Origin of the sequence: Roseivivax lentus (genome assembly GCF_900156805.1) — a bacterium.
GTDB classification, from domain to species: Bacteria; Pseudomonadota; Alphaproteobacteria; order Rhodobacterales; family Rhodobacteraceae; genus Roseivivax; species Roseivivax lentus.
The window spans coordinates 1-55,239 of sequence record NZ_FTOQ01000001.1 but is presented as its reverse complement, the minus strand read 5'-3'; the positions used below and the strand labels follow the sequence as shown (position 1 = coordinate 55,239).

Here is a 55,239-nt window from a genome sequence, read left to right as displayed (position 1 = left end):
GATCTCGGTGAGCATGGATCAGACAGGCATCCGGAGGATTTCCTGATACGCCTCGACGACGCGGTCGCGCACGGTGACCACCGTCTCCACCGCCAGTTCCGATTGGGCAAGGGCCGTGACCAATGCGTGGGGGTCTGCATCGCCGGCCATCGTGTTCTGCGCGGCGGTCTCCGCCTCGGCGAGCGTGGCGGCGAAATCCTCGACGCCCGCACGGATCATGCCGTCCATGCCGGCCTTGGGTTGGGCTTCGGTCGCGGGACGGCTTGCCGCGTAACTCTGCGCGGCGAAAAGGGATCGGATATCCATTCTGGGTTCCTGTCCTGTTGGGAGGGAGACGTTAACGGCGGAGAAGATCGAAGAGGCCGCGGCGCATCTCCCGGGTCTGTTCGAACATCTTGAGATTGGCCTCGTAACTGCGCTGGGCTTCGCGGGCGTCGGCGATTTCGATCAGCAGATCGACATTGGAGCTTTCATAGAACCCGTCCGGTCCGGCCAGGGGGTGGCCCGGATCGTGCACGCGGGCAAGGTCGGAGCGATCAAGCTTCGTGCGGCCCAGCGTGACGCTGGGCAGGTCCTGCCCGCCGGCCGCGGCACTTTCGAACGGCGCGGTCTTGCGGCGGTAGCCCGGAGTGTCCGCATTGGCGATGTTTTCCGACAAGAGCCGCAGGCGTCCGGCCTGGGCCTGCAACGCGCTGGCGGTCACCTTTGTGGCATCTGAAAAATCGGACATGGCGGCCTCCGTCACCGGCGCCCGAGCGAGGCGCGCAGGATGGACAGGCCGGATCGGTAGATCGCGAGTGCGCGGTCATGCGCCCCTTTCGCGCTGGCGGCGGCGACCATCTCCGTTTCGATGGAAACAGAATTGCCATTGGGATCGACCGCCGTGTCCCGAACGAGGTAATCCGCCGGCCTTCCGGGGCTTTGCCCGAAAAGATGTGCCGGCCGGGTCGCGCGCAACTCGAATCCGCGTGCACCCGCAAGCGCGGCCTCGAAATCGGGCATCGCGATGGCGCGGTAACCCGGCGTGTCGGCATTGGCGAGGTTCTGCGCGGTGGCGGCCTGCGCGCGCCCGGCATGTTCCGCCATGGCCCGCGCATTCTGGAATATGGTCAGCGATTGGTACACGACGCCAAAGCTCCTTCTCGGTTTCAACCAAGACTTAACTGCGATTCGTTTAGAAAGAGTTTGCAGGTCAAAAACGGAGCGAACGCCATGCAGACACTGGCCCTGGACAACCTCGCCGCCCGAATCGGGCGCGTCGACCGGCAGGCCCCCATGGGCCGCGTTTTGCGGGTCGACGGCACGCTCGTGCATGTCAGCGGCCTGGGTCACGCGGTCTCGGTCGGGGACCGCTTGCGGCTCGCGGCCAGCGACGGTCCTCGAGAGGGATCGGTGCTCCGGATCGACGCGGAGAGCGTGGCGATGATGCCGGAAAGCGGGTGCGACGGGATCCGGCGCGGCGATCGCGTGCTGCGTCTCGGCCGCGTATGCCTGTCGCCCAGCGCCTCCTGGATCGGGCGCATTCTCGATCCGTTCGGACGGCCGCTTGACGGGGGGCCCGTGCCCGCGGCCGGTCCCCCGCGCCCTTTCCACGCCGATCCGCCGCCGGCCGCCGCGCGTCGCGGCTTTGGGCCCCGGCTCGCCACCGGGCTGGCGGTTTTCGACACCATCCTTCCTCTGGTCAGCGGCCAGCGGATCGGCGTCTTCGCGGGATCGGGCGTGGGGAAATCGCGACTTCTCGCGCGGCTCGCGCAACGGCTTGAAAGCGACGTCGTGGTGTTGGCGCTGATCGGTGAGAGGGGCCGCGAATTGCGCGATTTCGTCGAGGACGTTCTGGGCCCCGAGGGCATGGCGCGGTCGGTGGTGATCACCGCGACCTCAGACCGATCCGCGCTGGAGCGGCGGCGCTGCGCCTATGCGGCCATGACGGTTGCCGAGCATTTTCGCGATGCGGGCGTCCGCGTGTTGCTTCTGGCCGATTCGATCACGCGTTTCGCCGATGCCCACCGCGAAGTGGCCTTTGCAGCCGGGGAATTGCCGACCTTGCGCGGCCATCCCGCCTCCACCGCGCAGAAGGTCATGTCGCTGTGCGAACGGGCTGGTCCCGGGGGGCCGGGGCAGGGTGACATCACGGCCGTGTTCACCGTGCTGGTCGCGGGCTCCGATATGGAAGAGCCGATCGCGGACATACTGCGCGGCACCCTCGATGGTCACGTGGTACTGTCGCGGGAGATCGCGGAACGGGGCCGTTTCCCGGCGGTGGACGTTCTGCGGTCGGTATCGCGCGCCTTGCCCGGTGCGGCAAGTGCTGCGGAATCCGCGGCCATACTGGATGCCCGCCGTCTCATCGGAGCTCATGCGGGGGCCGAAACCATGATCCGGGCCGGGCTTTACAAAGAGGGCGGCGATCCTCTGCTCGACCGCGCGGTTCGGGCCTGGGACGACCTCGATCAGTTCGTCGGCTCCGATGGTGGCGCGCGCGTTTCGGATTCCTTCGATCGGCTGAATCTCATCTTGCGACGTAGCCAGTCGCAAAGGAGCAGCGTCCAACAGGGGTGAGGGGTGTCGATCCGCGCCAGTCAGGAAATGGCGAAATCGGGCGCGTGATCCAACTCTGCTTTGTGCGGGTCCGGGTCCGATGCGGGCCGGGATCTCGTCACGCGGTCACCGTCGAGACGTGCGGGGGCGTTTTCGGCTTTGCGACCGGCGGGCGAACCTCTCGCTAGAGGCCCTGCAAAAGAACCAGCGCGGTTTGTGCGCCGCTGGTGGTCGCACCCGTATTGACCTGTTCGCGGAGCAGGAAAGTCTGGATGATCTGTTCCTGGATCTCGGGATTGGCCAGGTCCGCCACGCTGTGGGTGCCGAAACGTTGGTGCGCCTTGTCCTTGAATGCCTCCAGCTGGAAATCGATATCGAGCTGACCGAAGCTCTTGGGCAGGCCAAGTGCGGTTTCGAGGACCTGTCGCATGGGCGGTGTGCCCATGATCTCGAACCATGCCGTGTCGTTCGCGCTGCCCTTCGCAACCAGATCCGGCAGGCTGCGCTCGAAGAAAAGCCCCAATCTCAGCGCTTCGTTCTGGCTGCCGATCGCCAGCTCGAAGGATTGGGCGCGGAAGCGATCCACGATATTGCGGGCCAGCGACGGATTGGCTGTTCGGGGCGGCAATGGCTCGCCGAAACCGAAGGCGGCCGAAAACGCGCGATATCGATCGTCGGCGAGGCGGTTCGCGAGGGCGTCGGGCTCGGAGGTCCCCCCGTCGAGGATCCGTTGCACGAAGAATACATTGTCCACGTCGTCTTGAAGCCCGAACGCCTGCAGCGCGACGAGTCGCAATTCGCGATCGGCGACGAGGTCCGCGGCGGTCGTGATGCCCGCGATCTTCTCCGCGAAATTCGCGGTCGCACGCGCGATCTGAGGTGAGGCCTCGAAAGCCGCTTCCTGCGTGGCACGCGTGGCCTTGAGGAATGACCATGCCGCAAGGCCCGTACCGATGACGACCGGCTGGAAACTCATGACTGGGCCGCGGCGAGCAGGCGGTCCTCGCGCGGAATGAGCGCGCGCAAGCCCTTGAGGCACTGATAAAACCGCTCCTGCAGCAGCGCATCGGATGCCTGGTCGAGAAGGCGTCGGCTGTCATTGTCGACGAGGATGCGGCTGAGTTCCTCGATCCGGGTCAATGTATCCTTGCGCACGGCTTCGGGATCGATGTCGCCCGTCAGCACGAGCTGGACCTGATAGGCGGCGCGCCGCACCGGCGTCGAGGCCTCGTCGGGATGGATGGCGTCCCTGAGGCGCAGGATATGCGCATTGGGCGTCATGATGGAAAATCGCGTGCGCTTGTCGCCGTTCTCGATGACGGCGCCGTTGACGAGGATACGCTCCTTCGGGGCGAGTTTCAGGACGAGACCGCTCATGGTTTCCTTCCGTTCTGACCGAGACCGCGCAGGATCGCGGTGTTGATTTCCAGAAGCGGAGCGACGCTGGCTCCGTGGCGGAGAACCTTGCGGCTTTGCGCCTCCGTGAATTCCGCGAGAAAGAAGATGCGTGCGCGCAGATCCTCGGGCAGCGCGTTTCCTCCGGCGCTGACATCGGCGGCGAGCGCGGTCCAGAGGCGCCGGTTGTCGGACAGGGCCTGGACGAAACCGGGATAGTCAGAGCGCGCCGTCCGGGCGGTATCCCTGAGGCGCCTCGTGACATCGGCGATCACCGAATATTCGTTGCTGCGGGACGTTCGCGTGGGCATCGAGGAAGCAGAGTAGGCGCGTTGCGCCAGGGATTGCGCATTCACGACGCAGCCCTCCTTTACGGGATTACTTGTCAGGATCCGGTGATGGGAAGGGCCCGAGGGCCCTTCCCGTTGGTTTTACCGGAACAGCGACAGAAGCGACTGCGGCGCCTGGTTGGCGATCGACAGAGCCTGAACGCCCAGCTGCTGTTGCACCTGGAGCGCCTGCAGACGCGCCGAAGCTTCTTCCATATCGGCGTCGACGAGAGTGCCGATGCCGGACTTGAGCGAATCGCTCAAGCTCTGGATGAAGGTCGCTTGGGTCTCGATCCGGCCCTGGACGGAACCGAAGGCTGCGGCCGAGTCGATCGACGTCTGGATCAGACTTTCGATCGAGCTCAGCGCGCTGGTCACGCCAGCGTCGGTCGTCACGTCGATGCCGGACACGTCTTCGAGCCCGCCACCGATCGTATTGCCCGCTGCCCCATAGCCGCTCACCTGGATACCGAAGTTGTCCCCGGTCTCGGTCGATCCCGTGAAGGTGATCGTCGTGCCGGACACGGTGGCCCGCACGCCGTCGAGACCGGCAACGCCCGGATTGGCCGCTTCGAAGGCTTCCGCGTACTTGTTGAACGAATCGGCGAGACCCTGCGCCACATCGGCGGTGGTGTCCCCGTCGCGCGCAACGTAGCGGATGCCGTCGGCAGCGGTACCGGTCACGTTCCATCCCGTGGCGAAGGCGCCGGCACCGCCGGTCAGGGCCGCAGAATACCCGAAGCCCGCTTCGACCGATGAGATCGTAATGGAGGTCGTCGGCGCAGTTGCGGCACCCGTGAGAGTGGTCGCAGCCAATGCCGTTCCGGTCATGCGGCTGTTGGTGGCCGTTGCCGTTTCCGCGGTCGTGATCGCGGTCCCGGACACTGCGGACGCCCCGGTGCCCAGATCCTGCTTGTTCACCGCGATGTTGCTGGCCGTGACGCCGGTCGACGAACGGTCGAGGGACGACAGCACGTTGACCAGGCCGGAGCCCGCTTCCTTCTCGGTGTTGGACAGCAGGTTCAGACCGTTGAACTGCGCGGCGTTGGTCACGGACGTGATCTGGTCGCGCAGCGCAGCGATGTCGGTCTGAATTTTCGCGCGGTCGACGTTTTCTTCCTGTGCCGCGACGATCTTGCCCTTCATCTGTGTCAGAAGATCGGCCACCGTTTCCGACGCTTGGCGCGCTACGGCGACGGTGGATTCACCCAGATTGAGGCTGTCCGAGATTCCCTTGAATCCCTGAACGTCCGATTCCATCACCTTCGAGATGGCCCAGACGGCGGCATTGTCCTTGGCGTTTGCCACGGATTTGCCGGTCGAAATCTGCGACTGCGTTTCAGCGAGGTTCCGGTTGATCGATTTGAGGGTTTGCAGCGCGACCATCGCGCCATTGTTGGTCAGAATGCTGGACATTATCAGCGTTTCCCTTTTCGAAGATGCTTTTGCACCGGTTGTGCCCAAGTCGGGCTTCGATCGTCATTCTGACACTTGCGTGGCCGGGCCATGCGCCGTTCTCGATGGAACGCGTTCGCACCTTCGATCCAAATCTCCTAACGCCTTCCTAATCCTCCCTCAGTCTTTTCCCTTCGATTTTCGTCAAATGCGCTAGGCCCGCTTCTCGAGGCCCTTCGGCGTCTGCACCGTCAGCGAGGTCGTATCCCCGTCCTGCCGGTAGAATCGCAATTCCGATCGCGGCTGTGCTGTTGCGCCAATGCGTTCCGCAACCGCGCGCAGACCTGCGAGAGCCTCGTCGTAAAGTGTCAGATTCCGGCGCAGTTTTGCCATGACCGGCGCATCGACGTCGCGCGCGGAGCCCTCTGCCGAGATTGCCTCCAGCAGCGCCTCCTTCTCTTTCAGGAGTGTGCTGATCTTTTCGAAATCTCCGTGGAGGAGCGCGGTGCGCTCTTTGTCGAGAAGTCTGTTCAACTGGTCAAAAATCGGCTGTTTCATGATGTGTCTCCATCAAAGATTGGAGAATCCGTTCGCTCAGCCCGAATCCGCCACGCCGAGCGATTGCTCCGGCATATTCATCGTTCAGCATCGACGCGAATTGCGCCTCTCCGGCACCGCCGCCAAAGGCTTCGCGGGCCTCGGAAAACCCTGCCGCCTTCAGCATTTCTGCAATGAATTGCGCCTCGAGGGCGACTGCAGCCGCCCGCAATTTCGATCCGTCATGGGCGGCGCCGGCACTGACCAATAGCGTTTGCATGGTCGATCTCCAAATACCTCAAACTTTTTCGACTATCTGCGCCACCAGTAAATTTTTGGTAAGGGGATGCCTGTTTAAGTGGGACGATATATTCGGAGAAGCCGATGCCGTCCGTAAATTCGTCCTCGTTCAGATTTCTGGGCTCTCAAACTGCCGATCAGCATGCGCCGCAACGCGTGGCGGAGGTACTTTCCGACGCGGAAAAGATTGGATTTTCGGATCTCTATGCGGCGGCAAGATCGCTGCGAACAAACGATAACGCGACCGATCAAGGTGCGGCGGACCAGGATACCGGGTCCAATCCCGATGGTGAGCTTCAAGCGTCCAGTGAAGAGGTGACGGCGACCTCTCCGCCCTCTCTGGATAATGCGATGCCTTCGAATGCCGTCGAGGCGATACGACCGCGCTCGCATCTTTCCGCCGATCCGCGGCCGGAGACGGTGCCCTCGTCCGGAGCCGTTGGAGACGCGGATGTCTCGCTCAAGGAATCGGGCTTTGTCGACGTGACGGCTGGTGCCATTGAAGAGGCTCAGGCGTCCGATTCAGGGGCAGTGCAAGACCGTGAAGCTTTTCTGGAGACGGGTCCAAATATCGATAAGCAGATTTCCGCGATAGAGAACATGCAATCGAGCGACCTGGAAAAGGCATCAAGATCGGAAAGAGAGTGGTTTGAACCGCTTACGGCCGCGACCACTTCCGCGTCATTTGCCGATGCTGGACGGGCATTGGTTACGAGGCAGCGTCAATCTTCATCAGCAAAGACCTATGCTGGGTCGATCTCGCAAACTGAGCGCATTTCGGTCGGTCATGATTCCCGAACCGATCCCGCAACCCTCACCTCATTCAAGCATGATGCCGGAGTATTGGGTTTCTCAGGGCGCTTGGAGCCGCCTGTTCCGAACGGATCTGGCCAATCCGTTTCGACCTCTTCGACGCTCACTCCGTCCTTGTCTCCGACAGCGCCCTCGCCACAGGTCGGGGCAAATCCCCCAAATATTCAAATCGTGACGGATCTGGCGGCAAACGCCGCGGCGAAGACCGAGACAAGGATGGCGGCAGAGGGTTTGGCCGAACGCCTCGTCACTCAGGAGACCCAGTCGCTCCGGGCCGCGACTCCAACGCTGGGTATCGACAGCAAAGACAGGGCGGGTACGCTCACGGCAACCGTAGAGAGTTCCGAAAAGGGGCGGATGGCCTTGGCTGATGGCACCTTCGTGGGCAGGAGCAACGAGAGAACCGAGACAGGCGATCATCAATTGCCGTCGTCTTTGTACGCTGGATCAAACGAAAAGATCGCGGTGCCACTGAATTCGGGCAAAGCCTCGACCCATGCGGCCAACGCTTCCCCTATGGCGAAGGGGGCATCGCCAATTCGCCAAGCTGCGGGCACCGACATGGCGGCCAAGTTGCCAGAACCTGCGGATGTCGAAGTCACGAACGTTGGATCCACAGATACCGCACTTGATCCCTCGCTGCGGAGAAACCCGGTCTCTGCGACGGCGATTGCCGCGATACCGGTCTCGATCCAGCCGGCGCGCGCCGTTTCGCATTGGGGTCTCGGCGAAGGCGATTCGGACGAGGCGAAATGGGCGGATATGTCCGAGCGGGTTCGGAGTATCGAACTCGTAGGGCAGCCATACGCGCTTTCCGAAACCGTGCAGGGGCGTGCCGTCGCCGGAGCGGCCTTCCCGGCCGGGTCCAGCCCGGTCGCACCAATATTCCAGCAAATAATGGACAGGCTCCGCGTCGATGCGTCGGGCATGATCGATCTGCGGCTCGATCCGGAAGAGCTCGGTCGGCTTCGGATCGCAATTTCCTCCGGCGAAACCGGCATCCATGTTCAGATCTTCGGTGATCGCGTCGAGACGGTCGACCTTCTGCGACGCAACGCGGCGGCACTCGAACGCGCCTTTGCCGATGCGGGCCTTGACCTGGAAAGCTTTGCCTTCGGTTCGGGCGAAAGATCGGACCACGAGGCCCAGCTACCTGCCGCCGAGCCGGAGCCGAATGTACCCGACACCGCCGCGGCCCGCGCCGCCACGCCCAGCGCCATGCCCGGAAACGGTTCCGGTCATGAAGGATTAGACCTCAGATTGTGAGCCAGCCATGCAGATCGATACCAGTATTTCACCGGCCTTCAGCGCGGGAGCAGGGGCGACGCCCGAACAGCGGGAGACGACACTCTCTTCTGATTTCGAAACCTTCCTGCAAATGCTCGTGACCCAAGCGGAAAACCAGGACCCGCTGAACCCGATCGAATCCTCGGATTATGCGGCGCAACTGGCCACTTTCGCCGCGGTGGAGCAGCAGGTTCTGACCAATGACCTTCTCCAGCAGATGCAGGTACAGCTTTCGGGGTCGGCGATGTCCGAACTGTCAGGCTGGGTGGGCGCGGACGTGCTCGTTCAAGCGCCGGTCATGTTCGACGGCACGCCGATCCAATTGGTCCCGCAAACGGCCGTCGGGGCGACGTCTGCACAGCTGATCGTGAAGAACAGCGCGGGCACCGTCGTGAGCCGGCAAGCACTGAGCGTTCCCGCGGGAGAAGTCGTCTGGACAGGGACCGACCCGAGCGGCGCGCCCCTGCCGAACGGCGTCTATACCTTCGAGGTCGAGAGCGCGCAGGACGGGCGCGTCATCGCGACCACGACCGCCCATGCCTACGGCGAGGTGGCGCAGGCAACCGCCGATGAAACGGGTGTCTCGCTGACATTGCAGAGCGGTTCGACGGTTTCGATGTCCGAGGTGAACGCGGTCAGATTGGCGGAAGGAGCCTGATTCTTTGGCCGGAGCGGCGCGGATGGCGGATCTTGGCTGCGGAAAAATGACATGCCGTCATCGGAGCCCAAAATCGCCTCAGCCCGTGCGGGCTTGGCGTAAACCGGACGAGAGGTATGCGCGATGCGCTCTTGGGCTGATCCGAACGCGTCGTGGTCTTCGCAGCCGCGGGGGCGGCGATGGCCGCCGTCTTTGCGTCGTCCTCCGGGGCAAAGCTTCAGAGGAGAAGGACCACTAGCGCGACACTGCCCGCACCACCGGCCACACCGAGGGCGCCCCAGATCAGCCGTACCGGCCAAAGCGACGGCTTCGCGACCTGACCGGATTGGGTCTGCTGTACGAGCAAGCCCTCCACGAGGCCGGGCAGGCGGGGGCCAAAGCGCGCGATGACCTTCGCGGTTTCCTGCAGATCGTGAACCACGGCACGGGGCCCGATGGAGTTCTTGATGTAGTCTTCCACCACGGGCTTCGCCGCATGCCAGATATTCATCCGAGGATTGAGCGACCGCGCCACGCCCTCGACCACGACCATGGTCCGTTGCAGGAGGATCAGCTCGGTCCGGGTTTCCATCCCGAAGCGTTCCGTCACCTCGAACAGATAGGCCAGCAGGCGCGCCATGGAGATGCGCGTCGCATCCATGCCGAAAATCGGCTCACCCACGGCACGCAAGGCGCGGGCGAATTCGTCCACGTCCCGATCCGCCGGCACGTAGCCCGCTTCGAAATGCACTTCCGCGACCCGCTTGTAGTCGCGCCGGATGAAACCGTAGAGGATCTCGGCGTAGACCCGGCGGGTATAGGCATCGATATGGCCCATGATGCCGAAATCGTAGGCCAGGATCGCGCCGTCCGCGGCGACCTTCAGATTGCCCTGGTGCATGTCGCCATGGAAGAAACCGTCGCGCAGGGCATGGTTGAGAAAGAGTTGCAGCACCCGTTCGGACAACTCGACCCGGTCGATCCCCGCGGCGTCGATTGCGGCATTGTCGCCCATCGCGGCCCCTTCGACCCAGTCGAGAGTCATGACCCGTCGACCGGACAGGAACCATTTGACCTGCGGCACGCGGAAACCGTCATCCGCCTCGGTATTGGCCGCGAATTCGGAGGCCGAGGCCGCTTCGAGCCGCAGGTCCAGCTCTCCCGACACCACGCCTTCGAAATGCGCGATCACGTCGACGGGCCGCAACCGGCGCGAGGCGGGCGAGACGAACTCGATGAAGCGCGCGGCGAAGTAGAAGGCGTCGATATCGCGGCGGAAGGCGCGTTCGATCCCGGGGCGCAGCACCTTCACCGCCACGACCTCGCCCGTATCGGCGAGTGCGGCCTTGTGCACCTGCGCGATGGAAGCCGCGGCGACCGGTTCGCTGAAAGTGGCGAACAGGCCGTCGGGATCGACGCCGAGCTCGTCCTCTATGGCCTTGCGGGCGGCCTCGCGGGGGAAGGGCGGCAGCTTGTCCTGCAGGACCCGAAGCTGGGCGGCGAGTTCCTCGCCCACCACGTCGGGACGGGTCGACAGGATCTGGCCGAACTTGATGTAGGCCGGCCCAAGCGCGGTCAGCGCCCGGGTCACCGGCGGCATCTTGGCGTCGCCTTCATATCCCAGGAAGGAAAACGGCCGCCCGATGATGCGCGCGGCGATGCGCACGGGACGCGGCGCGTCGACCGCATCGAGCACCACGCTCATCGCACCCGAGCGTTCAAACGTGGCACCAGTGCGGATCAGCCGCCAGAGATTGATCGGTCCGCGCATCCGGTCAGAACTTCCAGCCCGAATGCAGGCAGGCCACGCCCATGGTCAGATTGCGGTATTTGGCCTGTTCGAACCCGGCGTCACGGACCATCGCCAGAAACGTCTCCTGGTCCGGAAAGCGCCGGATCGATTCCACCAGATATTGGTAGCTGTCCCGGTCGCCCGCGATCATCTGGCCCATCGCCGGAATCGCATTGAAGGAATAGACATCGTAGAGCTTCTGCAGACCGGGCTGCGGGATCTGCGAGAACTCCAGCACCATCAGCCGCCCGCCGGGTTTCAGCACGCGGTAGGCCTCGGCGAGGGCCACCTCGGGCCGGGTCACGTTCCGGATGCCGAAGCTGATCGTGTAGACATCGAAGCTGTTGTCGGGGAAGGGCAGCGCCATCGCATCGCCGACCACCCAGTCGAGGCTGTCCTGCATCGCGGCGGCCTCGGCGCGCTTGCGGCCCTCGACGAGCATCGGTTCGGTCAGGTCGAGCACGGTGGCATGCCCCGCGCCCGCGCGCTTGAGAAAGCGGAAGGCGATATCGCCGGTGCCGCCGGCCACGTCCAGAAGCCGCTGACCGCGGCGCGGCGCCAGCCAATCCATCATCGCGTCTTTCCACAGACGGTGGATGCCGAGGCTCATCGCGTCGTTCATCACGTCGTATTTGGAGGCGACGGATTGGAACACGCCCTGCACGCGACCGGCCTTCTGGGTTTCCGGGATATCCTCGAACCCGAAATGGGTGGTCTTGCGGTCGTCGTCGTTCATGAAAGCGTCCCGGGCTTCTGGCAGCGTTGCCAACGTCCTACAGAGATGGCGCGCGGGCCACAAACAGTCAAATGAGCGCGGGGCTTTTCGCCGGGGGGAAGGCGCCTTATCTAGGCGCGGTCGAACAGGAGCCGTCCATGCCCGAATTGCCCGAGGTCGAAACCGTCCGCCGCGGCCTCGTGCCCGCGATGGAGGGCGTGCGGATCGTGCAGGCGGAGGTGAACCGGCCCGATCTGCGCTGGCCTTTCCCCGACAGGATGGCCGAGCGTCTGACCGGGGCGCGGGTCGACCGGCTCAGGCGGCGGTCGAAATACATCCTTGCGGATCTGTCGACGGGCGAGACGCTCCTGATGCATCTCGGCATGTCGGGCCGGGTGCTGATCTCGGGCGATCCGCTGGGGCAGTTCGTGCACGACCATCCCGCGCCCGAGAAACACGACCACGTCGTCTTTCACATGGAAAACGGCGCACGGGTGACCTTCAACGACCCGCGCCGCTTCGGCGCCATGGACCTGATGCCGACAAACGGCGCGGAGGCGCATCCGCTGATCGCCGCGCTGGGCCCCGAGCCCTTGGGCAACAGCTTTCACGAGGCGCATCTGGTGGGGGCCTTCAAGGGGCGCAACATGCCGGTGAAGGCGGCGCTTCTCGACCAGAAGATCGTCGCGGGCCTCGGGAATATCTATGTCTGCGAGGCGCTCTTTCGGGCCGGCATCCATCCCGCGCGGAAGGCGGGCCGGATCGGTGCGGGCCGGGTCGCCAGCCTCGTGCCGATCATCCGCGCGACCCTGCAGGATGCGATCGCGGCGGGCGGATCGTCCTTGCGGGACTACCGGCAGGCCGATGGAGAGCTGGGCTATTTCCAGCACAGCTTCGATGTCTATGGCCGCGAAGGTGCCGCCTGCCGCCGCGACGGCTGCGGCGGGTCGGTCCGCCGGATCGTGCAGTCGGGCCGGTCGTCCTTCTACTGCGCGCAATGTCAAAGATAGCTTGAACGAATAGCGCGACGTGATAACCACGAGGGCCTGACAAGAGCGAACGGAGCGCCGTTTCATGGCCTACGAGACGATCATCGTCGATATCGAAGACCGCGTCTGCACCATCAAACTCAACCGGCCCGATGCCCTGAATGCGCTGAACAGCCAGCTTCTGGGCGAGTTGGCGACGGCGCTGGGCGAGGCCGATGCGAACGACAAGGTCCGCGCGATCATCCTGACCGGATCGCAGAAAGCCTTCGCGGCGGGTGCCGACATCAAGGAGATGTCCGAGAAGAGCTTCGTCGAGGTCTTCTTGCAGGACTTCTTCGGACGCGAGCATGACGCGCTGACCAAGGTGCGCAAGCCGGTGATCGCCGCGGTGGCGGGCTATGCGCTGGGCGGCGGATGCGAATTGGCGATGATGTGCGATTTCATCATCGCCGCCGACAACGCAAAGTTCGGCCAGCCCGAGATTAACCTCGGCGTGATCGCCGGGATCGGCGGCACCCAGCGCCTGACCCGCTTCGTCGGCAAGTCGAAGTCGATGGACATGCACCTGACCGGCCGCTTCATGGATGCCGAGGAGGCCGAGCGGTCGGGGCTCGTCAGCCGCGTCGTTCCGGTCAAGTCGCTCATGGAAGAAGCCCAGGGCGCGGCCGAGAAGATCGCGGAGAAATCCATGCTGTCGGCCATGGCCGCGAAAGAGGCGGTCAACCGCGCCTACGAGACCACGCTCGCCGAGGGCATCCTTTTCGAGAAGCGGCTCTTTCATTCACTGTTCTCGACCGAGGACCAGAAAGAGGGCATGGCGGCCTTCCAGGAAAAGCGCACGCCTCAGTTCCGCGACAAGTAAGCGCCCGGCGACCCGGCGATTCCCGGCTTGCCATGCCGGGGCATTTGCCCTATCGGTCGCGGCGAAATGCGCGTGATGCCCGCTCAGGCAAGAATCGATCCGGTCGTGCGTCCGGGTGTGGTGTCGTTGCCGCGCAGACATTTGGAACACGAAGACAAGGTCGATCATCATGGCAAATACGCCCCAGTCGAAGAAGCGCGCCCGTCAGAACGAGCGCCGCAACGCGGTCAACAAGGCACGCCGTTCGCGCATCCGTACCTATCTGCGCAAGGTCGAGGAAGCGATCGCCTCCGGCGACAAGGACGCGGCCCAGACGGCACTAAAAAACGCCCAGCCCGAGCTCATGCGCGGCGTCACGAAAGGCGTGTTCCACAAGAATACCGCATCGCGGAAAGTCTCCCGCCTGTCGGCACGGGTCAAGGCATTGTCCTAAAACATGTTTTCGGGCTCGGCCCGGTAACGGCATGAAAAGGCGCCATTTTCCGGCGCCTTTTTTTGTGCCGCAAGGATCTCTGTGGCTTTTCGGAACGGCGGGGAGATTCTTTTTCCCTAAACTGCGAGTCAATAGAAGAGAGCAGTTGCCGGGTCGCGTAGAGGTCCTCTAGTTTCCACTTAGCGAGTCACGATCGCTTGGGGGGACAGGTCAAAGCGCCGGTGCGAAACGTTGGTTTGGTTTCGCGGTCCGGATGCTTTAGGGGTCGATTTGCGCTCGACCCTGTCTGCGGCGAAAGCCGTGCTTATCGGCTCTGTCCATTGCATGCCTGTGACGTTTCGCATTCGCGAGAGGGGTTTGGGCCCTTTTGCGCATGCCAAATGTCGCATCGTCTTCAACCGGCCCTCTCGGGGCCGGGCGGAGAGGCTGTGCCTGATCGTCGTGTCCGCGGTGCAGTTGGGGCTGCGTCTGGTGATAACGATCGAAGCTTGGGGACTGATCGAGCATGACTTTGGAGCAATGGGACACGGTTCAGGACAATCTGGCGCGTACGCTTGGCGAGAATAATTTCGCCACCTGGATCAAGCCTCTCAAGTTTGACGAGTGCAAAGACGGGGTGGCCGTTCTTCGGGCACCCACACATTTTGTGGGGAACTACGTCTCGCAGAATTTCGGAGATGCGATTCTGGCAGGCATTTCTCACGTTCAACCCGATGTGCGGCGGATTCAGTTCCGCGTGGCCATGGACCGCAAGATCCAGGGCCAGGCGCCCGTGCGCCCGGCGAAGCCTGCCGCGACACCGACTGACAATGTGGCGCGCGACGCATCGGATCTGTTGCCGAGCGCCCCGCTTGAGCCGCGCCTGAACTTCGACAATTTCGTCGTGGGCAAGCCTAACGAGCTGGCCAATGCGGCGGCCCGCCGCGTCGCCGAGGGCGGCCCCGTCACCTTCAACCCGCTGTTCCTGCATGGCGGTGTGGGTCTCGGCAAGACGCACCTGATGCACGCCATCGCGCTCGAGTTGCGCGCGCGCAACCCCGAGCTGAACGTGCTCTACCTTTCGGCGGAGCAGTTCATGTACCGCTTCGTGCAGGCTTTGCGCGATCGCCGGATGATGGATTTCAAGTCGCTCTTCCGGTCGGTCGACGTGCTGATGGTCGACGACGTGCAGTTCATCGCGGGCAAGGATTCCACGCAGGAGGAATTCTTCCACACCTTCAACACGCTGGTGGACCAGAACAAGCAGATCGTCATCTCCGCCGACCGCGCGCCGGACGAGATCAAGGACATGGAGAACCGCATCCGCTCTCGCCTGCAATCGGGCCTCGTCGTGGACCTGCACCCGACCGATTACGAGCTGCGCCTCGGCATCTTGCAATCCAAGTGCGAAAGCCACGGCGTGCATTATCCCGATGTCATCATCGAGGATGGCGTTCTGGCTTTCCTTGCGCATCGCATCTCCTCGAACGTGCGTGTGCTCGAAGGGGCGCTGAACCGGCTTTACGCCTTCGCCTCGCTGGTGGGCAAACCGGTCACGCTGGAACTCGCGCAGGATTGCCTGTCGGACGTGATCCGCGCCTCCGAGCGCAAGATCTCTGTCGAGGAAATCCAGCGCAAGGTGGCCGAGCATTACCATATCCGCCTGTCGGACCTGATCGGGCCCAAGCGCGTGCGCAATTTCGCCCGCCCGCGGCAGGTGGCCATGTATCTGTGCAAGCAGATGACCGCCCGGTCGCTGCCCGATATCGGGCGCCGCTTCGGCGGACGCGATCACACCACGGTCATGCATGGCGTGAAGCGGATCGAGGACCTGATGCGGTCGGATGCCCAGATCGCCGAAGACGTGGAATTGCTGCGCCGCGCCCTCGAGGAATGAGTCTCCGTCACAACACATGACACCGGGCGCCGCCGCGGCGGGCCAGCGGCCTTGACGGCCCTGCGCAGACGTCGGACAAAACGGGAAACTTGTCGGCGCGAGGACTTCCTCGCGCCGCTCAGGTGTCTCTGGAGGGATAGATCATGAAAGTCAGCATGGAGCGGGCGGCTCTGCTCAAAGCGGTGAGCCAGGCGCAGTCCGTGGTCGAGCGCCGCAACACCATTCCGATCCTCGCCAACGTGCTGATCGAGGCCGAGGGCGATACCGGCCAGTTCCGCGCCACCGATCTGGATATCGAGGTGGTGGACAAGGCCCCGGCCCAGGTCGAGCGCGCGGGCGCCACGACCGTGTCGGCGGTGACGCTGCACGAGATCGTCCGCAAGCTGCCCGATGGCGCCCTCGTCACCCTGACCGACGACAGCGCGACCGGGCGCCTGACGGTCGAGGCGGGCCGCTCCAACTTCTCGCTCGCCACGCTGCCCAAGGAAGACTTCCCGGTCATGGCGTCGTCCGAATACGCCTCCAACTTCTCGATCAAGGCGGCGGCGTTGCGGCGCCTCTTCGACAAGTCGAAATTCGCCATCTCCACCGAGGAGACGCGCTATTACCTGAACGGCGTCTACATGCACGTCTCCGAGGCCGCCGATGGCCGGGTGCTGCGCTGCGTCGCGACCGACGGTCACCGGCTCGCGCGGATCGACACCGACCTGCCCGCGGGCGCCGAGGACATGCCGGGCGTGATCGTGCCGCGCAAGACCGTGGGCGAGCTGCGCAAGCTGCTGGACGACGACGACATGGATATCGCTGTCTCGGTGTCGGAAACCAAGGTGCGGTTCGCCACGCCCGACATCACCCTGACCTCCAAGGTGATCGACGGCACCTTCCCCGATTACACCCGCGTCATCCCGCAGGCGAACACCAAGCGGCTGGAAGTGGATGCGTCCGAATTCGCCAAGGCCGTCGACCGTGTCTCGACCGTGTCCTCCGAGCGTTCCCGCGCGGTGAAGCTGCAGCTTGATGAGGATCGCCTGATCCTGTCGGTGAACGCCCCCGACAGCGGCGCCGCCGAGGAAGAGCTGGCCGTGGCCTATGGCGACGAGCGGCTGGAGATCGGCTTCAACGCCAAGTACCTTCTCGAAATCGCGAGCCAGGTCGACCGCGAGAACGCCGTCTTCATGTTCAACTCCGCCGGCGATCCGACTCTGATGCGGGAAGGCAGCGACGAAAGCGCCGTCTACGTGGTCATGCCGATGCGCGTCTGACCCGAACCGGGCAGCCCGCCTGCGGCGGTTTTCGCGTATTTGAAAAGAGGCAAGACCGACGGGCGACCGGCCGCCTTGCCTTTGCCGTTCCGGGGGGTCTACATCCGGTCGATGAGCCTGTCCCTCGACACCCTGACCCTGTCGCATTTCCGATCGCACCGGCGGGCGGAGATCGCCGTGGATGCGCGCCCGGTGGCGATCTTCGGGCCGAACGGGGCAGGCAAGACCAATCTGCTTGAGGCGGTTTCGCTGTTCTCGCCGGGCCGGGGGATGCGGCGCGGCTCGGCGCAGGAGATGACGCGGCGGCCCGAGGCGCTGGGCTGGAAGGTCTCGGGCATCGTGGCGGGGCCGCAGGGCCGGTCGGAAGTGGCGTTCCTGTCCGAGGCGGGCCAGCCCCGGCAGGTGCGCATCGACGAGAAGCCGCAGCCGCAGACCACGCTTGGCCGCATCGCCCGGGTCCTGTGGCTGGTGCCGTCGATGGACCGGCTCTGGATCGAGGGCGCCGAGGGGCGCCGGCGCTTTCTCGACCGCATGACGCTGTCGTTCTTTCCGGATCATGCGGAGGCGAGCCTCGATTACGAAAAGGCCATGCGCGACCGCAATCGCCTGCTGAAGGACCAGATCCGCGATGCCCATTGGTACCGCGCGCTCGAGGCGCAGATGGCGCGGACGGGTGCGGTGATCGACGCGAACCGGCGCGCCGCGCTGACGCGGCTTGCCGCTGCGCAGGACGGGGCCGAGACGGCCTTTCCCACGGCAAACCTCGAATTGCTGCACGCGGACGCCGACATGCCCGAAGGCGAGGCGCCTTTCGCCGAGGCGCTCGCCGCCTCGCGCCCGCGCGACCTGATGGCGGGGCGCACGCTGGTCGGTCCGCACCGCGCCGACCTTTTGGGAACCTATGTGGCCAAGGATGTGCCGGCGTCGGACTGCTCCACCGGAGAGCAGAAGGCGCTCCTGATTTCGCTGATCCTCGCCAATGCGCGCGCCATCGCCGCGGATTTCGGGGCGCCGCCGCTTTTGTTGCTGGACGAGGTCGCGGCGCATCTCGATGCGGATCGCCGGGCCGCGCTTTACGCCGAGGTCACGGCACTGGGTGCGCAGGCCTGGATGACCGGGACCGGACCGGAGCTCTTCGCCGAGCTGGGCGACCGCGCGCAATATGTCAAGGTCACCGAGGCCGCGGGCGAAAGCCGCGTGACGCAGAGGGACCGGCCATGACGCTGGGTCTGGCGGATCTCACGCTTTATGCCGGGGCGCTTCTGATCCTGTTCCTGACGCCGGGGCCCGTCTGGGTGGCGCTGGTCGCCCGCGCGCTTTCGGGCGGGTTTCACGCGGCCTGGCCGCTCGCGCTGGGCGTGGTGATCGGCGACATGCTCTGGCCGTTTCTCGCCATTCTGGGGGTCAGCTGGATCCTGTCGGTCTATGGCGGCTTCATCGAGGCGCTGCGCTGGGTCGCGGCGCTGACCTTTCTCGTCATGGGCGCGCTCATTCTGCGCAATGCCGATGCCGATCTCTCCGGCGACAGCCGCCTGACGCGACCCGGCATGTGGGCGGGCTTCGGCGCGGGGCTTGCCGTCATCATCGGCAATCCCAAGGCGATCCTGTTCTACATGGGCATGCTGCCGGGCTTCTTCGACATCACCCGGGTGACATGGGCCGACATGGCCGTCATCTCGCTCATATCGGCGATCGTGCCGCTGGTCGGAAACCTGATGCTGGCGGTCTCCATCGACCGGGTGAAGCGGCTTCTGTCGAGCCCGCGGGCGGTGCGCCGGACCAACATCGTGGCCGGGTGCCTCCTAATGGCGGTGGGATGCGTCATCCCCTTCACCTGAGACGCAAAATCTGGGGCAATGGCGTGACATTCCCCACCAGAATTCGTATATAGTGCGGGACAAGAACAAGGAAAAAATCCATGGCAGAGAGCACCGATGTGCCCGAGGAATACGGCGCAGGATCCATCAAGGTTCTCAAGGGCTTGGAGGCCGTGCGCAAACGGCCGGGCATGTATATCGGTGACACCGACGATGGCTCGGGCCTGCACCACATGGTCTACGAGGTTGTCGATAACGGCATCGACGAGGCGCTGGCCGGTCACGCCACCCGCGTGAACGTCAAGCTGCATGCCGACAACAGCGTGTCGGTCTCCGATAACGGGCGCGGCATTCCGGTCGATATTCACGAGGAAGAGGGCGTCTCGGCGGCCGAGGTCATCATGACCCAGCTGCATGCGGGCGGGAAGTTCGACCAGAATTCCTACAAGGTCTCGGGCGGTCTGCACGGCGTCGGCGTCTCGGTGGTGAACGCGCTGTCGGACTGGCTGGAGCTGCGCATCTGGCGCAACGGGCGCGAGCATGTCGCGCGCTTCGAGCGCGGCGAGACGGTCGAGCATCTGAAGGATGTGGGTGACGCCAACGGCCAGCAGGGCACCGAGGTCCGCTTTCTGGCCTCGCTGACGACCTTCTCGAACCTCGATTACGATTTCCACATCCTCGAGAAGCGGCTGCGCGAACTGGCCTTCCTGAATTCCGGTGTGCGCATCCTGCTCGAGGATGAACGCCCGGCGGAGCCCTTGCGCTCGGAGCTGTTCTACGAAGGCGGCGTGAAGGAATTCGTCAAGTATCTCGACCGTTCCAAGTCGCCGATGATCGACGAGCCGATCTACATGACCGGCGAGCGCGACGGGATCGGCGTCGAGGTGGCGATGTGGTGGAACGACAGCTACCACGAGAACGTGCTGCCCTTCACCAACAACATCCCGCAGCGCGACGGCGGCACGCATATGGCGGGCTTCCGCGGCGCGCTCACCCGGACGCTGACCAAATACGCGCAGGAATCCGGGATCGCCAAGCGCGAGAAGATCAGCTTCACCGGCGACGATGCACGCGAGGGTCTGACCTGCGTGCTGTCGGTCAAGGTGCCCGATCCGAAATTCTCGTCCCAGACCAAGGACAAGCTGGTGTCGTCCGAAGTGCGCCCGGCGGTCGAGGGGCTGATGAACGAGAAGCTGTCGGAATGGATGGAGGAGAACCCCAACGAGGCCAAGATGATCGTCGGCAAGATCGTCGAGGCCGCGATGGCGCGCGAGGCGGCGCGGAAGGCGCGGGAGCTGACCCGCCGCAAGACCGCGATGGACGTGAACTTCCTGGCCGGCAAGCTCAAGGATTGCTCCGAGAAGGATCCGGCCAAGACCGAGCTTTTCATCGTCGAGGGTGACAGCGCCGGCGGCTCCGCGCAGACCGGGCGCGACCGGGGCACGCAGGCGATCCTGCCGCTCAAGGGCAAGATCCTGAACGTCGAGCGCGCGCGCTTCGACCGCATGCTGTCGAGCCAGGAAATCGGCAACCTCGTCATGGCGCTGGGCACCGGCATCGGGCGCGACGAGTTCGACATCAAGAAGCTGCGTTACCACAAGATCGTGCTGATGACCGACGCGGATGTCGACGGCGCGCATATCCGCACGCTGCTGCTGACCTTCTTCTACCGGCAGATGCCGGAACTGATCGAGGGCGGGTATCTCTACATCGCGCAGCCGCCGCTCTACAAAGTCTCGCGCGGCAAGTCCGAAGTGTATCTCAAGGACACGCCCGCGCTCGAGGATTACCTGATCCAGCAGGGCACCGACGGGGCGATCCTGCAGCAGGGCAACGGCGAGGAAGTCACCGGCACCGATCTGGTCCGCGTGGTCGAGGAAGCGCGGCAATTGAAGCGCGTGCTCGACGCGTTCCCGACGCATTATCCCCGTCGCATCCTGGAACAGTCCGCCATCGCCGGGGCCTTCGTGCCGGGGGCGGTCGATGCCGACCTGCAGGGCGTGGCCGACCGAGTGGCGGAACGTCTGGACCTGATCGCGGTCGAGTACGAGAAGGGCTGGCACGGTCGGATCACCCAGGATCGCGGCATCCGCCTGGCGCGTATCCTGCGCGGTGTCGAAGAGGTGCGCACGCTCGACGGCACCATGCTGCGCTCGGGCGAGGCGCGGCGCACCGGCAGTTTCACCCAGGCGCTGCAGGCCGTCTATGGCAGCCCGGCCTTCCTGCAACGCAAGGACCGGCGGCAGGTGATCCACGGCCCGCTCGACCTCCTGGAGGCGATCCTCGAGGAAGGCGAAAAGGGCAACCAGCTGCAGCGCTACAAGGGTCTGGGCGAGATGAACCCGAGCCAGCTCTGGGAGACCACGCTCGACCCCGATGCGCGGACGCTTCTGCGGGTGGAGGTGGACGACACGGCCGAGGCCGACGACCTCTTCACCAAGCTTATGGGCGACGTGGTCGAGCCGCGCCGCGAATTCATCCAGCAGAACGCCCTGAGCGTGGAGAATCTCGATTTCTGAAGTGATGCCGCGCACCGACCTTGCCCGCGCGATGACAGCGCCGGGCAAGGTCCGGGCAGCTTGTCATTGGGAGGACCGCCGGACATGAGATGCACGGCCCTGCTCTTCGCCTGCGCGGCCACGGCCGTCGAGGCGGATCACCGCTTTGCGGATCGCGACCTGCAGGCCGGTGCGGCGCTTTATGCCGAGAACTGCGCGTCGTGCCACGGGGCGGACCTCGAAGGCCAGTCGGATTGGCGCAGCCCGGGCACGGACGGGATTCTGCCCGCACCGCCCCATGACGTGACCGGTCATACCTGGCACCACGACACGGACCTTCTGGTGGATTACACCCTGAAGGGCGGCGCGGCGGCGCTGGCGGCGCGCGGAGTGACGGATTTTCGCAGCGGCATGCCCGCATTCGAGACGGTTCTGAGCGAGGACGAGGTTCTCGACATCCTTGCCTTCATCCGGGCCGCCTGGCCCGATGAGGCGCGGGAGATTCAGCGCCAGCGCAGCCATGGTGGAAACTGAAACCGGCCCTCGGCAGGGTGGCGGCCTTCAGGCCTGGAAGTGGCGCGTTCGAGCCGATCCAACGACCCAGACCCTTCTTGAACGCATAGATGCCGGAAACCTGCGGCAGAATTCGGAAAAGCTGTGCCAATTCCTCGGGACCCGACCCCCGGGGCGGTCCCGAACCGCGACAATAGCGGTCGCACAGGCTCACGCGGTGTCCTACACTCGCCTTCGCCCGGGTCGTCATCCGGGCCATTTCATGTCCCGAGGATGGTGTCGCCATGGTCCCCGCAACCCTGATCGTGCTGTGTCTTCTGCTGCTGCTCTGCCTCAGCCAGCTGTCCAGCGCCTCCGCTGAGGCGGACCTGCCGGCCCATGGCCGCTTCACCAAGGTGTCGGGCGGGCGCATCCACTGGGTCGAGGAAGGATCGGGGCCGCCCATCGTGATGATCCACGGGCTCGGCGGCAATCTCTACAACTTCACCCATTCGCTGAGCGGCCTTCTGGCGGCTGACGCGCGGGTGATCTCGATCGATCGGCCCGGTTGCGGCTGGTCCGAACGGGACGATCCGGCGCTGGGCGATCTGGCGGAGCAGGCGCGGATGATCGCGGAATTCATCGCGGCGGAAGGCCTGGAAAAGCCCCTGATCGTCGGACATTCGCTGGGCGGCAGCCTGGCGCTGGCGCTGGCGCTCGATCATTCCGAACAGATAAGCGGGCTCGTGCTTCTCTGTCCCGCCACGCAGCCGGTGGAAAAGACCCCGCGCCCCTTCAAGGGTATCGACATCCCGATCCGCGCGCTGGTGCCGCCTTTGGGGCATGGCGTTGCGGGGGCCATGGCGCCTGCGATGGAGCGGCAGGTCCTGCGCGACGTCTTCGCGCCCGATCCCGTGCCCGAGGATTTCGGGCTGCGCGGCGGTGCGCGGCTGGCGCGGCGCTGCGCGGCCTTCATCTCGGCGGCGGGCGATCTGGCGCTCAGCCGCGGCGGGCTGGAGCGGATCGCGGCCCGGGAGGCCGAGCTGAGCGTGCCGATCGCGGTGCTCTTCGGCGGATCGGATGCGATCCTGAAGCCGGAAAAGCACGGCCGTGCCTTTGCGGAGCGGACCGGCGCCACATATGGCGAATTGGACGGCCGCGGTCACATGATCCCGGTGACCGCCGCCGCCGAATGCGCGGATTTCATTCGGGCGCAGATGGCGCAGCGCTGAGCGCAGGAGGCGCGGTTGGCCCGGCTCTCATGGGGCCGGCCGCGCGGTGAATTGTCGACCGGAGGCCTTGCATGGCGAATTTGTCCCTGCGCAGGAACGCGCCCTTCGAAGTGGTCACGCTGGGCGAGATGATCCCGGATGCGGAGGAGATGGCGCTGGTCAATCCGAACGCGAAATTTCCGCTCGATCCGCTGGAATGGCAGGAAAAGTGGCTGAACGAGCTTGACGACGCGTCCTTCTACCTCGTGGACGAGGCGGGCCGCGACGTGGGCTTCTTCGCGCTGCGAGTGGGGATCGGGCCCGAGGTTCGGCATCTGACCTATGCCTTCGTGGCACCGGCGGCGCGCGGTGGCGCGGGCGGGCAGCTCGCCGCGCTGGTGATCGACGCCGCGCGGCAGCTCGAAGCGCTGGTCGTGACCCTGAAATGCGAGACGGAGAATGGGCCCGCGATGAACGCCTATCTGTCCGCTGGCTTCGAGGTGCTGTCGGAGCGCGGCGGCATGGCCACGATGCGACTCGACCTCGGCTAGGAAAGGCGCGGCCCCGGCATCGAGCCGGGCCCGCGCCTGCGAGAGACGCTGTCTCTCGCGCTCTCCGGAGCTATCTTCGGTCCGATCGTGAGGGGCGTCAGGCGGTCAGGCCTTCGGGTTCCGCAAGGCCGTGGGCGCGGCAGCAGGCGGTGACCGTATTGGCCAGAAGGCAGGCGATGGTCATCGGGCCGACGCCGCCGGGCACCGGCGTGATCGCACCTGCGACCTCGCGGACCGCCTCGAAATCCACATCGCCCAGAAGCTTGGTCTTGCCGGGTTTGTCGGGATGCGGAATGCGCGTTATGCCCACATCGATCACCGTGGCACCGGGCTTGACCCAATCGGCCTTCACCATCTCGGCGCGGCCCACGGCGGCCACGACGATATCGGCGCGGCGCACGGTGCCGGGCAGGTCGCGGGTGCGGGAATGGGCGATGGTGACGGTGCAATTCTCCCGCAGGAGAAGCTGCGCCATGGGTTTGCCGAACAGGTTCGAGCGGCCGATAACGACCGCTTCGAGCCCGGTCATGTCGGGCAGCTCATCGCGCAGCAGCATGAGGCAGCCGAGCGGCGTGCAGGAGACGAGCCCCTTCTCGCCGGCGGCGAGCAGCCCCGCATTGGTCACGCTGAGGCCGTCCACGTCCTTCGCCGGGTCGATCCGGGCCACGATGGCGCGCTCGTCGAGATGATCGGGCACCGGGAACTGGCAGAGGATGCCGTGCACCTCCGGGTCGGCATTGAGCCGGTCGATCAGCGCGAAGAGATCGGCCTCGGAGGTGTCGGCGGGCAGCTTGTGCTCGAAGGAGCGCATGCCCGCCTCGACGGTCTGCTTGTGTTTGCTGGCCACGTAGACCTCGCTCGCGGGGTCCTCGCCCACGAGCACGACCGCAAGGCCCGGCGTGATGCCATGCGCGTCGCTCAGGCGGGCGACATGCTGCGCGACCTTCTCGCGGATGGTGGCGGCGAAGGCCTTGCCGTCGATGATCCTGGCGCTCATGCGTTTCGTCCTTTGTCGGGGCCCATCACGTCTTCTTCCTGCGCGATGGCGGCTTCGATGAGCTGGTGCCAGATCCGCTCGGCGAGATCGGGATCGACGCCGTGCTCGGCGGCATTCGCGCGGGCATTGGCCAAAACCTGCGCGACGCGGTCGGTGGTGCGGGCGGGCAGGCCTTCGGCCGGCTTCAGCTCCGCCGCGCGGTCGATGAGCCGCGCGCGCTGGCCCAGAAGCGTCATCAACTGCCGGTCGAGCGCGTCGATCTCGACACGCAGGTCGGCCATGGAGGTAATGTCCCGGGGCGGCTTCATGTCATGCCTTCCATGTCGTTTCGCGCCCCGCAATGCCGGGCGGGGCGCGGGATGACAAGTCTTTAGAACAGGCCTTCGATCTCGCCGTCCGCGTTCAACCGGATCGATTGCGCCGCGGGGGCCGAGGGCAGGCCCGGCATGGTCATGATCTCGCCGCAGATCGCCACGACGAAGCCCGCGCCCGCCGAGAGCCGCACCTCGCGCACCGGGATCGAGAAGCCGGTGGGTGCGCCGCGCAGGTTCGGATCGGTGGAGAAGGAATATTGCGTCTTGGCCATGCAGACCGGCAATGCACCGTAGCCCTGGTCTTCCCATTCCTTGAGCTGGGCGCGGATCTTCTGATCCATCTCGACGCCGTCGGCGCGATAGATCCTCTTGGCCACGGTTTCGATCTTCTCGGAGAGCGACATGGCGTCGGGATAGAGCGGGGCGAAAGCCGCGCTGCCGCCATCGGCCAGCGCCGCGACCTTGGTGGCCAGTTCGGTCACGCCCGCCGAGCCATCCGCCCAATGCTTGGCCAGCACCGCCTCGGAGCCTTGCGCCGCGACGAAATCCTTCACCGCCTGCACCTCGGCCGCGCTGTCGCCCGCGAAGTGGTTGATCGCCACCACGACCGGCACGCCGAAACCTTGCACGTTCTCGATGTGACGGCCGAGGTTCGCGCAGCCCTTTTTCACGGCATCGACGTTTTCCGCGCCGAGATCGGCCTTGGCGACGCCGCCGTTCATCTTCATCGCGCGCACCGTCGCCACCAGCACCACCGCGGCGGGGCTCAGGCCCGCCTTGCGGCACTTGATGTCGAAGAACTTCTCGGCCCCGAGATCGGCCCCGAAGCCCGCCTCGGTCACCACGTAATCGGCGAGCTTCAGCGCGGTCTTGGTGGCGATGACCGAGTTGCAGCCATGGGCGATGTTCGCAAACGGCCCACCATGCACGAAGGCCGGGTTGTTTTCCAGCGTCTGCACGAGGTTCGGCTGCATCGCGTCTTTCAGCAGCACCGTCATCGCCCCGTCCGCGCCGATATCGCGGCAATAGACCGGGGACTTGTCGCGCCGGTAGGCCACGATCATGTCGCCGAGGCGCTTTTCCAGGTCCTTGAGGTCGGTCGCGAGGCAGAGGATCGCCATGACCTCGGAGGCCACGGTGATGTCGAAGCCGGTCTCGCGCGGAAAGCCGTTGGCGACACCGCCGAGCGAGGCGGTGATCTGGCGCAGCGCGCGGTCGTTCATGTCGAGCACGCGCCGCCAGGTGACGCGGCGGATGTCGATCTCGAGCGCATTGCCCCAGTAGATGTGGTTGTCGATCATCGCCGCAAGGAGGTTATGCGCCGAGGTGATGGCGTGGAAATCGCCGGTAAAGTGGAGGTTCATGTCCTCCATCGGGACGACCTGGGCGTAACCGCCGCCCGCGGCCCCGCCCTTCATCCCGAAATTGGGCCCGAGCGAGGCCTCGCGGATGCAGATCGCGGCGCGTCTGCCGATCGCATTGAGCCCGTCGCCCAGACCGACCGTGGTCGTGGTCTTGCCTTCGCCCGCGGGCGTCGGGTTGATCGCGGTCACGAGAATGAGCTTGCCATCCGGGCGATCCGCCAGCGAATTGATGAAGTCCTGACCGACCTTGGCCTTGTCGTGGCCGTAAGGCAGCAGCGCGTCCGAGGGGATGCCGAGCTTGTCGCCGATCTCCTGAATGGGCTTCTTGTTCGCCGCACGGGCGATCTCGATATCGGTTTTGGGTGCCATGATCCGCGTACTCCCGCCGGTGTGTCCCTTGCGCGGACGATGTGCCCTGTCCGCTCGTGCTGAACAATGCGGATTTTTGAGATTTCATGCGTCTGGAAGCGACGATGGGGTTCGCTTTCGCGGCAAGCCCGCAGGAAAGGGGTGGTGCATTGGGCCCTCGCGGCTTTACCTCGGGGGAAATGCACGGAGGAAGACATGGCCAAACCGAAGATCCTGATCACCCGGGGCTGGCCCGCGGAATGCGAGGCACGGGCCGCGCGCGACTACGATGCGACGCTGAATGCCGACGACGCGCCCCTCGACACAGATCAGATGCGCGCGGCGCTTGCGGATTACGACGCGGTTTGTCCGACGGTGACGGATGCGCTGCCGGCCGATCTCTTCGAGGGCAGTCCGCGCGCGTGGATCATCGGGAATTTCGGGGTCGGGTATAACCATATCGACGTGGCCGCCGCGAAGGCTGCGGGCATCGCGGTGTCGAACACGCCGGGCGTGCTGACCGATTGCACGGCCGATATCGCGCTGACGCTCATGCTGATGATCGCGCGCCGCGCGGGCGAGGGGGAGCGAATGGTGCGCGCGGGGGCGTGGCACGGCTGGACGCCGACGCAGCTCATCGGAACCAAGCTCTCGGGCAAGACGCTCGGCATTGTCGGGATGGGCCGGATCGGCATCGCCACGGCACGACGGGCGCAGCACGGCTTCGGCATGAAGGTGGTCTATTACAACCGCTCGGAGGTCGCGGCGGAGCGGCTTCAGGGGCTGGATGCAACCCGCCTGCCGTCGATCGACGCGGTCTGCGAGGCCGCCGACATGGTGTCGCTGCACCTGCCGGGCGGCGGCGAGAACAGCGGCATGATCGATGCCGCGCGGCTCGACCTCATTGGGCCCGAGGGGTTCCTGATCAACACCGCGCGCGGTGACGTGGTGGACGAAGCCGCGCTGACAGCGGCGCTCGAGGCCGGGCGCATCCGCGGCGCGGGCCTCGATGTCTTCGCGAAGGAGCCGCATGTGCCGGACGCGCTGCGCCACCTCGACAACGTGGTGCTGCTGCCGCATCTGGGCTCCGCCACCGCCGAGACGCGCGCGGCGATGGGGCATATGGTGCTCGACAATCTCGACGCGTTCTTCGCCGGAAAGCCGCTGCCGAACCCGGTGGGCTGAGCCTCAGCCGCCCATCCGTTTCGGCGCGCCCGAGGCCATGTCGGTGCCGATATAGGCCAGCTTGGCCTGCTTCCACGCACCGAAGCCGCCTTCGAGATGGGCGATCACGTCGAACCCCGCCTCGGCGGCGAGCTTTGCCATCTTCGCCGAGCGGATGCCCGAGCCGCAATGCAGCACGATCCGCTTGTCGCTCTGCCCGGGCAGGGCCTTGGGGTCGAAGAAGACCATCGGGAAGTTCATCGCGCCCTCGATATGCTCGAAGGCAAATTCCTGCGGCGTGCGCACGTCGATAATGACGATCTCGCCCGCGTCACGCGCGGCCTTCACCTCTTCGGGGCTCCAGCGTTCGAAGGTCGCCGTGCCGAGTTGTTCACTGTCCATGATCTTCGCTCCTTCAGAACTTGTTGGCGGGAATCTTGAAATAGCTGTGCCCATCCGCCTCCTGCGGAGGCAGCCTTCCACCGCGCAGGTTCATCTGCAAGGCATAGAGCATCTGCGACGGCAGACTGAGCGTCGCGTCGCGGGCATCGCGAAGCGCGCGGAATTCGGCCTCGGACACGCCGCCGCCGATATGCGTGTTGCGGGCGCGGTGCTCGGCCACGCTGGCCTCCCATGCGGGGTCTTCGCGGTCGCCGACGGGCGGGTAATCGTGGCCCACGAACAGGCGCGTTTGGTCCGGAAGATCGAGAATTGCCATCAGCGAGGCGTATAGCTCGGCCGAGGAGCCGCCGGGGAAATCGGCGCGCGTTGTGCCCGAATCGACATGCATGAATGTGTCGTGCACGAAGGCCGCATCGCCCACCAGATAGGTGATCGAGCCCAGCGTGTGGCCCGGCGACAGCATCACCCGCACATCGAGATTGCCGACCCTGAAGCTGTCGCCATCGGCGAAGAGGTGATCGAAGTCCCGGTCCGGATCGAGGGCATCGGGCAGGTGATAGATGCCGCGCCAGAGCGCCGCGATCTCGCGGACCTTCGCGCCGATGCCCGTGCGCGCGCCCAGCTTCTCCTTCAGGTAGGCCTGCGCCATGACGTGATCCGCATGCGGGTGGGTATCGAGGATCCACGCGACCTCGAAGCCTTCGCGGGCGACGAAATCGAGGACCTCGTCCGCGCTTTCGGAGGACAGCCGCGCGGCGTTGGTGTCGAAGTCGCGAACCACGTCGATCAGCGCGGCCTGGCCCGTTTCGGGGTCGCTGACCACGTACATGATGGAGCCTGTGGCTTGGTCGTGGAACCCGTCGACGCGCGGGCTGCCGGGACCATTGGAGGGCGATGTGCGTGTGAACATGGTGGGCCTCTTTTCCATTTCGCATTCACATAATGGAATATGATTGCGGGACAAGGGCCGGGCGCGAGATAGCCGGAAAACTTGGCGGCGGCCTGCGAAACCCCGTTTCAGAATCGGCGCCGGCCATGCTAGATATCGCGGTATGAATACGTACAGCCCCAATATCCGCCCACAAATCCGACAGCTGGATGATGCGGCCATCAACCGGATCGCGGCGGGCGAGGTGGTGGAACGACCCGCCTCGGCGGTGAAGGAGCTGGTGGAGAACGCCATTGATGCCGGTGCGCGGCGCATCTCGGTCGACGTGGCCGATGGCGGCAAGACGCTGATCCGGGTGACCGACGACGGCTGCGGCATGACGCCCGAGGACCTGCCGCTGGCGCTGTCGCGGCATGCCACCTCGAAGATCGACGGCAGCGATCTTCTGGATATCCAGTCCTTCGGGTTCCGCGGCGAGGCGCTGCCGTCCCTCGGTGCGGTGGGGCGGCTGACGATCCAGAGCCGTGCCGAGGGTCACGACGGCGCGGAGATCGCCGTGGCGGGCGGTGCCGCCGCGCCGGTCCGGCCCGCGGCGCTCCAGCGCGGCACCGTCATCACCCTGCGCGACCTGTTCTTCGCGACACCCGCGCGGCTCAAGTTCCTGCGCAGCGATCGGGCCGAGATGCAGGCCGTGTCCGAGGTTCTGCGCCGCCTGGCCATGGCCGAGCCGTCCATCGGCTTCACCCTGCGCGATGTCACCGGCGGTGGCGAGGGGCGCGTGACCTTCCGCGCCGATCCCGAAACGGGCGATCTGTTCGAGGCGCTGACCGGGCGACTCACCCAGATCATGGGCCGCGACTTCACCGACAACGCGATCCGCATCGAGGCGGAGCGCGAGGGCATCGTCATGACCGGCCTCGCCGCCCTGCCGACCTATTCCCGCGGCGCGGCGGTGGCGCAGCATTTCTTCGTCAATGGCCGTCCGGTGAAGGACCGGCTGCTGATCGGTGCGCTGCGCGGGGCCTATGCGGATTTCCTGAGCCGCGACCGGCATCCCGCGGTGGCGCTGTTCATCGATTGCGACCCGCGCAAGGTCGATGTGAACGTGCATCCCGCGAAATCCGAGGTCCGGTTCCGCGATCCGGGCCTCGTCCGCAGCCTTGTCGTCTCGGGGCTGAAACATGCGCTGGCCGAGGCCGGGCATCGCGCCTCCTCGACCGTGGCGGAGGCGACGCTCGGAGCGATGCGTCCCGAACCCACGGGGTCGCCGCGTATCTACCAGATGGACCGACCGGGCCCGCGCGCGCTGCGGGCCGCCCATGCGGCGCAGGCGCCCGGCTTCGCCGAGATGGAGACGGTCTGGTCGGGCCGCGTCGAAGAGGTCTCGCCCGAGACCGAGGAGATGCATGGCCCTCCCGAGGCCCTGCCGCTCGGCGCCGCACGCGGCCAGGTGCACGAGAATTACATCATCGCCCAGACCGCCGACGGCATGGTCATCGTCGATCAGCACGCTGCGCATGAGCGACTGGTCTACGAGACGCTGAAGCGCCAGATGGCCGAGCGGGGCGTCGCCGCGCAGTCCTTGCTGATCCCCGAAGTGGTCGACCTCTCGGCCTCGGATTGCGCGCTTCTGCTGGAGGCCGCGGAGGATCTGTCGCGCATCGGCCTGACGGTCGAGCCCTTCGGCGGTTCGGCCATCGCCGTGCGCGAAACCCCCGCCATCCTGGGCGAGGTCAATGCCCAGGCCCTGATCCGCGACGTGCTGGACGAATTGTCCGACGGCGGCGGGGTCGCCCGCGTGCAGGAGAAGATCGAGGCGATCCTCAGCCGCGTGGCCTGTCACGGCTCGATCCGGTCGGGCCGCCGGATGCGCGCCGAGGAGATGAACGCCCTGCTGCGCGAGATGGAGGCGACGCCGCATTCGGGCCAGTGCAACCACGGGCGGCCCACCTATGTGGAACTCAAGCTCTCCGACATCGAACGATTGTTTGGCCGCACATGATCGAGATTTCCGGAACCGCCTATGCCCTCGATGATCCGCGCCTGATCGCCGCTCTGGTGGCGGTGCTCCTCGTGCTGGCGATCCTCGCCCTTCTCGTCGCGGCAGTGCGGGCCGCGGGGCGCACCGCGCGGTCGGTGGAGCCCCTGGCGCGCGATCTGGGCCACGTGGCTGCGCGGGTGCAATCGCTCTCGGACGGACAGGAGCGGCTGGCGGGCGGTCTGCACCACGTCTCCGAGGCGCAGGCCAAGAGCCAGACCGCCATGCTGGAGCTGATGGAAAAGCGGCTCGCCGAGGTGCAGGGCAAGATGGGCGAGAGCCTGTCGGGCACCGCGACGCGGACCGCGCGGTCGCTGGGCGAATTGCAGGAACGGCTGGCCGCCATCGACAAGGCGCAGGCCAATATCACCAAGCTTTCGGGCGATGTGCTGTCGCTGCAGGACATCCTGTCGAACAAGCAGACCCGCGGCGCCTTCGGAGAGATCCAGCTCACCGACATCGTCTCCAAGGCGCTGCCGAGCGACAGTTACACGCTGCAGGCGACGCTTTCGAACGGCAAACGCGCCGACTGTCTCGTGCACCTGCCGAACCCGCCGGGCCCCATCGCGATCGACTCGAAGTTCCCGCTCGAGGCCTACGAGGCGCTGCGCCGCGCCGAGACGCAGGATCAGCTCAACCGCGCGGCCCAGGCGCTGCGGCTGGCGGTGCGCAAGCATATCCGCGACATCTCGGACCGCTACATCCTTGAGGGCGAGACCGCCGACGGCGCGATCCTGTTCCTGCCCTCCGAGGCGGTCTATGCGGAACTGCACGCCAATTTCCCCGAAGTGGTGCGCGAAGGCTTCGCGGCGCGGGTCTGGATCGTCTCGCCCACGACCTGCATGGCCACGCTGAACACCATGCGCGCGATCCTGAAGGACGCCCGGATGCGCGAACAGGCCGGCGCCATCCGGCGCGAATTGTCGCTGCTTTATGCCGATGTCGACCGCCTGGGCAGCCGGGTCGAGAACCTCGACCGGCATTTCGGGCAGGCCTCGAAGGACATCGCCGAGATCAAGATCAGCGCCGACAAGGCCGGGCGCCGGGCGCAGCGCCTCGACAATTTCGACTTCGAGGAACTGCAGGAAGCGCCCGCCGCCTCGGGCCTCGCGCTGGAAACGTCGAAATAAGCCGCTAAATGTCGCTTTCTGCGGAAGTGGTTGCACTCGGGTCCGCCTCTGTGCTGCCTTAACGCACTGGAAGCGACTCGGCGTGACAGACGGAAAAGCCCGCGACCGCCAAGTTGCCCATTCGGGACGCATTCATGTGTCCCGCAAAAAAGGGGGTTGGATGAGGCACAAACACGACCGGAACGCCACGCGCCGCGCTACCCGTCGCGGCTGCCCTGACCGCCACAGCCATGACATTTCACGCCCCAGCCATGCACTTTGCGCATACCAAGACTGCATGCCCGAGGGTAAACATGACGCTCCTGCGATGGTACCGCAGGGGGGACATTTCACGTCAGCAGCGCTGACATAGCGCGTCGCGGCCGGAAACGGCCGCACCAGAATGACGCGGCGCCGCGCCGCGAAGAGCCAAGGGAGAGGCCCAATGAAAGACACTCCGAACGACATCGATCCAGTCGAATCGCAGGAATGGCAGGAAGCCATAGAAGACGTCATTCTGCGCGACGGCCCGGACCGGGCGCATTACCTCCTCGACAAGGCGGTGCAGCAGGCCCGCGCCGCCGGCGCGCAATTGCCGTTTTCGTCGACGACGCCCTACCAGAACACCATCCAGCCCGATGACGAGATCGACCTGCCGGGCGACATGGAGATGGAATGGCGCATCCGCACGATCAACCGCTGGAACGCGATGGCGACGGTGGTGCGCGCCAACAAGTCGACCGACGGCATCGGCGGGCATATCGCGTCCTTCGCCTCTTCGGCGGCGCTCTACGACGTGGGTCTGAACCATTTCTGGCGCTCGAAATCGACCATGCATGGCGGCGACCTGGTCTTCTTCCAGGGCCACGTGGTGCCCGGCATCTATGCCCGCTCCTTCATGGAGGGGCGGCTGTCCGAAGAGGACCTCGCCACCTTCCGCCACGAGGTCGACGGCAAGGGCCTGTCCTCCTACCCGCATCCCTGGCTGATGCCGGAATACTGGCAGTTCCCCACCGTCTCGATGGGCCTTGGCCCGATGATGGCGATCTACCAGGCGCGCTTCATGAAATACATGGAGAACCGCGGCCTGATCGAGAAGTCGGACCGCAAGGTCTGGGCCTTCCTCGGCGACGGCGAGATGGACGAGCCCGAAAGCCTCGGCGCAATCAACCTTGCCGCGCGCGAAGGCCTCGACAACCTGATCTTCGTGGTGAACTGCAACCTGCAGCGCCTCGATGGCCCGGTGCGCGGCAACGCCAAGATCGTCCAGGAGCTTGAAGGCGCCTTCCGTGGCTCCGGCTGGGACGTGATCAAGCTGCTCTGGGGCCGCGGCTGGGACGAGCTTCTGGAGCGTGACACCTCCGGCAAGCTGCGCCAGCTGATGGACGAGACCATCGACGGCGACTACCAGACCTTCAAGTCGAAGAACGGCGCCTATATCCGCGAGCATTTCTTCGGCAAGTATCCCGAAACCGCGGAGCTGGTGAAGGACTGGACCGACGACGAGATCTGGGCCCTGCGCCGCGGCGGCCACGACATCAAGAAGGTCTACAACGCCTATCACCGCGCCAGCCACACCGAGGGTCAGCCGACCTGTATCCTGGTGAAGACCGTGAAGGGCTACGGCATGGGTTCGGCGGGCGAAGGCCTCAACATCGCCCACCAGTCCAAGAAGATGCAGGTCGACCAGCTCAAGCAGATGCGCGACCGGTTCCAGATCCCGGTGGACGACAAGGACCTCGAGAAGGTGCCCTTCGTCACCCTGAACAACGCGCAGAAGGCCTATCTCTCCGAACGCCGGCAGGAACTGGGCGGCGAGTTCCCCAAGCGCAACACCCAGGCGCCGAAGCTCGAGATTCCGTCGCTCGAGAAGTTCAAGGGCCAGCTCGAATCGACCGGGGACCGCGAGATTTCCTCGACCATGGCCTTCGTGCGGATCCTGACGACGCTGCTGCGCGACAAGCAGATCGGCAAGCACGTCGTGCCCATCGTGCCGGACGAAAGCCGCACCTTCGGCATGGAGGGCCTGTTCCGGTCGGTGGGGATCTACAACCCGCTCGGTCAGAACTACATGCCCGAGGACCGCGAGCAGATGATGTACTACAAAGAGGCCATCGACGGTCAGGTCCTCCAGGAAGGCATCAACGAAGCGGGCTCCATGTGCGACTGGATCGCGGCGGCCACGTCCTATTCGACGCACGGCGTGCCGATGATCCCGTTCTACATCTTCTACTCGATGTTCGGCTTCCAGCGGATCGGAGACTTCGCCTGGGCCGCGGGCGACAGCCGCGCGCGGGGCTTCATGCTGGGCGGCACCGCGGGCCGCACGACGCTGAACGGCGAAGGTCTGCAGCACGAGGACGGGCACAGCCACATCCTCGCCGGGACCATCCCGAACTGCATCAGCTACGACCCGACCTTCAGCTACGAAGTGGCGGTGATCGTGCAGCACGGCCTGCAGCGGATGTTCGTCGATCAGGATGACGTCTATTTCTACATCACCCTGATGAACGAGAACTACACCCATCCCGAGATGCCCACCGGTGCCGAGGACGGCATCATCAGGGGCCTCTACCGGATGAAGAAGACCGCCAAGCCCGGCAAGAAGCACGTCAACCTGATGGGCTCCGGCACGATCCTCGTTCAGGCGATCCAGGCGGCCGAGATGCTCAAGGACGATTTCGGCGTGACCTCGGATATCTGGTCGGCCACCTCGTTCAACGAGCTGGCGCGCGACGGGCAGGATTGCCTGCGCCACAACCGCCTGAACCCGCTGACCGAGCAGAAGGTGCCCTACGCGACCCAGCTGCTCGAGAACGCGAAGGGTCCGGTGATCGCGGCCACCGACTACATGAAGAACTACGCCGAACAGATCCGGGCCTTCGTGCCGCAGCGCTACACGGTTCTGGGCACGGACGGTTTCGGCCGGTCCGACAGCCGCGAGAATCTGCGCCGCTTCTTCGAAGTGGATGCGAACCACATCGCCGCGGCGGCCATGACCGATCTCTATCGTGAAGGCGCGGTCACCGAGAAGGACCTGCAAAAAGCCCTGGACAAGTACAAAATCGACGGCGGCAAGCCGAACCCGCGCCTGAGCTGAACCGCGGATTTGAGGAGACAGACGATATGACAACCGAAGTAAAAGTTCCCGATATCGGCGATTTCACCGATGTGCCCGTGGTCAGCGTTCTCGTGAGTGTCGGCGACACCATCGCCGAGGAAGACCCGCTGATCGAACTGGAGAGCGACAAGGCGACGATGGAGGTCCCCTCGTCGCATGCGGGCACCGTCAAGGAGATCAAGGTCTCCGAAGGCGATACCGTGTCCGAAGGCGATCTGATCCTGATCATCGAGGAAAGCGGCGCGTCGGGCGGCGACAGCGGCGGTGGCAGCGACGATGCGGGCTCGAAAGAGACCAAGGAGGAGGCCCCGAAGGAAGCGCCGAAATCCGAACCCGCGCAGGCGTCGCAGCCCGCCCAGACCGGTCAGAGCTCGGGCGCGGTGACGGATGCGGGCTTCGGCAAGGTCCATGCCTCGCCGTCGGTCCGGGCCTATGCGCGCCGGGTCGATGTGGATCTCAACAAGGTGAACGGCACGGGCCGCAAGGGCCGTATCCTGCGCGAGGACGTGGAAAAGGCGCTCAAGGGTCAGTCCGCAGGCGCCGCGGCGGCCACCGGTGGCGCGCAGGGCGGCATGGGCATCCCGCCGATCCCGACGGTGGACTTCTCCAAGTTCGGCCCCGTCGAGAATGTCGAGATGAGCCGCATCAAGAAGCTCAGCGGCCCCGCGCTGCACCGCTCCTGGCTCAACATCCCGCATGTCACCCATAACGAGGACGCGGATATCACCGACCTCGACAAGTACCGCAAGGAACTCGACACCCAGGCCAAGGAAGAGGGCTACCGCGTCACGCTGCTGTCCTTCCTGGTCAAGGCGTCGGTCTCGGCGCTCAAGAAGCACTGGGAGTTCAACTCGTCGATCCATCCCGATGGCGACAAGCTGATCAAGAAGGACTTCTACAATATCGGCTTTGCCGCGGACACGCCGAACGGCCTGATGGTGCCGGTCATCAAGGAGGCTGACCGCAAGGGGATCGTCGATATCTCCAAGGACCTGATGGAGCTCAGCGCCGCCGCCCGCGACGGCAAGCTGAAGGGCGACCAGATGCAGGGCGCGACCTTCACCATCTCCTCGCTCGGCGGCATCGGCGGAACCTCGTTCACGCCCATCGTCAACGCGCCGGAAGTGGCCATCCTGGGCCTCACCCGCTCGGCCATGAAACCCGTCTGGAACGGCGAGGAATTCGTACCGCGCAACATCCTGCCGATGAGCCTCAGCTACGATCACCGGGCCATCGACGGCGCGCTCGCTGCGCGGTTCGCGGCGCATCTGAAGTATCTTCTGGCCGATCCGCGCCGGATCATGCTGTAACGGAAAGGGACGGAAGACATGGAAATCAAAGTCCCCGATATTGGTGATTTTACTGACGTGCCCGTCGTCAGCGTTCTGGTGAGCGTGGGCGACACGGTGGCCGAGGAAGACCCGCTGATCGAGCTGGAGAGCGACAAGGCCACCATGGAAGTGCCCTCATCGGGTGCGGGCAAGGTGACCGAGATCAGAGTCTCCGAAGGCGACAAGGTCTCCGAGGGCGACGTGATCGTCATCCTTGAGGCCGCGGAAGGCGCGTCCGAGGCCCCGAAAAAGGAAGAGGCCCCGAAAGCCGACGACACGCCCGCGCCCAAGGCGGCGGCGGGCACCGCGTCGGGCTCGGGCGACTTTCACGGCGAGGTGGTCGTGCTGGGCTCCGGCCCCGGCGGCTACACGGCGGCGTTCCGCGCCGCCGATCTCGGCAAGAAGGTGATCCTGATCGAGAAATACGACACGCTGGGCGGCGTCTGCCTCAACGTGGGCTGTATCCCCTCGAAGGCGCTTCTGCATGCCTCGAAGGTCATCACCGAGACCGAGGAGATGTCGGAGCACGGCATCACCTTCGGCAAGCCCAAGGTGAACGCGGACGATCTGCGCGAATGGAAGAACGGCGTCGTGGGCAAGCTCACGGGCGGTCTCGCCGGTATGGCCAAACAGCGCAAGGTCACCGTGGTCAACGGCTACGGCACCTTCACCGGTGCCAATTCCATCGCGGTGGAGACCGAGGAGGGCAAGAAGACCGTCACCTTCGATCAATGCATCATCGCGGCGGGATCCGAGCCGGTGAAGCTGCCCTTCATTCCGCATGACGACGAGCGGGTGGTGGACAGCACCGGCGCGCTGGAACTCAATCCGATCCCGAAGAAGATGATCGTCCTTGGTGGCGGTATCATCGGCTTCGAGATGGCCACGGTCTACGACGCGCTGGGCGCGGACGTGACGGTGGTCGAGATGATGGACCAGATCCTGCCCGGCGCCGACAAGGACATCGTGAAGCCCTTGCACAAGCGGATGGAGGGGCGTCTCGCGGCGATCAAGCTCAAGACCAAGGTGACCGCGGTCGAGGCGCAGAAGCAGGGTCTGAAAGTGACCTTCGAGGACGAGAAGGGCGAGACCTCGACGGAGGTCTTCGACAAGATGCTCGTCTCCGTGGGTCGGACGCCGAACGGGGCCAAGATCGCCGCCCACCAGGCCGGCGTGAAGGTCACCGATCGCGGCTTCATCGAGGTCGATCACCAGCAGCGCACCAATGTGCCGCATATCTTCGCCATCGGCGATGTGGTGGGCCAGCCCATGCTGGCGCACAAGGCGGTGCATGAGGGCAAGGTCGCGGCAGAGGTGGCCTCGGGAGAGAAGCGGGCCTTCGACGCGCGTGTCATCCCGTCGGTGGCCTATACCGATCCGGAAGTGGCCTGGTGCGGCGTGACCGAGAACGAGGCCAAGGCGCGTGGCATGAAGATCGAGAAGGGGGTCTTCCCCTGGGCCGCATCCGGGCGCGCGCTGTCGAACGGACGTTCCGAGGGCATAACCAAGCTGATCTTCGATCCCGAGGACGACCGGGTGATCGGCGGGGCCATCGTCGGCACCAATGCGGGCGATCTGATCTCGGAAGTGGCGCTGGCCATCGAGATGGGCGCGGATGCGGTGGATCTCGGTCACACCATCCACCCGCACCCGACCCTGTCGGAGACGGTGAACTTCGCCGCCGAGATGTTCGAGGGCACGATCACCGACCTGATCCCGCCCAAGAAGAAAAAGAAGTGATCCGGATGTCGCGGCGCCAAGGCGCCGCGGCAGGATGACCAAAAGCGCGCCTTCGGGCGCGCTTTTGCCGTTTCAGGGGGCGCTGCCCCCTCTGCGCGGGTGCCCCGCGCATTCACCCCCGGCGGTATTTTTGAAAGAGGCAAGCGCAAGGGGGGTGGCGCTACGTGTCGTGTGGTTCCTTCAAGGCCCGCCAGCGCGCCTTGTCGATCCGGCAGAGCACCATCGGGTTCAGTTCCGAATCCCGCGCGATGTCGGGGTGGAGGAAGTCCTCGTCGGGATCGTGCCGCATGCCGATCCGCGCCATGACCCGCCGGGAGGGCACGTTGATCTTCGGGGCGAAGGCGACGATCTCGGGCAGGCCCAAGGCGTCGAAGCCATGGGCGAGCCAGGCGCGCGCGGCCTCGGTCGCGTAGCCATGGCCCCAAGCCTCGGGCCGGAGGCGCCAGCCGATTTCGGTGGCCGGAGCGCAGGGCAGCCCGGCATCGACGCGGGACAGGCCGCACATGCCGATGACCCGGTGATCGGACCGCCGCTCCACCGCCGAGAAGGCGTATCCTCGGCGGGCCTGCGCCTGGGCGAAATCCGACAGCTGCGCCAAGGATTCCTGCGCGCTGTAGGGGCGCCCGAAGAAATGCATGACCTGCGGATCGCTGTTCAGCGCGACGAAGGCGTCGCGGTCGCGCGGCTCGAAGGCGCGCAGGATAAGCCGATCGGTGACGAGCATTCCGGACCCCCTTGGTGAACGGGGGAGCCTGCCGCATCCGCCTCATTGCGGCAAGGGGACGGTCAGATCCGCAGGAAGGGTTGGGCGATCCGGGGCAGCCATCCCTTGAACCGCAAGGGTGCATCGGTGACGGCGAGGCAGATGCAATCCTGCGAGATATCCGCCACCGGGCGGTGGTCGGTCTCGTCGGTCGCCACCTCCACGTCACCGCGGGCGAAGGTGCCGTCCGCATCGGTGAAGGACCCCTGCAGGACAAGCGTCACCTCGGTGCCGTGATGGGAGTGATCGGGCACGGCGGTTCCGGCCGGAATGTAGAGAAGCCGCGCGGTGGCGGAGCGGTCGGTCATCGGCAGGATCGCCTGCCTGACCCCGAACCCGACGCTGCGCCATTTCACATCCGCAAGCCGCCCGCCCACATAATCCTGCAGTGGGCGCGGCAGGACCGGATCGGGTGCGGGCCTGTCTGCGGATGGTTCGGACTGCGCATCGAGGCCCGCAACGGTCCGCGCGAGAAGGTCGTCGGAGACCGCGACGGCCTCGCTGTCCTCGAGAAGCGCCCCGCCCAGGGCATCGTAGCTCTCCGCCGTGGCGCGGCAGCGGTCGCAGAGCGACAGGTGCACCGCGACGGCGAGCGAAAAGGCCTCGGGCAGCTGTCCCGCCGCATAGGCCATCAGCGTGTCATCGGGGAAATGGTGGCGGATCATCGTCGGTCTTTCTCAATCCAGGGCGCGGCGGAGCCGCTCGAACGCGAGGCGGATGCGGGACTTGATCGTGCCGAGCGGCAGGCCGGTCTCGGCGGCGATCTCGGAATGGCTGAGATCGCCGAAATAGGCCTTCTCCACCAGAACGCGTTGCTTGTCGGGCAGGGTCTTCAGCGCGGCGCGCAAGGTCTCGCTTTCCTGTTGCAGGCCGATCACCTCGGCCTGGTCGGGTTCTTCCGCCGGGCCCCAGGGCAAATCCTCGGGCTCCGGCCTGGCATGGCGGCGCAGCACGTCGATGCGCCGGTTGCGGGCGATGGTGTAGATCCAGGTCGACACGCTGGCCCGCGTCGGGTCGAACTGGTCGGCCTTGCGCCACACCGTCTGCATCACGTCCTGCACGACCTCTTCGGAGAGCGCGGGATCGAGCCCCGAGCGCATCAGGAAGGCCTTGAGACGTGGGGCGAAGTGCCGAAAGAGCGCCGCGAAGGAGGCCTCGCAGCGGTCGCGCCGGATCAGCACCATCTCGGCCACCCAGTCGGCCACCGGCCCGTCCCCGCCGGAGCGCGCGGCGCGGCTCATCGCGGCACCCGGCCGGCGACCGGCGCGGAGGCCGGGCAGAGTGTCCAAAGCGGTGTCGGGGACCGCAGGCTCGACGTTTGCATCATGCAACATACTTCTCTTACGCGCCGGGGTCTCTGGCGGATCAGTCTTGTCCGTGATCTGGGACTTTTTCATCCGTCTGCGCCCCTCCCGCGTATCAGTACGAAGACGTCAATAACCGGAGAAGTTCCGTATGCCATTCGAATCGCGCCCATCCGCGCCCAAACGCGTCGCCGTCATCGGCGCCGGAATCTCCGGTCTTGGCGCCGCGCATGCCCTGGCGGATGTGCACCGCGTCACCCTGATCGAGGCGGAGCCGCGTCTCGGCGGACATGCGCGGACCAAGATGGGCGGCAAGCGGGGCGACCAGCCCGTGGATACCGGTTTCATCGTGTTCAACTACGCCAATTACCCAAATCTGGCCCGCGTGTTCGACCGGCTCGACGTGCCGGTGGTGAAATCCGACATGAGCTTCGGCGCCTCGCTGTCGGGCGGGCGGCTGGAATATGGGCTGGCCTCGCTGGGGGCGCTCTTCGCGCAGCGGCGCAACGTCGCCAATCCGCGCTTTCTGCGCATGGTGCGCGACATCTTCCGCTTCAACGCGAAGGCGCTGTCCTCGGCGCAGGACCGCACGCAGAGCCTCGGGGATTTCCTGCAGGATCTGGGTGTCGGGCCGTGGTTCCGCGATTACTACCTCCTGCCCCTGTCGGGAGCGATCTGGTCCACGCCGACGGACAAGATCCTCGATTTTCCAGCCCATGCGCTGGTGCAGTTCTTCGAGAACCACGCACTGCTGAACGCCTATGGCCAGCACCAATGGTACACGGTCGATGGTGGCTCCATCGAATATGTGCGCCGGTTCGAGGCGGCTCTGCGGGTGCAGGGCGTCGAGATGCGCCTCGGCACACCGGTGGACGCCGTGCGCCGGACCGAAAGGGGCGCCGAGGTCAAGCTGCACGGCGCCGAGTGGGAAAGCTTCGACGAGGTCGTCTTCGCCACGCATTCCGACGACACGCTGCGGCTTCTGGCCGATCCGACGCCGGCGGAGCAATCGGCGCTGGGCGCCATCGGCTATCAGCCGAACACGGTCGTGCTGCATGGCGATACCGGGATCATGCCGAAATCGCGCAAGGTCTGGTCGTCGTGGAACTACATCGAGGACACGCCGCGCGCCTTCAACACTATCGACCTGACCTATTGGATGAACTCGCTTCAGCCCATTCCCATGGACGATCTGTGCTTCGTCACGCTCAACTCGACGCGCCCCATCCGCGAGGAGCTGATCTGGGACGAGACGGTCCTGCGCCACCCGGTCTACGACCTGGCAGCACTCGAGGCCCAGGGCCGGGTCGCGGCGATGAACGGAGACAATGCCACCTGGTTCTGCGGCGCATGGATGAAGAACGGCTTCCACGAGGACGGCCTGTCGTCGGGACTCGACGTGGCCGAGGGCATCCTCGGCAAGACCGCGGTGCCGAGCGCCGCGTGACCCACGTCGTCGATCATATCGAGGGCCATACCTGGCACGGGCGGAAGGGCGCGGTGAAGAACGACTTCCGCTACTCTATCGACTATGTCTGCCTCGATGCGGAGGCGCCGGTGCGCGGACCGCGGCTCTTCTCGCGCAATCGCGGCAATGTCCTGTCGGTGCAGGACCGCGATCATGGCGGGCCACCGGGCGCCGGGCGCGGCGCGCTATGGGCCCGCGAGGTGCTCGATCAATACCAGGTCCGGGCAGAAGGGCGGCTCGAGCTCTTGGCGCAGCCGCGCATCCTCGGGCATGTCTTCAACCCGGTGAGTTTCTGGCTCGCCCATGACAAGGACGGCGCCCTCGTCGCGGTGATCGCCGAGGTCACGAACACCTTCGGTGACCGGCATTCCTACCTCGCGGCGCGGTCCGACGGCGGGCCGATCGGTCCGTCCGACCGGCTGACCGCCACGAAAATCTTCCACGTCTCGCCGTTCCAGCCCATCGGTGGCGGCTATGTCTTCCGCTTCGATATCCGCGACGACCGCATCGGCATCTGGATCGATTTCGACATGGATGGCGGCGAAAACGGGGTGATCGCGACGCTGACCGGACCGCGCAAGCCGATGACCACGGGCTCGGCGCTGTGCGCGCTGGCGCGGCGGCCCTTCGGGTCGCGCCGGGTGCTGGCGCTGATCCACTGGCAGGCGCTGAAGCTCTGGTGGAAGGGCGCGCGCTATCGTCCGCGGCCCGAGCCGCCCACGTCCGAGGTGTCCCGTTGAGCGGGTCCCGGGCGCTCAACCTTCCGGGCTATGCGGTCTTTGCGGGCATTCTTTCGGCGGCGGGTCTGCCGATCTACATCCACGCGCCCAAGTTCTACGCCGACAATTACGCCGTGAGCCTCGGGGCGCTGGGCACGATCCTCTTCGCGCTGCGGCTGCTCGACCTGGTGCAGGACCCGACCTTTGGCTGGCTCACGGAAAAGCTGCGGGATGTGCGCGGTCTCGCGGTGGCGACGGCGGCGGTGGTGATGGGGTCGGGCATGATCGGCCTCTTCGCCGTGGCACCGCCCGTCGCACCGGGGCTGTGGTTCGCGATCACGCTGACGATGGTCTTCTCGGCCTTTTCGTTCCTAACCATCACCTTCTATGCGCGCGGGGTCGCCAAGGCCGGCGATCTGGGCGAGCGGGGGCATCTGCGCCTCGCCCGATGGCGCGAGACCGGTGGGCTGCTGGGCATCTGCGTGGCCTCGGTGCTGCCCACCGCCTTCGCGGCGCTGGGCCTGCCGGAATTTGCCGCCTTCTCGCTCGTCTTCGCGGCGCTCTGCCTCGTCGCGGTCTTCCTCATGCGGCAGGAATGGCGCGGCGGCATCGCGGTGCAGAGCCAGGGCTTCGGCGTCATTCTGCGCGACAGCATCACCCGGAAACTGCTGCTCGTGGCGCTCGCCAATGCCGCGCCGGTCGCGGTCACCTCGACGCTGTTCCTGTTCTTCGTGGAAAGCCGGTTGCAGGCGCCGGGCTGGGAAGGGCCGCTCTTGCTGCTGTTCTTCCTCGCCGCTGCCGGGTCCGCACCGTTCTGGTCGCGACTGGCCGAACGGGTCGGGCCGAAACGCACGCTGATGGGCGCGATGGTCGCCGCGATCATCGCCTTTTCCTTCGCGCTGACGCTGCGCGAGGGCGACACGTTTGCCTTCGCAATGATCTGTCTCGCGTCCGGCGCCACGCTCGGGGCGGACCTCACCTTGCTGCCCGCGATCTTCTCGCAGCGGATGGAGCGGATCGCGCCCAACGCCTCCGAAGGCTTCTCTCTCTGGTCCTTCGCGCAGAAATTCACGCTGGCTTTTGCGGCGGTCGCCCTACTTCCCCTGTTGGGAGCCGTTGGCTTCGAGACTGGGAAAGAAAATTCTGCACAAGCGCTTTGGACCCTGAGCCTGCTCTATGCGTTGGTGCCGTGTATCCTGAAACTGATCGCCCTGGCACTGCTCTGGGCGACCCGATTGGAAGAGTGAGGACATGTCGTTTCTGTCCTTCTTTGGCGGTGTTGTCGTATCCCTCGCGGTCGTATGGCTTGTGCGGCGCCGATACGCGTTCGTCGGCCAGAAGCCGGAAGATTACGACAGCAAGAGCCCGGTTTTCGATCTGAAGACGCATCTCAACGGACCCATGGTCTGCGAAGGGATCATCTATGGGCCGCTCGGGCGCGTCGTGTCCCGGTTCGTGGCCGATTTCAGCACCGACTGGGACGGCGATCAGGGAGTGATGAGCGAATCCTTCGTCTATGACAGCGGCGAGACGCAGGAACGGGCCTGGCATCTGACGCTGAACGACGATGGCAGCGTCATCGCCCGCGCCGACGACATCGTCGGGGATGGCCGCGGCCAGCAGACCGGCGCGTCGATGCGGCTGAGTTACCGCATCCGGCTGGCCGAGGATGCCGGGGGTCATGTCCTCGATGTCGTCGACTGGATGTACCTCACGCCGAACGGCACCATCATCAATCGCAGTCAATTCCGCAAATACGGCATCAAGGTCGCCGAGCTTGTCGCGACCATGCGCCGAAAGGAGGCCTCGTGAAGGAATGGAGCGGCAAGCGCTACTGGATCGTCGGCGCAAGCGCGGGCCTCGGGTCTGCGCTCGCGCATCAACTGAGCCGGGTGGGCGCCAAGCTTGTTCTGTCCGCCCGCGACGGTGACGCGCTGCGGGAACTGGCGGATGAATTGCCCGGCCATGCGGAGGTGGTCACCCTCGACATCACCAAGGAGGAGTCCTGCGCCGACGCGGTCGCCACCGTCGGCGACGTCGACGGCATCGTCTTCTGCGCCGGCGTCTACTGGCCCTTCGGCGCCAAGGAATGGGACACCGAAAAGGCCGTCGCGATGGGCGAGGTCAACTATATCGGCGCGATGCGCTTCCTCGGGCATGTCGTGCCGCGCATGGTCGAACGCGATCACGGGCATATCGTGCTGGTCGGCTCGCTCACGGGCTATCGCGGCTTGCCGGGCTCCTTCGCCTATACCTCCTCGAAATCCGCGGTCATGTCGCTGGCCGAGTGCCTGCATGCCGACCTGCGCAAGACCGGGGTGCAGGTGCAGCTTCTGTCGCCCGGCTTCGTGAAGACGCGGCTGACCGAGAAGAACGACTTCAACATGCCGCAGATCATGGAGCCCGAGAAGGCCGCGCGGATCATGTTCGACCACATGAATTCCGACGGCTTCTCGCGCGCCTTCCCGAACCCCTTCGCCTGGGTGTTCAAGATCGGTCAGGTTCTTCCCGACGGGCTCTACTACCGCATCTTCTCGTAACCCGCGCCGCGTCAGCGCAGCGCGCGTCCTTTCAGGATCGCATCCGGCCCAAACCGCGCGCGGATGCGGTCCGTGGCGCGTTCGGCTTCGCTGCGACGCGCGGCATCGGGATCGAGAAGATCGGGCGCGCGGTCGGCCTCATCCGCGGAACAGAGATCCGACAGACCGACGCCCAGCAGGCGATACGCCTCTCTCTGGTCGAGCTGGTCGAAAAGCGCGCGGGCCTCGCGATAGATGCGGTCGGCGATCTGGGTCGGGTCGCGCAGGGCATGCCGCCGCGTGATCAGCGAAAACTTCGCCGTCTTCAGCTTCAGCACGACGACCCGACCGGCAAGATCCTTGGCCTTGGCGCGGTCGGCGACCTTCTCGGCCATGCGCCAGAGATGCCCGTCGAGGATGTCGGGATCGGCAGTGTCCTCGTGAAACGTGGTCTCGTTCGAGATCGACTTCACCGGGTTGCGGGAGGAGACGCGGCGGGCATCCTCGCCCCGGGCGAGATGGTAGAGCCGCGTGCCCATCGACCCGAAGCGCGCGGTCAGGTCGCGCAACTCCCAGCGCAGCAGGTCGTCGAAGGTCCGGATGCCCGCGCGGTCGAGCGCGCTTTGCGTCGCGGCCCCCACGCCCCAGATCATGCGCACGGGCTTTTCGCGCAGGAACGCCTGCGTTTCGCCCTTGCCGATCACTGCAAAGCCGAAGGGCTTGTCGAGATCGGAGGCGACCTTGGCGAGGAACTTGTTATGCGACAGCCCGATGGAGCCGGTGATCCCCAGCTCGTCGCGCATCCGCTTGACCAGCCCCGACAGCATGACTGCGGGCGGATGGCCATGGAGTTTCGCGGTGCCCGACAAATCGAGGAAGGCCTCGTCCAGCGATAATGGCTCCACCGCGGGGGTCAGCGCCTCCATCATGTCGCGGATCGCGCGGCTGATCTCCGCGTAGAGCTGCATGCGCGGCTTGATGATGACCGCGTCGGGGCAGAGCTTCAGCGCCTGGAACATCGGCATGGCCGAGCGCACGCCCTTGATCCGCGCCACGTAACACGCGGTCGACACCACCCCGCGCCGCCCGCCGCCGATGATGACGGGCTTGTCGCCAAGCGCGGGATTGTCGCGCTTTTCGACGGAGGCGTAGAAGGCGTCGCAATCCATATGCGCGATGGACAGATCCCACAGCTCGTCATGCCGCACGACGCGCCGCGACCGACAGGACGGGCAGCGCGGTTCGGTGTCGAACGGGGTGAGGCAATCGCGGCAGAGGGCGGGCATGGTCGATCCACGGACGAATGGATGTATGCTGGTGAACATGTGCAGCGCGGCGCGGGGGATCAACATGGAAGATGCGTTTCATGGCGCAAAGCTGGTCCTGACCCTCGGGGCGGACCTCGTGGTGTTGCGCCGCGATGCGACGCCGGGGCTCGAATTTGCCGGCATGCTCGACCTGCCCGGCGGCGCGCGGCAGGGCAGCGAGACGCCGCGCGCCTGTGCGCTGCGCGAAACCGCGGAGGAAACGGGGCTGTCGCTGCAGGATGACGAGATCAGCGGGGCCATGGCGCGGCAGGACGGGCGCGGCGTCGCGTGGTTCTTCCGGGTGGCCCTGCCCGCTGAGCGCCGGGCGGATCTGCGCAAGGGGCTTGAAGGTCAGGCGCTGATGCTGATGGCACCGGAGACCTTCGTGACCTCGGACGAGGCCATCCCGCATTTCCGGCAGGTGGTCGCGCGGATGCTGGGGCTGCCCAGCGAAAAGAAGGTGTGAGTGGAAAGCCCCGGGCCGCCAGAGGCGGACATGAAAATGCCGGGACCGAGGGGAAGGCTCGGTCCCGGCGGGAGGAGGTCGAGGGACAGGGAAGTGACCTCCAAGGGAACATGGACGTAACGCCGATCAGGCGGCCTTGTTCCGCACGAATGCAAAAAAGTCCTTCGTTTTTTCGAATAGGTCCGTCGCCGGTCCGGCGCGCGTCGCGGAGGCCGGACCGGCCGCCTCAAGCAGGACCGATTTCAGCCCGTTATCCCCGGCATCGGCCAGTGCGGCATTGGCCAGAAGGCCGCGACGGACCAGCGCTTCAGGCGCGGTAAGGGGCGCGGGATAATGCGCCGGACGACGGATTTCGCCATGTTCGGTGTTGAAGATCACGACCGCTTCGAAGGCTTCTTCGGCGGCGTTGTAGCGGACCGGTCCGAGTTCGGTTCGAGTCGACTGCATTTCTGCCTCGCTTTGTTGCTTGCACAAACAACGCGGGGCTTGTGGATAAGTTTCGCCGTGATTCAAAAGGTCGCAGGTCAGGGCAGCTCGGCGAGGATTTCCCGGGCCGCGCCGCGCGGATCGCTCGCCTGCCAGACGGGGCGGCCGACGACGATATGATCGGCGCCGCTTTCGATGGCATGCGCGGGCGTCGCCACCCGTTTCTGATCGCCAAGCGCGGCCCCGGCGGGACGCACGCCCGGGGTCACGATCAGGCGGTCAAGGGCACCGGGCAGCGCGCGGATGCGGGCGGCTTCCTGCGGCGAGGCGATGACGCCGTCCGCCCCGGCCTCGAGCGCGCGGCCCGCCCGTTCCTCGACCATGTCTGCCAGCGTGCCGGCCTGCATCATGCAATCGTCGAGATCGGCGCGGTCGAGCGAGGTGAGGATCGTCACCGCAAGGATCTTCGTGTCGGTCCCGGACGCGCCCTCCATCGCGGCGCGCACCACATGCGGGTCGCCATGCACGGTCAGGAAGTCGATATCGAACTGCGCGAGCCCGCGCACCGCGTTCTCCACCGTCTGGCCGATATCGAAGAGCTTCATGTCGAGGAAGATGCGCTTGCCGTGCTCCTGCTTCAGCTCGTTGGCGAGCGCCAGCCCGCCGCCGGTGAGCATGCCGAGCCCGATCTTGTAGAAACCGACCTGCGGGCCGATGGCCTCGGCCAGTTTCAGACCCGTCAGGGCATCGGCGACGTCGAGGGCGACGATCAGGCGGTCATCGGACATGGGGCGCACACTCCTCTGGGCGTTTCAGACGGGCCTACCCCCAGTCCGGGCCAAGATCCACCGCCGCGCGCGACGGGCGGTGAAAAAACGGATGTTGCATTCTTGCATCACGAAAATGTGCCCCCATTTCTTGACCAGAGGCTCCGCGAAAAGGTGTGCCGCCTGTCGGGCACCGCATTGGATGGGGCGCTTGCAAAAAGGAGAGATCCCATGAACTTGGAGAAGTTCACGGAACGCGCACGAGGGTTCATTCAAGCTGCGCAGACCATCGCGATGCGCGAAAGCCATCAGCGCATTACCCCCGAACATTTGCTGAAAGCCCTGCTGGATGACGACCAGGGCCTCGCATCCAACCTGATCACCCGTGCCGGGGGCGCGCCGGAGCGCGTGCGCCAGGCGCTCGATCTGGCCATGGGCAAATTGCCCAAGGTGTCGGGCGATGCCGGGCAGGTCTTTCTCGATTCCGCCACGGGCCGGGTTCTGGACGAGGCCGAGAAGCTCGCCACCAAGGCCGGCGACAGCTTCGTGCCGGTCGAGCGCATGCTGACCGCGCTCGCCATGGTGAAAAGCCCTGCCAAGGACGCGCTCGATGCGGGCGCAGTGTCGGCGCAATCGCTCAACGCGGCGATCAACGACATCCGCAAGGGCCGGACAGCCGACAGCGCCAACGCCGAGGAAGGCTACGACGCGCTGAAGAAATACGCGCTCGATCTGACCGAACGCGCCGAGCAGGGCAAGATCGACCCGATCATCGGCCGCGACGAGGAGATTCGCCGCGCCATGCAGATCCTGTCGCGCCGCACCAAGAACAACCCGGTCCTGATCGGTGAGCCGGGCGTCGGCAAGACGGCCATCGCCGAGGGCTTGGCCCTGCGCATCGTCGATGGCGACGTGCCGGAATCCTTGCGCAACAAGCGGCTGATGGCGCTCGACATGGGCGCGCTCATCGCCGGTGCGAAATATCGCGGCGAGTTCGAGGAGCGGCTGAAAGCCATCCTCAAGGAGATCGAGGCTGCGGCCGGTGAAATCATCCTCTTCATCGACGAGATGCACACGCTTGTGGGTGCCGGGAAGGCGGACGGCGCGATGGATGCGTCGAACCTCTTGAAACCGGCGCTGGCCCGGGGTGAGTTGCACTGTATCGGTGCCACCACGCTCGACGAATACCGCAAGCACGTGGAAAAGGATGCGGCCCTTGCCCGCCGGTTCCAGCCGCTCATGGTGCAGGAGCCGACCGAGGAAGACACCGTATCGATCCTGCGGGGCATCAAGGAAAAGTACGAACTGCATCACGGCGTCCGGATCACCGATTCCGCGCTGGTTGCCGCCGCGCAGCTGTCGCATCGCTACATCACCGACCGGTTCCTGCCCGACAAGGCCATCGACCTGATGGACGAGGCGGCGTCGCGTCTGCGCATGGCGGTGGACAGCAAGCCCGAAGAGCTCGACCAGCTCGACCGGCAGATCCTGCAGCTTCAGATCGAGCAGGAAGCGCTGAAGAAAGAGGACGACGCGGCCTCCAAGGATCGGCTGGCCAAGCTCGAGAAGGACCTCGCCGACCTGCAGGAGCGTTCCTCTGAATTGACCGCCAAATGGCAGTCCGAGCGCGACAAGCTGTCGAAATCCCGCGAGCTGAAAGAGCAGCTGGACCGCGCCCGCGCGGATCTGGAGATCGCCAAGCGGAACGGTGATCTGGCAAAGGCCGGAGAGCTGTCCTACGGGGTGATCCCCGGGCTCGAGAAGGAACTCGCCGAGGCCGAGGGCGCGGAAGAGGACGTCATGGTCGAAGAGGCCGTGCGGCCTGAGCAGATCGCCCAGGTGGTCGAGCGCTGGACCGGCATCCCGACCTCTAAGATGCTGGAAGGCGAGCGCGAGAAGCTCCTGCGCATGGAAGACGGCCTGCACAAGCGGGTCATCGGCCAGAACCAGGCGGTGCATGCCGTGGCCAACGCGGTACGCCGGGCGCGCGCAGGGCTCAACGACGAGAACCGTCCGCTCGGATCGTTCCTGTTCCTCGGCCCCACCGGCGTCGGCAAGACCGAGCTCACGAAGGCTGTCGCGGAGTTCCTCTTCGACGACGACAACGCGATGGTGCGCATCGACATGTCGGAGTTCATGGAGAAGCACGCGGTCGCCCGTCTGATCGGCGCGCCTCCGGGCTATGTGGGCTACGACGAGGGCGGCGTTCTGACCGAAGCCGTGCGGCGGCGCCCCTACCAGGTGGTGCTGTTCGACGAGGTCGAGAAGGCCCATCCGGACGTGTTCAACGTGCTCTTGCAGGTGCTCGATGACGGCGTTCTGACCGACGGTCAGGGCCGCACCGTGGACTTCAAGCAGACGCTGATCGTGCTGACCTCGAACCTCGGCAGCCAGGCGTTGAGCCAGATGCCCGACGGTGCCGATAGCGGCAAGGCCAAGCAGGACGTGATGGATGCGGTCCGGGCGCATTTCCGGCCGGAATTCCTGAACCGCCTCGACGAGACGATCATCTTCGACCGTCTCAAGCGCGAGGACATGGCCGGGATCGTCGAGATCCAGCTGTCGCGGCTGATGAAGCGGCTCGCGAGCCGGAAGATCGGGCTCGAGCTGGACGATGCGGCCAAGACCTGGCTCGCCGAAGAGGGTTACGATCCGGTCTTCGGGGCCCGTCCGCTTAAGCGTGTGATCCAGCGCACCTTGCAGGACCCGCTCGCGGAGATGCTGCTTGCGGGGGATATCCCCGACGGGACCACGATCCCGGTCAGCGCCGGGGTCGACGGTCTGATCATCGGGGACAAGGTCGCCGCGTCGAACCGGCCCCGTCCGGACGACGCCGTGGTCCACTAAGCCCGGCAAGACGGACAGAGAACGCGCCCCGTGGGACATTTTCCCGCGGGGCGTTTTGATTCCGCTGCCGGATTAAGCGTTTCGGCACGGCGTGGCGGAAAGAGTCGTAAATAGCGTCGGAGTGGCACAGGAATGGAGTCAGCGGTTCCACGAGAATCGGCTAGGCTCGGACGCATAGTCCCGAGTGCACGACCATTTCATTTCAGCCATTCCGAGAATTGTCTCATGTCCCGAAGATACTTCCGCTGTTCGACATGCGAACACCGTCTGCGCTTCAACACGAGCCATTGCAGCATCTGCGCGTCACCGACACCCTGGATGAATCGGCTGCCGGTGATCCTTCTGTGCGTGGCCGCCTGCGCGACGCTCGTCTTCGGCGTATCGCGCGCGATCATCTGAGCCGCGGGGCGGAACCTGCAAGGCGGGGCGCCTGCGTTCAGGGCATCAGGACGGAGTCGATGCGGTGGATCACGCCGTTCGACGCCATGATATCGGCCTGCGTGACCGTGGCTCCGTCGACCCGGACGCCATGGGTGCCGTCGATATCGACATTGCTGCCTTCCACGGTCGCGACCGACAGGGTCTGACCGGCCAGCTGATCCGAGGTCACCGCGCCCGGCACCACGTGATAGGTCAGGATCGACACGAGCGTGTCGCGGTTCTCCGGCAGCAGAAGCGTCTCGACGGTGCCTGCGGGCAGCTTGGCGAAGGCGGTGTCGGTGGGGGCGAAGACGGTGAACGGACCGTCGCCCTGCAACGTCTCCACGAGGTCCGCGGCCGTCACGGCGGCGACAAGCGTGGAGAACTGGTCGTTCGTGGACAGCACGCCGACGATATCGGGCTGGCTCGTCGTGGCCATGGGTGAACAGGCGGCCAATGCGGTCAATCCGGTGGCGGCGGCGAGGGTCATCAAGCTACGGCGGTTCATCGAGTTTCTCCCTTCAGGTCAGATACAAAAGAATGGGGCGCGGACATCCCGCGCCCCGCTCCGGCTTACATGTCGGGCATGATCACCTGGTCGATGACATGGATGACGCCGTTCGACGCCTCGATGTCCGCGGTGGTGACGGTCGCGCCGTCGACCATGACGGTGCCGCCATCGATCGAGATCTCGACGGTGCCGCCCTGGACGGTCTCGGCTTCCATGCCGTCGGACAGATCGCCCGACATCACGGCGCCCGGGACCACGTGGTAGGTCAGGATCGCGGTCAGCTGATCGAGGTTCTCCTCCATCAGCAGGGTTTCGACCGTGCCCTCGGGCAGCGCCGCGAAGGCGTCGTCGGTGGGCGCGAAGACGGTGAACGGACCTTCGCCTTCCAGCGTCTCGGTCAGGCCGGCCGCGTCGATGGCAGCGGCGAGCGTTGTGAAGCTGCCTGCCTCGGTCGCGGTCTCGAGGATGGTCATCTTCTCGGCATGCTCGGCAGCGAAGGCGGTCGTCGCGCTGGCTGCGGCGGCAAGGGTCAGGGCAAGATAGGTTCTGCGAAGCATCAAGCTCTCCTAGGGTTCGATTTCGGATGCACATTCTGCGCACCTGACCGAGATAAGAGGGCGCGCGCGGCGCAATTCACCTAACGTTAACGCGAACAGGCGAAAACCCGCGCTTGACCGGAACGCAGCGCGGCCTAAGCGCGAAGAGCTTGATTTTCCGACTGATAATTTCGTTATCGGCGGAAAGGCGCGCGGCCGTCAGTCCAAGCCGATGGCGGTGCGCGCGATGTAATCCAGAAGGTCCTCGACCTCCTTCATCGGCCCCTCGGGGAAGCGCTGAAACCCGATCGTGGTCACGTCCGAGCGGTCATCGGTCACCATGACGAAGATGTCGTAGGGACAATAGGCGATATTGAGGGGGTCGGCCTCCATCATCTTGCGCGACACGATGGCCGAGCAGAACGAGAAGACCTGCGCATTGCGGTAGATGACCACGTCGGAGCCGACATCCGTGCGGGTCCGTTCCAGCATGTCGCCGACCGAATGGACGCTGTCGACCACAAGCCCCTGTCCGAGGATCGCGTTTTCCAGCCCGAACACCACATCGTCGAAGCTTTGCGCCGTCTCGTAGGAGATGATGTCGTTCGCCTGGGCCATTCCACCCAGCACCGTGAACGCGATGGTCGTCAGCCGCATGGGCATGCTCCTGCTGCGCGGTCATCCCGCTGCATCTTCTTTATGCACCCGCCGCGGCGCCGCGGCAATCTTTGATGAATCGCCGCGGCATGGATCGCGGTTCGTTACAAAAAGCCACGGACATTTGACGCGCCTTCATTTGGTCCTGCCCGGCGATGCGCCTACCTAGGAAGCAACGCAGACAAGGAGAGCGGAAACGCCATGGCCCATCGCTGGACAAATGACATGACACGGGCGGACGCGACGCCCGAGCGGATGTTCCTCAACCGCCGCCAGATCATCGCCGGCCTTGCCGCGGGCACCATGTTGGGGGGCCTTCCGGGAAACGCGCGCGCGCAGGATGCGCTCGAGCCCAATTCCTGGGAAGAGATCACCAGCTACAACAACTATTATGAGTTCGGCACCGGCAAGGACGATCCGGCACGCTACGCGGATCAGCTGACGACCGAGCCCTGGTCGGTGACCATCGACGGTCTCGTGGACCGCCCGGGCGAGTACGCGTTTCAGGACATCATGTCGGAGATGACCATCGAAGAGCGCATCTACCGCTTCCGCTGCGTCGAGGCGTGGTCGATGGTCGTGCCGTGGAACGGGTTCGAGCTGGCCGATCTTCTGGACATGGCCGGGGTGCAGGACGGCGCGCGCTACGTGGCCTTCGAAACCCTGTTGCGTCCCTCCGAAATGCCGGGTGTCGCGCGGTCGGTCCTGGACTGGCCCTATGTGGAAGGCCTGCGCCTCGACGAGGCGCGGCATCCGCTGACGCTGATGGCCACCGGCATCTATGGCCGGCCGATCCCCAACCAGAACGGCGCGCCGCTGCGCCTGGTGGTGCCGTGGAAGTACGGCTTCAAGTCGATCAAGTCGATCGTGCGCATCACGCTCACCGAAGACGAGCCGCCCACGAGCTGGAACAAGGCCAATCCGCGTGAATACGGGTTCTATTCCAACGTGAATCCCGACGTGGATCATCCCCGCTGGAGCCAAGCGACCGAACGCGAGATCGGGGGCGGTCTGTTTTCGAAGCGCAAGCCCACGCTCATGTTCAACGGCTACGAAGACGAGGTCGCCGCGCTCTACGAGGGCATGGACCTGTCGGTGAACTTCTGATGAATCCGGTGGACCGCCTGAACGGATGGGCGCGACGGCTGCCGGTCTGGGCGGTCTACCTGATCTGCGCGCTGCCCGCGCCCTATCTCTTCTATCTCGGCCTCACGGGCGGCCTCGGCGTCGAACCGATCGAGGCGCTGGAACACGAATACGGCGAGATCGCCCTGCAATTCCTCATCGCCGGGCTCTGCATCACGCCGCTGCGGCGGCGTCTCGGGGTGAACCTGATGCGGTTCCGCCGGGCGATCGGGCTTCTCGCCTTCTTCTACCTCACGCTGCACCTTCTGGTCTGGTTGGTGCTCGACGTGCAGATCCTGAGCCAGATCTGGGCCGATATCCTGAAGCGGCCCTACATCACCGTGGGCATGGCGGGGTTCCTCATGCTGGTGCCGCTGGCGCTGACCTCGAACAATTGGTCGGTGCGCAAGCTGGGGCCGCGCTGGCGGCAATTGCACAAGCTGGTCTATGCCGCCGCACTTCTTGGCGGGCTTCACTTCGTGATGCTGCGCAAGGGATTCCAGCTCGAACCGCTGATCTATCTCGCGGTGATCGCCGTTCTGCTGCTGATGCGACTCGATTGGCGGGCGATTCCGCGGCTGAATCGGGCCTGATCGCACCGTCCTGGTACGATCCTCGCAGACCTTCTCCGGGACGGCGGGCAAAGGGCGCATTCTCGGGGAATAAGATTGCGTATTGACGCGGGGTCGGCGAAAGAATTTTGCCCCAACCGGCTGAAAATACAGAAAAATCGGGGATTCTGGAAAAAATGCGATTTTCTTCGATTTTCCGCTTGCGGGTTTTGATTGGTAGCCGTAGAAGCCCCTTCACCGGCGGCGCTGAGGCGCGGTTGGGACGCCAGACGGGGCGGCGCTGAGG

56 protein-coding genes (1 of these 56 only partly in view) are annotated in these 55,239 nt (G+C 65.4%); 29 read left to right on the top strand and 27 right to left on the bottom strand.

Annotation, left to right across the window (positions count from 1 at the left end; translation table 11 throughout):
* The 4 genes in view from BW990_RS00275 to BW990_RS00260 are tightly spaced (at most 31 nt apart) and all read right to left on the bottom strand, a layout consistent with a single transcriptional unit that may run on beyond the window.
* Positions 1-15 carry the 5' end (the start) of a flagellar biosynthetic protein FliQ gene (locus BW990_RS00275; RefSeq protein WP_076443846.1) on the bottom strand. Its footprint begins 255 nt before the window's first position, so the window shows 15 of its 270 coding nt (coding positions 1-15); the start codon lies at positions 13-15; its stop codon lies beyond the left edge, outside the window.
* A 3-nt stretch (positions 16-18) separates the two neighbouring features.
* Positions 19-306 (bottom strand): flagellar hook-basal body complex protein FliE, encoded by a 288-nt coding sequence (gene fliE, locus BW990_RS00270; protein WP_076443844.1) that lies wholly within the window; start codon positions 304-306, stop codon positions 19-21.
* 31 nt (positions 307-337) lie between these two features.
* Positions 338-730 carry a flagellar basal body rod protein FlgC gene (gene flgC / locus BW990_RS00265; RefSeq protein WP_076443842.1) on the bottom strand — a complete coding sequence of 131 codons (393 nt, stop codon included), beginning with the start codon at positions 728-730 and terminating at the stop codon, positions 338-340.
* Between the two features lie 11 nt (positions 731-741).
* Positions 742-1,086 carry a flagellar basal body protein gene (locus tag BW990_RS00260; protein ID WP_234990127.1) on the bottom strand — a complete coding sequence of 115 codons (345 nt, stop codon included), beginning with the start codon at positions 1,084-1,086 and terminating at the stop codon, positions 742-744.
* Positions 1,087-1,212: 126 nt separating this feature from the next.
* On the opposite strand from BW990_RS00260, the gene BW990_RS00255 reads away from it, so the two are divergent.
* Entirely contained in the window at positions 1,213-2,559 is a 1,347-nt protein-coding gene (locus tag BW990_RS00255; RefSeq protein WP_083950412.1) for a FliI/YscN family ATPase, read from the top strand.
* Between the two features lie 163 nt (positions 2,560-2,722).
* Here BW990_RS00255 and BW990_RS00250 read toward each other — a convergent pair whose 3' ends face one another.
* The 6 genes from BW990_RS00250 to BW990_RS00225 all read right to left on the bottom strand — a co-directional run bounded on the left by BW990_RS00250 (position 2,723) and on the right by BW990_RS00225 (position 6,474).
* Positions 2,723-3,514: a DUF1217 domain-containing protein gene (locus BW990_RS00250; RefSeq protein WP_076443838.1), complete on the bottom strand. Its 792-nt coding sequence runs from the start codon at positions 3,512-3,514 to the stop codon at positions 2,723-2,725.
* Positions 3,511-3,915 (bottom strand): flagellar biosynthesis repressor FlbT, encoded by a 405-nt coding sequence (gene flbT, locus BW990_RS00245; protein ID WP_076443835.1) that lies wholly within the window; start codon positions 3,913-3,915, stop codon positions 3,511-3,513. Before flbT ends, BW990_RS00250 begins: the two co-directional genes overlap by 4 nt.
* A complete protein-coding gene (flaF, locus tag BW990_RS00240; RefSeq protein WP_076443833.1) occupies positions 3,912-4,289 on the bottom strand; it encodes a flagellar biosynthesis regulator FlaF in 378 nt (125 codons plus the stop codon). The genes flbT and flaF overlap by 4 nt, the downstream gene beginning before the upstream one ends.
* 75 nt (positions 4,290-4,364) lie before the next feature.
* A complete protein-coding gene (locus BW990_RS00235) occupies positions 4,365-5,678 on the bottom strand; it encodes a flagellin (RefSeq protein ID WP_076443831.1) in 1,314 nt (437 codons plus the stop codon).
* Positions 5,679-5,870: 192 nt separating this feature from the next.
* Positions 5,871-6,215 (bottom strand): flagellar protein FlgN, encoded by a 345-nt coding sequence (locus BW990_RS00230; RefSeq protein ID WP_143526029.1) that lies wholly within the window; start codon positions 6,213-6,215, stop codon positions 5,871-5,873.
* Positions 6,196-6,474 carry a rod-binding protein gene (locus tag BW990_RS00225; RefSeq protein WP_076443827.1) on the bottom strand — a complete coding sequence of 93 codons (279 nt, stop codon included), beginning with the start codon at positions 6,472-6,474 and terminating at the stop codon, positions 6,196-6,198. Before BW990_RS00225 ends, BW990_RS00230 begins: the two co-directional genes overlap by 20 nt.
* Positions 6,475-6,650: 176 nt before the next feature.
* Between BW990_RS00225 and BW990_RS20935 the strand changes: the two genes are divergently transcribed.
* Together BW990_RS20935 and BW990_RS00215 are read left to right on the top strand one after the other, a co-directional pair.
* Positions 6,651-8,573 carry a flagellar hook-length control protein FliK gene (locus tag BW990_RS20935; protein ID WP_159441593.1) on the top strand — a complete coding sequence of 641 codons (1,923 nt, stop codon included), beginning with the start codon at positions 6,651-6,653 and terminating at the stop codon, positions 8,571-8,573.
* 7 nt (positions 8,574-8,580) lie between these two features.
* On the top strand, positions 8,581-9,252 hold the full coding sequence (locus BW990_RS00215; RefSeq protein ID WP_076443823.1) for a flagellar hook capping FlgD N-terminal domain-containing protein: 672 nt from the start codon (positions 8,581-8,583) through the stop codon (positions 9,250-9,252).
* A 217-nt stretch (positions 9,253-9,469) separates the two neighbouring features.
* Here BW990_RS00215 and ubiB read toward each other — a convergent pair whose 3' ends face one another.
* The gene (gene ubiB / locus BW990_RS00210) at positions 9,470-11,002 is read right to left on the bottom strand and encodes a 2-polyprenylphenol 6-hydroxylase (protein ID WP_076443821.1); all 1,533 of its coding nucleotides are present in this window, start codon (positions 11,000-11,002) and stop codon (positions 9,470-9,472) included.
* Positions 11,003-11,006: 4 nt separating this feature from the next.
* On the bottom strand, positions 11,007-11,759 hold the full coding sequence (ubiE, locus tag BW990_RS00205; protein ID WP_076443819.1) for a bifunctional demethylmenaquinone methyltransferase/2-methoxy-6-polyprenyl-1,4-benzoquinol methylase UbiE: 753 nt from the start codon (positions 11,757-11,759) through the stop codon (positions 11,007-11,009).
* A 137-nt stretch (positions 11,760-11,896) separates the two neighbouring features.
* Between ubiE and mutM the strand changes: the two genes are divergently transcribed.
* The 11 genes from mutM to BW990_RS00150 all read left to right on the top strand — a co-directional run bounded on the left by mutM (position 11,897) and on the right by BW990_RS00150 (position 23,729).
* A complete protein-coding gene (mutM, locus tag BW990_RS00200) occupies positions 11,897-12,748 on the top strand; it encodes a bifunctional DNA-formamidopyrimidine glycosylase/DNA-(apurinic or apyrimidinic site) lyase (RefSeq protein WP_076443817.1) in 852 nt (283 codons plus the stop codon).
* Positions 12,749-12,812: 64 nt separating this feature from the next.
* Complete coding sequence (locus BW990_RS00195; protein WP_076443815.1) at positions 12,813-13,589, top strand: enoyl-CoA hydratase; 777 nt, start codon at positions 12,813-12,815, stop codon at positions 13,587-13,589.
* A gap of 169 nt (positions 13,590-13,758) precedes the next feature.
* Positions 13,759-14,022 carry a 30S ribosomal protein S20 gene (gene rpsT, locus BW990_RS00190; protein WP_076443813.1) on the top strand — a complete coding sequence of 88 codons (264 nt, stop codon included), beginning with the start codon at positions 13,759-13,761 and terminating at the stop codon, positions 14,020-14,022.
* 505 nt (positions 14,023-14,527) lie between these two features.
* Positions 14,528-15,898 (top strand): chromosomal replication initiator protein DnaA, encoded by a 1,371-nt coding sequence (gene dnaA / locus BW990_RS00185; RefSeq protein WP_076443811.1) that lies wholly within the window; start codon positions 14,528-14,530, stop codon positions 15,896-15,898.
* A 143-nt stretch (positions 15,899-16,041) separates the two neighbouring features.
* The gene (gene dnaN, locus BW990_RS00180) at positions 16,042-17,160 is read left to right on the top strand and encodes a DNA polymerase III subunit beta (RefSeq protein WP_076443809.1); all 1,119 of its coding nucleotides are present in this window, start codon (positions 16,042-16,044) and stop codon (positions 17,158-17,160) included.
* Between the two features lie 111 nt (positions 17,161-17,271).
* Positions 17,272-18,381 (top strand): DNA replication/repair protein RecF, encoded by a 1,110-nt coding sequence (recF, locus tag BW990_RS00175; RefSeq protein ID WP_076445044.1) that lies wholly within the window; start codon positions 17,272-17,274, stop codon positions 18,379-18,381.
* Positions 18,378-18,998 carry a LysE family translocator gene (locus tag BW990_RS00170; RefSeq protein ID WP_076443807.1) on the top strand — a complete coding sequence of 207 codons (621 nt, stop codon included), beginning with the start codon at positions 18,378-18,380 and terminating at the stop codon, positions 18,996-18,998. Before recF ends, BW990_RS00170 begins: the two co-directional genes overlap by 4 nt.
* An 80-nt stretch (positions 18,999-19,078) precedes the next feature.
* Positions 19,079-21,496, top strand: coding sequence for a DNA topoisomerase (ATP-hydrolyzing) subunit B (gene gyrB / locus BW990_RS00165; protein ID WP_076443805.1), 2,418 nt, complete (start codon positions 19,079-19,081; stop codon positions 21,494-21,496).
* 84 nt (positions 21,497-21,580) lie between these two features.
* Complete coding sequence (locus BW990_RS00160) at positions 21,581-22,009, top strand: c-type cytochrome (RefSeq protein WP_076443803.1); 429 nt, start codon at positions 21,581-21,583, stop codon at positions 22,007-22,009.
* Between the two features lie 263 nt (positions 22,010-22,272).
* Positions 22,273-23,199, top strand: coding sequence for an alpha/beta fold hydrolase (locus BW990_RS00155; RefSeq protein ID WP_076443801.1), 927 nt, complete (start codon positions 22,273-22,275; stop codon positions 23,197-23,199).
* 71 nt (positions 23,200-23,270) lie between these two features.
* Positions 23,271-23,729, top strand: a complete 459-nt coding sequence (locus tag BW990_RS00150; RefSeq protein WP_076443799.1) for a GNAT family N-acetyltransferase — start codon at positions 23,271-23,273, stop codon at positions 23,727-23,729.
* Positions 23,730-23,826: 97 nt separating this feature from the next.
* On the opposite strand, the gene folD is transcribed toward BW990_RS00150, so the two are convergent.
* The 3 genes from folD to BW990_RS00135 form a co-directional block, all read right to left on the bottom strand.
* Positions 23,827-24,726 carry a bifunctional methylenetetrahydrofolate dehydrogenase/methenyltetrahydrofolate cyclohydrolase FolD gene (gene folD / locus BW990_RS00145; protein ID WP_076443797.1) on the bottom strand — a complete coding sequence of 300 codons (900 nt, stop codon included), beginning with the start codon at positions 24,724-24,726 and terminating at the stop codon, positions 23,827-23,829.
* A complete protein-coding gene (locus tag BW990_RS00140; RefSeq protein ID WP_407690118.1) occupies positions 24,723-25,007 on the bottom strand; it encodes a chorismate mutase in 285 nt (94 codons plus the stop codon). Before BW990_RS00140 ends, folD begins: the two co-directional genes overlap by 4 nt.
* 89 nt (positions 25,008-25,096) lie before the next feature.
* On the bottom strand, positions 25,097-26,773 hold the full coding sequence (locus tag BW990_RS00135; protein WP_076443793.1) for a formate--tetrahydrofolate ligase: 1,677 nt from the start codon (positions 26,771-26,773) through the stop codon (positions 25,097-25,099).
* A 195-nt stretch (positions 26,774-26,968) separates the two neighbouring features.
* On the opposite strand from BW990_RS00135, the gene BW990_RS00130 reads away from it, so the two are divergent.
* Entirely contained in the window at positions 26,969-27,937 is a 969-nt protein-coding gene (locus BW990_RS00130) for a 2-hydroxyacid dehydrogenase (protein ID WP_076443791.1), read from the top strand.
* Positions 27,938-27,940: 3 nt separating this feature from the next.
* Here BW990_RS00130 and BW990_RS00125 read toward each other — a convergent pair whose 3' ends face one another.
* Positions 27,941-28,318, bottom strand: coding sequence for a rhodanese-like domain-containing protein (locus BW990_RS00125; protein WP_076443789.1), 378 nt, complete (start codon positions 28,316-28,318; stop codon positions 27,941-27,943).
* 13 nt (positions 28,319-28,331) lie between these two features.
* Entirely contained in the window at positions 28,332-29,228 is an 897-nt protein-coding gene (locus tag BW990_RS00120; RefSeq protein WP_076443787.1) for an MBL fold metallo-hydrolase, read from the bottom strand.
* 142 nt (positions 29,229-29,370) lie between these two features.
* Between BW990_RS00120 and mutL the strand changes: the two genes are divergently transcribed.
* The 5 genes from mutL to lpdA all read left to right on the top strand — a co-directional run bounded on the left by mutL (position 29,371) and on the right by lpdA (position 38,546).
* On the top strand, positions 29,371-31,209 hold the full coding sequence (gene mutL, locus BW990_RS00115) for a DNA mismatch repair endonuclease MutL (RefSeq protein ID WP_076443785.1): 1,839 nt from the start codon (positions 29,371-29,373) through the stop codon (positions 31,207-31,209).
* Positions 31,206-32,375, top strand: a complete 1,170-nt coding sequence (locus BW990_RS00110; RefSeq protein ID WP_076443783.1) for a DNA recombination protein RmuC — start codon at positions 31,206-31,208, stop codon at positions 32,373-32,375. The genes mutL and BW990_RS00110 overlap by 4 nt, the downstream gene beginning before the upstream one ends.
* A gap of 424 nt (positions 32,376-32,799) precedes the next feature.
* Positions 32,800-35,454, top strand: coding sequence for a pyruvate dehydrogenase (acetyl-transferring), homodimeric type (aceE, locus tag BW990_RS00105; protein ID WP_076443781.1), 2,655 nt, complete (start codon positions 32,800-32,802; stop codon positions 35,452-35,454).
* A 26-nt stretch (positions 35,455-35,480) separates the two neighbouring features.
* A complete protein-coding gene (aceF, locus tag BW990_RS00100; RefSeq protein ID WP_076443779.1) occupies positions 35,481-36,785 on the top strand; it encodes a dihydrolipoyllysine-residue acetyltransferase in 1,305 nt (434 codons plus the stop codon).
* Positions 36,786-36,803: 18 nt separating this feature from the next.
* Positions 36,804-38,546: a dihydrolipoyl dehydrogenase gene (gene lpdA, locus BW990_RS00095; RefSeq protein WP_076443777.1), complete on the top strand. Its 1,743-nt coding sequence runs from the start codon at positions 36,804-36,806 to the stop codon at positions 38,544-38,546.
* 160 nt (positions 38,547-38,706) lie between these two features.
* Here the strand turns inward: lpdA and BW990_RS00090 are convergent, their stop codons facing one another.
* The 3 genes from BW990_RS00090 to BW990_RS00080 form a co-directional block, all read right to left on the bottom strand.
* Positions 38,707-39,270: a GNAT family N-acetyltransferase gene (locus BW990_RS00090; protein ID WP_076443775.1), complete on the bottom strand. Its 564-nt coding sequence runs from the start codon at positions 39,268-39,270 to the stop codon at positions 38,707-38,709.
* Positions 39,271-39,332: 62 nt separating this feature from the next.
* Positions 39,333-39,974 carry a ChrR family anti-sigma-E factor gene (locus BW990_RS00085; RefSeq protein WP_076443772.1) on the bottom strand — a complete coding sequence of 214 codons (642 nt, stop codon included), beginning with the start codon at positions 39,972-39,974 and terminating at the stop codon, positions 39,333-39,335.
* Positions 39,975-39,986: 12 nt separating this feature from the next.
* Positions 39,987-40,550, bottom strand: a complete 564-nt coding sequence (locus BW990_RS00080; protein WP_076445042.1) for a sigma-70 family RNA polymerase sigma factor — start codon at positions 40,548-40,550, stop codon at positions 39,987-39,989.
* A gap of 214 nt (positions 40,551-40,764) precedes the next feature.
* On the opposite strand from BW990_RS00080, the gene BW990_RS00075 reads away from it, so the two are divergent.
* The 5 genes from BW990_RS00075 to BW990_RS00055 are packed head-to-tail and all read left to right on the top strand — an operon-like array spanning position 40,765 to position 45,340.
* Positions 40,765-42,060: an NAD(P)/FAD-dependent oxidoreductase gene (locus tag BW990_RS00075; protein ID WP_076443770.1), complete on the top strand. Its 1,296-nt coding sequence runs from the start codon at positions 40,765-40,767 to the stop codon at positions 42,058-42,060.
* Entirely contained in the window at positions 42,057-42,821 is a 765-nt protein-coding gene (locus BW990_RS00070) for a DUF1365 domain-containing protein (protein WP_076443768.1), read from the top strand. The genes BW990_RS00075 and BW990_RS00070 overlap by 4 nt, the downstream gene beginning before the upstream one ends.
* Positions 42,818-44,047, top strand: coding sequence for an MFS transporter (locus tag BW990_RS00065; protein WP_076443766.1), 1,230 nt, complete (start codon positions 42,818-42,820; stop codon positions 44,045-44,047). The genes BW990_RS00070 and BW990_RS00065 overlap by 4 nt, the downstream gene beginning before the upstream one ends.
* Positions 44,048-44,051: 4 nt before the next feature.
* The gene (locus tag BW990_RS00060; protein ID WP_076443764.1) at positions 44,052-44,612 is read left to right on the top strand and encodes a DUF3833 domain-containing protein; all 561 of its coding nucleotides are present in this window, start codon (positions 44,052-44,054) and stop codon (positions 44,610-44,612) included.
* Positions 44,609-45,340: an SDR family NAD(P)-dependent oxidoreductase gene (locus BW990_RS00055; RefSeq protein ID WP_076443762.1), complete on the top strand. Its 732-nt coding sequence runs from the start codon at positions 44,609-44,611 to the stop codon at positions 45,338-45,340. Before BW990_RS00060 ends, BW990_RS00055 begins: the two co-directional genes overlap by 4 nt.
* A gap of 11 nt (positions 45,341-45,351) precedes the next feature.
* On the opposite strand, the gene BW990_RS00050 is transcribed toward BW990_RS00055, so the two are convergent.
* Positions 45,352-46,605, bottom strand: coding sequence for a DNA polymerase IV (locus BW990_RS00050; protein ID WP_076443760.1), 1,254 nt, complete (start codon positions 46,603-46,605; stop codon positions 45,352-45,354).
* Positions 46,606-46,669: 64 nt separating this feature from the next.
* Between BW990_RS00050 and BW990_RS00045 the strand changes: the two genes are divergently transcribed.
* Complete coding sequence (locus tag BW990_RS00045; protein WP_076445040.1) at positions 46,670-47,092, top strand: NUDIX domain-containing protein; 423 nt, start codon at positions 46,670-46,672, stop codon at positions 47,090-47,092.
* 126 nt (positions 47,093-47,218) lie between these two features.
* Here BW990_RS00045 and BW990_RS00040 read toward each other — a convergent pair whose 3' ends face one another.
* Together BW990_RS00040 and pyrF are read right to left on the bottom strand one after the other, a co-directional pair.
* Positions 47,219-47,605, bottom strand: coding sequence for a hypothetical protein (locus tag BW990_RS00040; protein ID WP_143526028.1), 387 nt, complete (start codon positions 47,603-47,605; stop codon positions 47,219-47,221).
* Positions 47,606-47,616: 11 nt separating this feature from the next.
* On the bottom strand, positions 47,617-48,306 hold the full coding sequence (gene pyrF, locus BW990_RS00035; protein WP_076443756.1) for an orotidine-5'-phosphate decarboxylase: 690 nt from the start codon (positions 48,304-48,306) through the stop codon (positions 47,617-47,619).
* 210 nt (positions 48,307-48,516) lie between these two features.
* Between pyrF and clpB the strand changes: the two genes are divergently transcribed.
* Entirely contained in the window at positions 48,517-51,132 is a 2,616-nt protein-coding gene (clpB, locus tag BW990_RS00030) for an ATP-dependent chaperone ClpB (protein ID WP_076443754.1), read from the top strand.
* Positions 51,133-51,329: 197 nt separating this feature from the next.
* On the opposite strand, the gene BW990_RS21185 is transcribed toward clpB, so the two are convergent.
* From BW990_RS21185 to BW990_RS00015, 4 genes are all read right to left on the bottom strand, one after another.
* Positions 51,330-51,527, bottom strand: a complete 198-nt coding sequence (locus BW990_RS21185) for a hypothetical protein (protein ID WP_143526027.1) — start codon at positions 51,525-51,527, stop codon at positions 51,330-51,332.
* 41 nt (positions 51,528-51,568) lie between these two features.
* Positions 51,569-52,060, bottom strand: coding sequence for a fasciclin domain-containing protein (locus BW990_RS00025; protein ID WP_076443752.1), 492 nt, complete (start codon positions 52,058-52,060; stop codon positions 51,569-51,571).
* Between the two features lie 65 nt (positions 52,061-52,125).
* A complete protein-coding gene (locus tag BW990_RS00020) occupies positions 52,126-52,620 on the bottom strand; it encodes a fasciclin domain-containing protein (RefSeq protein ID WP_076443750.1) in 495 nt (164 codons plus the stop codon).
* A gap of 198 nt (positions 52,621-52,818) precedes the next feature.
* Positions 52,819-53,256 (bottom strand): DUF302 domain-containing protein, encoded by a 438-nt coding sequence (locus tag BW990_RS00015; protein ID WP_076443748.1) that lies wholly within the window; start codon positions 53,254-53,256, stop codon positions 52,819-52,821.
* Positions 53,257-53,457: 201 nt separating this feature from the next.
* Between BW990_RS00015 and msrP the strand changes: the two genes are divergently transcribed.
* The gene (gene msrP / locus BW990_RS00010; RefSeq protein WP_076443746.1) at positions 53,458-54,363 is read left to right on the top strand and encodes a protein-methionine-sulfoxide reductase catalytic subunit MsrP; all 906 of its coding nucleotides are present in this window, start codon (positions 53,458-53,460) and stop codon (positions 54,361-54,363) included.
* On the top strand, positions 54,363-54,974 hold the full coding sequence (msrQ, locus tag BW990_RS00005; RefSeq protein ID WP_076443744.1) for a protein-methionine-sulfoxide reductase heme-binding subunit MsrQ: 612 nt from the start codon (positions 54,363-54,365) through the stop codon (positions 54,972-54,974). Before msrP ends, msrQ begins: the two co-directional genes overlap by 1 nt.
* The last annotated feature ends 265 nt before the right edge of the window (positions 54,975-55,239 follow it).

Excerpts from the sequence above, each read along its gene's own strand:
- fliE (WP_076443844.1), bottom strand. The coding sequence starts at position 306 with ATGGATATCCGATCCCTTTTCGCCGCGCAGAGTTACGCGGCAAGCCGT.
- flgC (WP_076443842.1), bottom strand. The coding sequence starts at position 730 with ATGTCCGATTTTTCAGATGCCACAAAGGTGACCGCCAGCGCGTTGCAG.
- BW990_RS00260 (WP_234990127.1), bottom strand. The coding sequence starts at position 1,086 with ATGGCGGAACATGCCGGGCGCGCGCAGGCCGCCACCGCGCAGAACCTC.
- BW990_RS00255 (WP_083950412.1), top strand. The coding sequence starts at position 1,213 with ATGCAGACACTGGCCCTGGACAACCTCGCCGCCCGAATCGGGCGCGTC.
- BW990_RS00250 (WP_076443838.1), bottom strand. The coding sequence starts at position 3,514 with ATGAGTTTCCAGCCGGTCGTCATCGGTACGGGCCTTGCGGCATGGTCA.
- flbT (WP_076443835.1), bottom strand. The coding sequence starts at position 3,915 with ATGAGCGGTCTCGTCCTGAAACTCGCCCCGAAGGAGCGTATCCTCGTC.
- BW990_RS00235 (WP_076443831.1), bottom strand. The coding sequence starts at position 5,678 with ATGTCCAGCATTCTGACCAACAATGGCGCGATGGTCGCGCTGCAAACC.
- BW990_RS00230 (WP_143526029.1), bottom strand. The coding sequence starts at position 6,215 with ATGAAACAGCCGATTTTTGACCAGTTGAACAGACTTCTCGACAAAGAG.
- BW990_RS00225 (WP_076443827.1), bottom strand. The coding sequence starts at position 6,474 with ATGCAAACGCTATTGGTCAGTGCCGGCGCCGCCCATGACGGATCGAAA.
- BW990_RS00215 (WP_076443823.1), top strand. The coding sequence starts at position 8,581 with ATGCAGATCGATACCAGTATTTCACCGGCCTTCAGCGCGGGAGCAGGG.
- ubiB (WP_076443821.1), bottom strand. The coding sequence starts at position 11,002 with ATGCGCGGACCGATCAATCTCTGGCGGCTGATCCGCACTGGTGCCACG.
- ubiE (WP_076443819.1), bottom strand. The coding sequence starts at position 11,759 with ATGAACGACGACGACCGCAAGACCACCCATTTCGGGTTCGAGGATATC.
- mutM (WP_076443817.1), top strand. The coding sequence starts at position 11,897 with ATGCCCGAATTGCCCGAGGTCGAAACCGTCCGCCGCGGCCTCGTGCCC.
- BW990_RS00195 (WP_076443815.1), top strand. The coding sequence starts at position 12,813 with ATGGCCTACGAGACGATCATCGTCGATATCGAAGACCGCGTCTGCACC.
- rpsT (WP_076443813.1), top strand. The coding sequence starts at position 13,759 with ATGGCAAATACGCCCCAGTCGAAGAAGCGCGCCCGTCAGAACGAGCGC.
- dnaA (WP_076443811.1), top strand. The coding sequence starts at position 14,528 with ATGACTTTGGAGCAATGGGACACGGTTCAGGACAATCTGGCGCGTACG.
- dnaN (WP_076443809.1), top strand. The coding sequence starts at position 16,042 with ATGAAAGTCAGCATGGAGCGGGCGGCTCTGCTCAAAGCGGTGAGCCAG.
- recF (WP_076445044.1), top strand. The coding sequence starts at position 17,272 with ATGAGCCTGTCCCTCGACACCCTGACCCTGTCGCATTTCCGATCGCAC.
- BW990_RS00170 (WP_076443807.1), top strand. The coding sequence starts at position 18,378 with ATGACGCTGGGTCTGGCGGATCTCACGCTTTATGCCGGGGCGCTTCTG.
- gyrB (WP_076443805.1), top strand. The coding sequence starts at position 19,079 with ATGGCAGAGAGCACCGATGTGCCCGAGGAATACGGCGCAGGATCCATC.
- BW990_RS00160 (WP_076443803.1), top strand. The coding sequence starts at position 21,581 with ATGAGATGCACGGCCCTGCTCTTCGCCTGCGCGGCCACGGCCGTCGAG.
- BW990_RS00155 (WP_076443801.1), top strand. The coding sequence starts at position 22,273 with ATGGTCCCCGCAACCCTGATCGTGCTGTGTCTTCTGCTGCTGCTCTGC.
- BW990_RS00150 (WP_076443799.1), top strand. The coding sequence starts at position 23,271 with ATGGCGAATTTGTCCCTGCGCAGGAACGCGCCCTTCGAAGTGGTCACG.
- folD (WP_076443797.1), bottom strand. The coding sequence starts at position 24,726 with ATGAGCGCCAGGATCATCGACGGCAAGGCCTTCGCCGCCACCATCCGC.
- BW990_RS00140 (WP_407690118.1), bottom strand. The coding sequence starts at position 25,007 with ATGGCCGACCTGCGTGTCGAGATCGACGCGCTCGACCGGCAGTTGATG.
- BW990_RS00135 (WP_076443793.1), bottom strand. The coding sequence starts at position 26,773 with ATGGCACCCAAAACCGATATCGAGATCGCCCGTGCGGCGAACAAGAAG.
- BW990_RS00130 (WP_076443791.1), top strand. The coding sequence starts at position 26,969 with ATGGCCAAACCGAAGATCCTGATCACCCGGGGCTGGCCCGCGGAATGC.
- BW990_RS00125 (WP_076443789.1), bottom strand. The coding sequence starts at position 28,318 with ATGGACAGTGAACAACTCGGCACGGCGACCTTCGAACGCTGGAGCCCC.
- BW990_RS00120 (WP_076443787.1), bottom strand. The coding sequence starts at position 29,228 with ATGTTCACACGCACATCGCCCTCCAATGGTCCCGGCAGCCCGCGCGTC.
- mutL (WP_076443785.1), top strand. The coding sequence starts at position 29,371 with ATGAATACGTACAGCCCCAATATCCGCCCACAAATCCGACAGCTGGAT.
- BW990_RS00110 (WP_076443783.1), top strand. The coding sequence starts at position 31,206 with ATGATCGAGATTTCCGGAACCGCCTATGCCCTCGATGATCCGCGCCTG.
- aceE (WP_076443781.1), top strand. The coding sequence starts at position 32,800 with ATGAAAGACACTCCGAACGACATCGATCCAGTCGAATCGCAGGAATGG.
- aceF (WP_076443779.1), top strand. The coding sequence starts at position 35,481 with ATGACAACCGAAGTAAAAGTTCCCGATATCGGCGATTTCACCGATGTG.
- lpdA (WP_076443777.1), top strand. The coding sequence starts at position 36,804 with ATGGAAATCAAAGTCCCCGATATTGGTGATTTTACTGACGTGCCCGTC.
- BW990_RS00090 (WP_076443775.1), bottom strand. The coding sequence starts at position 39,270 with ATGCTCGTCACCGATCGGCTTATCCTGCGCGCCTTCGAGCCGCGCGAC.
- BW990_RS00085 (WP_076443772.1), bottom strand. The coding sequence starts at position 39,974 with ATGATCCGCCACCATTTCCCCGATGACACGCTGATGGCCTATGCGGCG.
- BW990_RS00080 (WP_076445042.1), bottom strand. The coding sequence starts at position 40,550 with ATGAGCCGCGCCGCGCGCTCCGGCGGGGACGGGCCGGTGGCCGACTGG.
- BW990_RS00075 (WP_076443770.1), top strand. The coding sequence starts at position 40,765 with ATGCCATTCGAATCGCGCCCATCCGCGCCCAAACGCGTCGCCGTCATC.
- BW990_RS00060 (WP_076443764.1), top strand. The coding sequence starts at position 44,052 with ATGTCGTTTCTGTCCTTCTTTGGCGGTGTTGTCGTATCCCTCGCGGTC.
- BW990_RS00050 (WP_076443760.1), bottom strand. The coding sequence starts at position 46,605 with ATGCCCGCCCTCTGCCGCGATTGCCTCACCCCGTTCGACACCGAACCG.
- BW990_RS00045 (WP_076445040.1), top strand. The coding sequence starts at position 46,670 with ATGGAAGATGCGTTTCATGGCGCAAAGCTGGTCCTGACCCTCGGGGCG.
- pyrF (WP_076443756.1), bottom strand. The coding sequence starts at position 48,306 with ATGTCCGATGACCGCCTGATCGTCGCCCTCGACGTCGCCGATGCCCTG.
- clpB (WP_076443754.1), top strand. The coding sequence starts at position 48,517 with ATGAACTTGGAGAAGTTCACGGAACGCGCACGAGGGTTCATTCAAGCT.
- BW990_RS21185 (WP_143526027.1), bottom strand. The coding sequence starts at position 51,527 with ATGATCGCGCGCGATACGCCGAAGACGAGCGTCGCGCAGGCGGCCACG.
- BW990_RS00025 (WP_076443752.1), bottom strand. The coding sequence starts at position 52,060 with ATGAACCGCCGTAGCTTGATGACCCTCGCCGCCGCCACCGGATTGACC.
- BW990_RS00020 (WP_076443750.1), bottom strand. The coding sequence starts at position 52,620 with ATGCTTCGCAGAACCTATCTTGCCCTGACCCTTGCCGCCGCAGCCAGC.
- BW990_RS00015 (WP_076443748.1), bottom strand. The coding sequence starts at position 53,256 with ATGCGGCTGACGACCATCGCGTTCACGGTGCTGGGTGGAATGGCCCAG.
- msrP (WP_076443746.1), top strand. The coding sequence starts at position 53,458 with ATGGCCCATCGCTGGACAAATGACATGACACGGGCGGACGCGACGCCC.
- msrQ (WP_076443744.1), top strand. The coding sequence starts at position 54,363 with ATGAATCCGGTGGACCGCCTGAACGGATGGGCGCGACGGCTGCCGGTC.